53 protein-coding genes, 1 tRNA gene and 2 pseudogenes are annotated in these 56,822 nt (G+C 73.5%); 18 read left to right on the forward strand and 38 right to left on the reverse strand.

Annotation, left to right across the window (positions count from 1 at the left end):
* Positions 1–192: 192 nt before the first annotated feature.
* The 4 genes from ACI78U_RS02585 to ACI78U_RS02600 all read left to right on the forward strand — a co-directional run bounded on the left by ACI78U_RS02585 (position 193) and on the right by ACI78U_RS02600 (position 4,257).
* The gene (locus ACI78U_RS02585) at positions 193–1,620 is read left to right on the forward strand and encodes a hypothetical protein (protein ID WP_456873728.1); all 1,428 of its coding nucleotides are present in this window, start codon (positions 193–195) and stop codon (positions 1,618–1,620) included.
* 50 nt (positions 1,621–1,670) lie between these two features.
* The gene (locus ACI78U_RS02590) at positions 1,671–2,600 is read left to right on the forward strand and encodes a hypothetical protein (RefSeq protein ID WP_456873729.1); all 930 of its coding nucleotides are present in this window, start codon (positions 1,671–1,673) and stop codon (positions 2,598–2,600) included.
* 110 nt (positions 2,601–2,710) lie between these two features.
* Positions 2,711–3,580 carry a DUF4397 domain-containing protein gene (locus tag ACI78U_RS02595; RefSeq protein WP_456873730.1) on the forward strand — a complete coding sequence of 290 codons (870 nt, stop codon included), beginning with the start codon at positions 2,711–2,713 and terminating at the stop codon, positions 3,578–3,580.
* Complete coding sequence (locus tag ACI78U_RS02600) at positions 3,577–4,257, forward strand: class F sortase (RefSeq protein WP_456873731.1); 681 nt, start codon at positions 3,577–3,579, stop codon at positions 4,255–4,257. The genes ACI78U_RS02595 and ACI78U_RS02600 overlap by 4 nt, the downstream gene beginning before the upstream one ends.
* 18 nt (positions 4,258–4,275) lie before the next feature.
* Here the strand turns inward: ACI78U_RS02600 and ACI78U_RS02605 are convergent, their stop codons facing one another.
* The 3 genes from ACI78U_RS02605 to nucS all read right to left on the reverse strand — a co-directional run bounded on the left by ACI78U_RS02605 (position 4,276) and on the right by nucS (position 7,117).
* The gene (locus tag ACI78U_RS02605; RefSeq protein WP_456873732.1) at positions 4,276–4,482 is read right to left on the reverse strand and encodes a hypothetical protein; all 207 of its coding nucleotides are present in this window, start codon (positions 4,480–4,482) and stop codon (positions 4,276–4,278) included.
* Between the two features lie 106 nt (positions 4,483–4,588).
* Positions 4,589–6,370 (reverse strand): 3-hydroxyacyl-CoA dehydrogenase family protein, encoded by a 1,782-nt coding sequence (locus ACI78U_RS02610; protein WP_456873733.1) that lies wholly within the window; start codon positions 6,368–6,370, stop codon positions 4,589–4,591.
* A gap of 75 nt (positions 6,371–6,445) precedes the next feature.
* Positions 6,446–7,117 (reverse strand): endonuclease NucS, encoded by a 672-nt coding sequence (gene nucS, locus ACI78U_RS02615; protein WP_456873734.1) that lies wholly within the window; start codon positions 7,115–7,117, stop codon positions 6,446–6,448.
* Positions 7,118–7,200: 83 nt separating this feature from the next.
* On the opposite strand from nucS, the gene ACI78U_RS02620 reads away from it, so the two are divergent.
* Positions 7,201–8,016: a hypothetical protein gene (locus ACI78U_RS02620; RefSeq protein WP_456873735.1), complete on the forward strand. Its 816-nt coding sequence runs from the start codon at positions 7,201–7,203 to the stop codon at positions 8,014–8,016.
* On the opposite strand, the gene ACI78U_RS02625 is transcribed toward ACI78U_RS02620, so the two are convergent.
* Complete coding sequence (locus ACI78U_RS02625) at positions 8,017–8,790, reverse strand: enoyl-CoA hydratase-related protein (RefSeq protein WP_456873736.1); 774 nt, start codon at positions 8,788–8,790, stop codon at positions 8,017–8,019.
* Between ACI78U_RS02625 and ACI78U_RS02630 the strand changes: the two genes are divergently transcribed.
* Positions 8,791–9,573, forward strand: coding sequence for a YqjF family protein (locus tag ACI78U_RS02630; RefSeq protein ID WP_456873737.1), 783 nt, complete (start codon positions 8,791–8,793; stop codon positions 9,571–9,573).
* On the opposite strand, the gene ACI78U_RS02635 is transcribed toward ACI78U_RS02630, so the two are convergent.
* A complete protein-coding gene (locus ACI78U_RS02635) occupies positions 9,570–11,588 on the reverse strand; it encodes a protein meaA (RefSeq protein ID WP_456873738.1) in 2,019 nt (672 codons plus the stop codon). The genes ACI78U_RS02630 and ACI78U_RS02635 overlap by 4 nt on opposite strands.
* Before the next feature lie 127 nt (positions 11,589–11,715).
* Here ACI78U_RS02635 and ACI78U_RS02640 point away from each other — a divergent pair, with 127 nt between their 5' ends.
* Positions 11,716–12,048 (forward strand): hypothetical protein, encoded by a 333-nt coding sequence (locus ACI78U_RS02640; RefSeq protein ID WP_456873739.1) that lies wholly within the window; start codon positions 11,716–11,718, stop codon positions 12,046–12,048.
* On the opposite strand, the gene murA is transcribed toward ACI78U_RS02640, so the two are convergent.
* Positions 12,049–13,329, reverse strand: coding sequence for a UDP-N-acetylglucosamine 1-carboxyvinyltransferase (gene murA, locus ACI78U_RS02645; RefSeq protein ID WP_456873740.1), 1,281 nt, complete (start codon positions 13,327–13,329; stop codon positions 12,049–12,051).
* A gap of 59 nt (positions 13,330–13,388) precedes the next feature.
* On the opposite strand from murA, the gene ACI78U_RS02650 reads away from it, so the two are divergent.
* On the forward strand, positions 13,389–13,991 hold the full coding sequence (locus ACI78U_RS02650) for a cob(I)yrinic acid a,c-diamide adenosyltransferase (protein ID WP_456873741.1): 603 nt from the start codon (positions 13,389–13,391) through the stop codon (positions 13,989–13,991).
* On the opposite strand, the gene ACI78U_RS02655 is transcribed toward ACI78U_RS02650, so the two are convergent.
* The 22 genes from ACI78U_RS02655 to argS all read right to left on the reverse strand — a co-directional run bounded on the left by ACI78U_RS02655 (position 13,988) and on the right by argS (position 36,649).
* Entirely contained in the window at positions 13,988–14,389 is a 402-nt protein-coding gene (locus tag ACI78U_RS02655) for a DUF2550 domain-containing protein (protein ID WP_456873742.1), read from the reverse strand. The two genes, ACI78U_RS02650 and ACI78U_RS02655, sit on opposite strands and share 4 nt — an antisense overlap.
* A 31-nt stretch (positions 14,390–14,420) precedes the next feature.
* Entirely contained in the window at positions 14,421–14,810 is a 390-nt protein-coding gene (locus tag ACI78U_RS02660; RefSeq protein ID WP_456873743.1) for a F0F1 ATP synthase subunit epsilon, read from the reverse strand.
* Between the two features lie 717 nt (positions 14,811–15,527).
* Positions 15,528–16,964, reverse strand: a complete 1,437-nt coding sequence (gene atpD / locus ACI78U_RS02665; RefSeq protein WP_456873744.1) for a F0F1 ATP synthase subunit beta — start codon at positions 16,962–16,964, stop codon at positions 15,528–15,530.
* A gap of 85 nt (positions 16,965–17,049) precedes the next feature.
* A complete protein-coding gene (locus ACI78U_RS02670) occupies positions 17,050–17,994 on the reverse strand; it encodes a F0F1 ATP synthase subunit gamma (RefSeq protein WP_456873745.1) in 945 nt (314 codons plus the stop codon).
* A 1-nt stretch (position 17,995) separates the two neighbouring features.
* Complete coding sequence (atpA, locus tag ACI78U_RS02675; RefSeq protein WP_456873746.1) at positions 17,996–19,684, reverse strand: F0F1 ATP synthase subunit alpha; 1,689 nt, start codon at positions 19,682–19,684, stop codon at positions 17,996–17,998.
* A gap of 72 nt (positions 19,685–19,756) precedes the next feature.
* A complete protein-coding gene (locus ACI78U_RS02680; RefSeq protein ID WP_456873747.1) occupies positions 19,757–20,575 on the reverse strand; it encodes a F0F1 ATP synthase subunit delta in 819 nt (272 codons plus the stop codon).
* Positions 20,575–21,156: a F0F1 ATP synthase subunit B gene (locus ACI78U_RS02685; RefSeq protein WP_456873748.1), complete on the reverse strand. Its 582-nt coding sequence runs from the start codon at positions 21,154–21,156 to the stop codon at positions 20,575–20,577. The genes ACI78U_RS02680 and ACI78U_RS02685 overlap by 1 nt, the downstream gene beginning before the upstream one ends.
* A gap of 49 nt (positions 21,157–21,205) precedes the next feature.
* Positions 21,206–21,433, reverse strand: a complete 228-nt coding sequence (atpE, locus tag ACI78U_RS02690; protein ID WP_029432783.1) for an ATP synthase F0 subunit C — start codon at positions 21,431–21,433, stop codon at positions 21,206–21,208.
* Positions 21,434–21,528: 95 nt separating this feature from the next.
* Complete coding sequence (gene atpB / locus ACI78U_RS02695) at positions 21,529–22,356, reverse strand: F0F1 ATP synthase subunit A (protein WP_456873749.1); 828 nt, start codon at positions 22,354–22,356, stop codon at positions 21,529–21,531.
* Positions 22,353–22,682 (reverse strand): AtpZ/AtpI family protein, encoded by a 330-nt coding sequence (locus ACI78U_RS02700; protein WP_456873750.1) that lies wholly within the window; start codon positions 22,680–22,682, stop codon positions 22,353–22,355. The genes atpB and ACI78U_RS02700 overlap by 4 nt, the downstream gene beginning before the upstream one ends.
* Before the next feature lie 13 nt (positions 22,683–22,695).
* Positions 22,696–23,172 carry a hypothetical protein gene (locus ACI78U_RS02705; RefSeq protein ID WP_456873751.1) on the reverse strand — a complete coding sequence of 159 codons (477 nt, stop codon included), beginning with the start codon at positions 23,170–23,172 and terminating at the stop codon, positions 22,696–22,698.
* Positions 23,169–24,452: a glycosyltransferase family 4 protein gene (locus tag ACI78U_RS02710; protein ID WP_456873752.1), complete on the reverse strand. Its 1,284-nt coding sequence runs from the start codon at positions 24,450–24,452 to the stop codon at positions 23,169–23,171. The genes ACI78U_RS02705 and ACI78U_RS02710 overlap by 4 nt, the downstream gene beginning before the upstream one ends.
* Positions 24,453–24,662: 210 nt before the next feature.
* Positions 24,663–25,304 (reverse strand): L-threonylcarbamoyladenylate synthase, encoded by a 642-nt coding sequence (locus ACI78U_RS02715; RefSeq protein ID WP_456873753.1) that lies wholly within the window; start codon positions 25,302–25,304, stop codon positions 24,663–24,665.
* 6 nt (positions 25,305–25,310) lie between these two features.
* Positions 25,311–26,171, reverse strand: coding sequence for a peptide chain release factor N(5)-glutamine methyltransferase (prmC, locus tag ACI78U_RS02720; RefSeq protein WP_456873860.1), 861 nt, complete (start codon positions 26,169–26,171; stop codon positions 25,311–25,313).
* Positions 26,168–27,247 carry a peptide chain release factor 1 gene (prfA, locus tag ACI78U_RS02725; RefSeq protein WP_456873754.1) on the reverse strand — a complete coding sequence of 360 codons (1,080 nt, stop codon included), beginning with the start codon at positions 27,245–27,247 and terminating at the stop codon, positions 26,168–26,170. Before prfA ends, prmC begins: the two co-directional genes overlap by 4 nt.
* A gap of 118 nt (positions 27,248–27,365) precedes the next feature.
* Positions 27,366–27,590, reverse strand: a complete 225-nt coding sequence (rpmE, locus tag ACI78U_RS02730) for a 50S ribosomal protein L31 (RefSeq protein ID WP_456873755.1) — start codon at positions 27,588–27,590, stop codon at positions 27,366–27,368.
* Positions 27,591–27,753: 163 nt separating this feature from the next.
* Complete coding sequence (gene rho, locus ACI78U_RS02735; protein WP_456873756.1) at positions 27,754–29,946, reverse strand: transcription termination factor Rho; 2,193 nt, start codon at positions 29,944–29,946, stop codon at positions 27,754–27,756.
* 245 nt (positions 29,947–30,191) lie between these two features.
* A complete protein-coding gene (gene thrB, locus ACI78U_RS02740) occupies positions 30,192–31,142 on the reverse strand; it encodes a homoserine kinase (protein WP_456873757.1) in 951 nt (316 codons plus the stop codon).
* The gene (gene thrC, locus ACI78U_RS02745; protein WP_456873758.1) at positions 31,139–32,218 is read right to left on the reverse strand and encodes a threonine synthase; all 1,080 of its coding nucleotides are present in this window, start codon (positions 32,216–32,218) and stop codon (positions 31,139–31,141) included. The genes thrB and thrC overlap by 4 nt, the downstream gene beginning before the upstream one ends.
* A complete protein-coding gene (locus ACI78U_RS02750) occupies positions 32,215–33,504 on the reverse strand; it encodes a homoserine dehydrogenase (protein ID WP_456873759.1) in 1,290 nt (429 codons plus the stop codon). Before ACI78U_RS02750 ends, thrC begins: the two co-directional genes overlap by 4 nt.
* Positions 33,501–34,991 carry a diaminopimelate decarboxylase gene (gene lysA, locus ACI78U_RS02755; protein ID WP_456873760.1) on the reverse strand — a complete coding sequence of 497 codons (1,491 nt, stop codon included), beginning with the start codon at positions 34,989–34,991 and terminating at the stop codon, positions 33,501–33,503. The genes ACI78U_RS02750 and lysA overlap by 4 nt, the downstream gene beginning before the upstream one ends.
* Positions 34,988–36,649, reverse strand: a complete 1,662-nt coding sequence (argS, locus tag ACI78U_RS02760) for an arginine--tRNA ligase (RefSeq protein ID WP_456873761.1) — start codon at positions 36,647–36,649, stop codon at positions 34,988–34,990. Before argS ends, lysA begins: the two co-directional genes overlap by 4 nt.
* Before the next feature lie 181 nt (positions 36,650–36,830).
* Here argS and ACI78U_RS02765 point away from each other — a divergent pair, with 181 nt between their 5' ends.
* The 3 genes from ACI78U_RS02765 (at position 36,831) to ACI78U_RS02775 (ending at position 38,503) form a co-directional block, all read left to right on the forward strand.
* The gene (locus ACI78U_RS02765) at positions 36,831–37,682 is read left to right on the forward strand and encodes a DUF3105 domain-containing protein (protein ID WP_456873762.1); all 852 of its coding nucleotides are present in this window, start codon (positions 36,831–36,833) and stop codon (positions 37,680–37,682) included.
* A 7-nt stretch (positions 37,683–37,689) separates the two neighbouring features.
* Complete coding sequence (locus ACI78U_RS02770) at positions 37,690–38,376, forward strand: DUF305 domain-containing protein (RefSeq protein ID WP_456873763.1); 687 nt, start codon at positions 37,690–37,692, stop codon at positions 38,374–38,376.
* 52 nt (positions 38,377–38,428) lie between these two features.
* A tRNA-Arg gene (locus ACI78U_RS02775) sits at positions 38,429–38,503 on the forward strand.
* Between the two features lie 26 nt (positions 38,504–38,529).
* Here ACI78U_RS02775 and ACI78U_RS02780 read toward each other — a convergent pair.
* Positions 38,530–39,714: a tyrosine-type recombinase/integrase gene (locus ACI78U_RS02780; RefSeq protein ID WP_456873764.1), complete on the reverse strand. Its 1,185-nt coding sequence runs from the start codon at positions 39,712–39,714 to the stop codon at positions 38,530–38,532.
* 173 nt (positions 39,715–39,887) lie between these two features.
* On the opposite strand from ACI78U_RS02780, the gene ACI78U_RS02785 reads away from it, so the two are divergent.
* Positions 39,888–40,340 (forward strand): hypothetical protein, encoded by a 453-nt coding sequence (locus ACI78U_RS02785; RefSeq protein WP_456873765.1) that lies wholly within the window; start codon positions 39,888–39,890, stop codon positions 40,338–40,340.
* A 26-nt stretch (positions 40,341–40,366) separates the two neighbouring features.
* On the opposite strand, the gene ACI78U_RS02790 is transcribed toward ACI78U_RS02785, so the two are convergent.
* The 6 genes and pseudogenes from ACI78U_RS02790 to ACI78U_RS02815 form a co-directional block, all read right to left on the reverse strand.
* Positions 40,367–40,603, reverse strand: a complete 237-nt coding sequence (locus tag ACI78U_RS02790) for a hypothetical protein (RefSeq protein ID WP_456873766.1) — start codon at positions 40,601–40,603, stop codon at positions 40,367–40,369.
* Positions 40,604–41,730: 1,127 nt separating this feature from the next.
* Positions 41,731–42,687, reverse strand: a pseudogene (locus ACI78U_RS02795) (IS5 family transposase).
* Between the two features lie 660 nt (positions 42,688–43,347).
* Positions 43,348–46,245 (reverse strand): serine protease, encoded by a 2,898-nt coding sequence (locus ACI78U_RS02800; protein ID WP_456873767.1) that lies wholly within the window; start codon positions 46,243–46,245, stop codon positions 43,348–43,350.
* A 14-nt stretch (positions 46,246–46,259) separates the two neighbouring features.
* Positions 46,260–46,568 (reverse strand): trypco2 family protein, encoded by a 309-nt coding sequence (locus tag ACI78U_RS02805; RefSeq protein ID WP_456873768.1) that lies wholly within the window; start codon positions 46,566–46,568, stop codon positions 46,260–46,262.
* A 273-nt stretch (positions 46,569–46,841) separates the two neighbouring features.
* Positions 46,842–47,005, reverse strand: a pseudogene (locus ACI78U_RS02810) (IS256 family transposase); the annotation flags it as partial.
* A gap of 495 nt (positions 47,006–47,500) precedes the next feature.
* Complete coding sequence (locus ACI78U_RS02815; protein ID WP_456873769.1) at positions 47,501–48,145, reverse strand: hypothetical protein; 645 nt, start codon at positions 48,143–48,145, stop codon at positions 47,501–47,503.
* 660 nt (positions 48,146–48,805) lie between these two features.
* On the opposite strand from ACI78U_RS02815, the gene ACI78U_RS02820 reads away from it, so the two are divergent.
* Positions 48,806–49,039, forward strand: a complete 234-nt coding sequence (locus tag ACI78U_RS02820; RefSeq protein WP_456873770.1) for a hypothetical protein — start codon at positions 48,806–48,808, stop codon at positions 49,037–49,039.
* Between the two features lie 31 nt (positions 49,040–49,070).
* Here the strand turns inward: ACI78U_RS02820 and ACI78U_RS02825 are convergent, their stop codons facing one another.
* Complete coding sequence (locus ACI78U_RS02825) at positions 49,071–50,570, reverse strand: AAA family ATPase (RefSeq protein ID WP_456873771.1); 1,500 nt, start codon at positions 50,568–50,570, stop codon at positions 49,071–49,073.
* A gap of 201 nt (positions 50,571–50,771) precedes the next feature.
* On the opposite strand from ACI78U_RS02825, the gene ACI78U_RS02830 reads away from it, so the two are divergent.
* Complete coding sequence (locus tag ACI78U_RS02830; protein WP_456873772.1) at positions 50,772–51,194, forward strand: nitroreductase/quinone reductase family protein; 423 nt, start codon at positions 50,772–50,774, stop codon at positions 51,192–51,194.
* A 66-nt stretch (positions 51,195–51,260) separates the two neighbouring features.
* Complete coding sequence (locus ACI78U_RS02835; RefSeq protein WP_456873773.1) at positions 51,261–52,154, forward strand: alpha/beta fold hydrolase; 894 nt, start codon at positions 51,261–51,263, stop codon at positions 52,152–52,154.
* Between the two features lie 43 nt (positions 52,155–52,197).
* Here ACI78U_RS02835 and ACI78U_RS02840 read toward each other — a convergent pair whose 3' ends face one another.
* On the reverse strand, positions 52,198–52,968 hold the full coding sequence (locus tag ACI78U_RS02840; RefSeq protein ID WP_456873774.1) for an SDR family NAD(P)-dependent oxidoreductase: 771 nt from the start codon (positions 52,966–52,968) through the stop codon (positions 52,198–52,200).
* 107 nt (positions 52,969–53,075) lie between these two features.
* Between ACI78U_RS02840 and ACI78U_RS02845 the strand changes: the two genes are divergently transcribed.
* The 3 genes from ACI78U_RS02845 to ACI78U_RS02855 are packed head-to-tail and all read left to right on the forward strand — an operon-like array spanning position 53,076 to position 55,079.
* On the forward strand, positions 53,076–53,504 hold the full coding sequence (locus ACI78U_RS02845; protein WP_456873775.1) for a hypothetical protein: 429 nt from the start codon (positions 53,076–53,078) through the stop codon (positions 53,502–53,504).
* Positions 53,425–54,534, forward strand: a complete 1,110-nt coding sequence (locus ACI78U_RS02850; protein WP_456873776.1) for an alpha/beta fold hydrolase — start codon at positions 53,425–53,427, stop codon at positions 54,532–54,534. The genes ACI78U_RS02845 and ACI78U_RS02850 overlap by 80 nt, the downstream gene beginning before the upstream one ends.
* Positions 54,531–55,079: an N-acetyltransferase family protein gene (locus ACI78U_RS02855; RefSeq protein ID WP_456873777.1), complete on the forward strand. Its 549-nt coding sequence runs from the start codon at positions 54,531–54,533 to the stop codon at positions 55,077–55,079. Before ACI78U_RS02850 ends, ACI78U_RS02855 begins: the two co-directional genes overlap by 4 nt.
* Before the next feature lie 6 nt (positions 55,080–55,085).
* On the opposite strand, the gene ACI78U_RS02860 is transcribed toward ACI78U_RS02855, so the two are convergent.
* Positions 55,086–56,723, reverse strand: coding sequence for an ABC-F family ATP-binding cassette domain-containing protein (locus tag ACI78U_RS02860; RefSeq protein ID WP_456873778.1), 1,638 nt, complete (start codon positions 56,721–56,723; stop codon positions 55,086–55,088).
* Between the last annotated feature and the right edge of the window lie 99 nt (positions 56,724–56,822).

The raw sequence follows: 56,822 nt of genomic DNA on the forward strand, positions 1-56,822 counted from the left end.
CGGCTCACGCCGCCCCCGCCCGCCCCCCCCCCCCCCCCCCCGCCCCCCCCCCCCCCCCCCCCCCCCCCCCCCCCCCCCCCCCCCCCCCCCCCCCGCGGGGCGCCCGGGGAGGGGCCGCCCCGCCGGGCGGGGCGCGGTCGGGCCCCCGACCGACGTCCTGACGACACTCCCGGACTCTGCGAGGATGGTGGCATGAGCGATCCCCGCCGCGACCTGCTGCCGATGCGCGAGGCGCAGCACTCGTTCGACGTGGTGCTGCGGGGTTACGACCGCCACCAGGTGGCCGAGACCATCGAACGCCTCGAGGCCGACATCCGGGTCGCCATGGCCGACCGGGACGCGGCCGTGGGCCGCTCGGCCGACCTCGCCGGCCAGCTGTCGGCGATGCACGCGGAGATCGAGCAGCTGCGCCGCAAGGCCGCCACCTCCGGCCCGGCCACCTTCGAGAACATGAGCGAGCGCATCTCGCACATGCTCCGGCTGGCCGAGGAGGAGGCCGCGGACATCCGCGCCGCCGCCGAGCAGGAGGCCCGCGCGCTGCGCGAGCAGACCGCCGCCGAGGAGCGGGCGATGCTCGAGCGGCACGCCGCCGGGCAGGCCGAGGTGGAGCGGATGCTCACCGAGGCCCGCCAGAACGCCGAGCAGATCGCCAGCAAGGCGCAGATCCGCGCCGACGAGCTGGTCGCCAAGGCACAGGAGAAGGTCGCCCGCCTCGAGGCCGAGTCCCAGGCCCGCCGGACCAAGGTGGAGGAGGACTTCGAGATCGCCCAGCGCGCCCGCCGGATGGAGGCCGCGCGCGCCGAGGAGGAGCGGGAGCGCGCCTCGGTCCAGGCCGCGCAGCAGCGGGTCGCCGCGGCCGAGGCGCACGCCGCCCGCGTCGTCGGCGAGGCCGAGGCCTCGGCCGCCGCCATCCGCCGGGTGCGCGACGAGCTGACCGCCCGCCTCACCGAGGCCCGCCGGGTGCTTACCGCCCTGCCCGACCTCGGCGACCGGCCGCAGCCGCGTCCCGCGGCGCCGCAGCAGGGCCAGGGTGGCCAGCAGGGTCAGCCGCAGCAGGGTCAGCCGCAGCAGGGCCAGCCCCAGCAGGGGCAGGCTCCCCAGCCGGCCCAGGCACCGCGTCCCGGGGCGACCGAGGAGGTGCGGCTGCCGCGTCGCGAGCCCGGCGGGCCGCAGACCGCCGTCCAGCCGGTCGCCGGGCCGCAGACGGCGATGCAGCCCGCCGTCGGTCCGCAGACGGCCGTGCAGCCGGCCGTGGGGCCGCAGACCGGCGGGCAGCCGGGCGCGCCGCGACCGGCTCCGCACGCGCGCACCGTCGACACACCGGTCCAGGGGGTCGGGGAGGCCGCGGCCGCCCGCCAGCCCACCCGGTCGTCCTCGCCCTCCACGCTGCCGGCGGTGCAGCAGCCCGAGTCCGTCTCGCCGGAGCGGACGCAGCAGATCCGCCCGGTCCACACCAGCGGTCAGGAGGAGGACCGGCAGGCCGGCGGCTCCAGCCGTGTGGCCGAGCCCGGCCGGCCGGCCGAGGGCGCGCCCCCCGCGGGGGACGCGCCGACCAGGGTCCAGCCGGCCGTCACCCCGCAGGACACCGGCGGCCAGCCGGCCGTCCCCGGGCGCCGCTGACCCCGCCTCCCTGGCGCGCGGGGGAGGCCGCGACAGGGTAGGCACGACACGTGCCTGACACCGCCGGACCGGGGAGCCCCGGTGCGGCGGGCGGACCGCGCCACGCCGCCCCCGCCGACGCCCCCGCCGCGGCCCTCACCCACCTCGGCCACCGGGCCCGGCACCGCGACCGGTCCTCGCTGCGGCGACCGCTCGTCCGCGGCGGCCTCCTGGCCCTCGTGCTGGCCGTCCTCGTCGCCGCAGTGGTCCTGGTGCCGCGGCTGACCGGGGACGGCGGTACGGCCGCCGGGACGGACGACCCGGCGACCGGGACCGCCACGCCGGCGGACTGGCTCCCGGCCGCCCTGCCGCCGTCGGCGGACCTGGCCGCCTCCACCGCCGTCCGCGAGGAGCTCATCGCCGGCGGGGTGCCGCCCGGCCGGCTCCGCGCGGCCGGGAGCGCCGTCCCGCCCGGTGCCCTGCTGGCGGTCGTCGGCTCCCCACCGCCGGGCTCCCGGGTCGTCGCCCGCTTCGACCGGTCCGGCGACGACGACGACCTCCTGGTGGTCGACCCGCGGCCCGTCGAGCCCACGGCCGAGCAACGCGAGCGGCGGCGGTCGCTGGCCGCGGCCCTGCTGGCCAACCCGACCACCGGCGCGGACCCCGCCGTCGCGGCCGTCCTGCGCTCCGGGGAGGTGGACCTGCGGGTGCTGAGCCTGCTGGCCGGCCTCGCCGCGGGCGAGGGGGTCGGCATCGCCGCCCTCCCGGCCCTGCCGGGCGAGGAGGACGCCGGGACGCCGGCCCGGCGGGTGCTGCTCGACGCCTTCGGCGGCGCGCCGGTGCCGGCCGACCCGGCGGGGACCGACCGGCTGCGCGCCTGGCTGGACGCCCAGTTGCCGCCGCTGCGTCCCGACGACGTGCAGGTGACCGCCGACGGCGTCCTGGTCTCCTTCCACCACGTCTCCGATCCCGACGGCCTGGTCGCCGGCGCCGTCGGCTGACGGCACGCCCGGCGGACCCCCGGCGTGCGCGTCCGGCGGGCGCGGGGTACACGTGAGTGACGCCCCGGCCGCGCTGCGACGCAACCGGGACCGCACACGGGGAGGAACGAGTGACGAGGACCAGCCGCGTCCTGGTGGTGACGGCGCTGGCGGCCGCGGTGAGCGGGCTGCCCCTGGCGACGGCGACGGCGGACGAGGGCGGCCTGCTGCGGCTGGCGCACCTGTCCCCCGACACCCCCGCGGTCGACGTGTACGTCGACTCGGTCGCCGACCCCGCCGCCGGGCAGGTCTTCCCGGCGGTCGGCTACGGCACGGTGTCGGAGTACCAGAGCGTCCCGGCCGGCACCTACGCCGTCAGCATGCGGGCCGCGGGCGCCGACCCGGACACCCCGCCGGTGCTGTCGACGACCGTCGAGGTGGAGGCCGACAGCGCCCGCACGGTCGCCGGCGTCGGTCCGTTCGCCGACCTCGGGCTGGAGGTCCTCGAGGACGACCTGACGCCGCCGGCATCCGGGGCGGCCCGGCTGCGGGTCCTCGCCGCCGCGGCGAGCGCGCCCGCCCTCGCCGTCGGGGTGCCCGGCGGGCCGTCGCTGGCCGGCGACCTCGCCTTCGCCGACACCAGCGGCTACGTCGACGTGCCCGCCGGCCCCACGGGCATCGGGGTCACCCCGGAGGGCGGGCAGCCGGCCGAGCTGCCGGTCGAGCTGGCCGCGGGGTCGGTCTACAGCGTGCTGGTGCTCGACCGGTCCGGCGGCGGGCTGACCGTGCGGGCCGTGCGCGACGCCGCGGGGACCGCCGTCGTCCCGGCCGGCGGCGTGGAGGCCGGCGCGGGCGGCGCGGCGCAGCCGGACGGGGTGTCGCTGCCCGTCGCCCTGACCACCGCAGGCGCAGCGCTGGCCGCCGGCGCGGGGGTGTGCCTGGCGACGGCGCGGCGTCCGGCCGGTCGCCCGCGGCACGCCGCCGCGTCCCGGAGCCGGTGACGCTCCCGGCCCGCCACCGGGCTCCCCAGCGCGGGACCCGGTACCGCACGCCGCACCGGCGCAGGAGCCCGCTGCTGCCCGTGGTCCTGACCGTGCTCGCCCTGGGCGCCGTGGCGGTCGCACTGCTCGTGCCCGGCTCGCCTCCCGAGGCGGCGGCCGGGGCGTCAGCGGCGACGGCGCCCGCCGCGTCGGTCCCCGGACCGGTGGTGCTCGCCGCCCAGCCGACGGCACCGGCCACGGTCCCCGTCCGGGTGCGGGTGCCGGCGGCCGGCGTCGACGGCGGCCTGGTGGAGCTGGGCCTCGACCCCGCCGGCGCGCTGGCGGTGCCGGCCGACCCCTCCCTGGCCGGCTGGTACGCCGCGGGCCCGGTCCCCGGCGAGGTCGGGCCCGCGGTGCTGGCCGGGCACGTCGACTCCGCCCGGGGGCCGGCCGTGTTCGCGCGCCTCGCCGGGATCGGGCCCGGTGACGAGGTGCTCGTCGACCGATCCGACGGCACGAGCGTCCGCTTCGCGGTGACCCGCGTCGAGCGGCACCCCAAGGGCGCGTTCCCGACCGAGGAGGTCTACGGGCCAACCCCGGACGCCCAGCTGCGGCTGGTGACCTGCGGCGGCGCCTTCGACCGGTCGCGCGGCAGCTACGAGGACAACGTCGTCGTCTTCGCGACCCTGGTGAGCTGAGGACCTGAGTGGGCCCCGTCACCGACGGCGGTCGCGGGCGCGCCAGCAGGCGGTGTGCCAGTGCCGGCGCCGGTCGGCCGCGGAGTCGGTGTCCCAGGGGTCGAGGTCCGAGTCGCGCGCGTAGGCCGGCCAGGTCACCAGGTGCGGCGTCCCGGGCCGGACCTCCTGGTCGCAGCCCGGGCAGCGGTAGGGCTTGGTGCTCGCCGCGCCGGTCAGGGACCGCACGACCCAGTCACCGTCGGCGGCCTCCTCGACCGGGTCGGACCGGGGTGCCAGCGGAGGGCGGCCCGACGGCCGCCCCCCGCTGCCGCGTCGTCCCCGCCGGGGCACCTCAGCGGCCGGAGTAGTCCCGGAAGCCCCGGCCGGTCTTGCGGCCGAGGTACCCGGCGGTGACCAGGTGCTCCAGCAGCGGCGCCGGCGCGAAGCCGGGCTCGCGGAACTCGGTGTAGAGCTCCCGCTCGATCGCCAGGGACACGTCCAGGCCGACGACGTCGAGCAGCTCGAACGGGCCCATCGGGTAGCCGCAGCCGACCTTCATCGCGGCGTCGATGTCGTCGGCGGTCGCGTAGTGGGCCTGGAGCATCTTCACCGCGTCGTTGAGGTAGGGGAACAGCAGCGCGTTGACGATGAACCCGGCGCGGTCGGTGCAGGACACCGCGTGCTTGCCCAGCTGCGCGCAGACCGCGTGCGCGGTGGCCGCGACGTCGGCGGCGGTGGCGATCGTGCTGACCACCTCCACCAGCTTCATCACCGGCGCGGGGTTGAAGAAGTGCAGGCCGACGACGTCACCGGGGCGCTCGCTGGCCTTGGCGCACTCGATCACCGGCAGGCTGGAGGTCGTCGTCGCGAGGACGGCGCCGGGCTTGGCGATCTCCCCCAGCGCGGCGAACAGCGCCTGCTTGACCGGCAGCGACTCGACGACGGCCTCGACGACCAGGTCGCGGTCGGCGAGCTCGTCCAGCGACGTCGTCCCGCGGACCCGGCCCAGCACCTCGTCGCGGCCGGCCTCGTCGAGGCGCCCGCGGGCCACCTGCTTGTCCAGCGACCGGCGCAGCGCCGTCAGCACCGCCTCGACCTTCTCCGGCGAGCGGGCCTGGAACAGCACGTCGTAACCGCCCTTGGCGACGACCTCGACGATGCCGGTGGCCATCGTGCCCGAGCCGACGACGCCGACCAGCGACACCGGCCGGGCGCCCTCGGCGGCACCGCCGGCCCGCGGGGTGTGCTCGTCGGGGACGACATCGGCGGAGCCCGGGGCGGCGTAGGTGTAGAAGCCGCGGCCGGACTTCCGGCCCAGCAGGCCCGCGGTCATCATCTGCTTGATGATCGGGCTGGGCGCGTGCAGCCGGTCGCGCGACTGCTTGTACATCGTGTCGAGGATCTCGTAGGCGGTGTCGATGCCGATGAGGTCCATCAGCGCCAGCGGCCCCATCGGCAGACCGCAACCCAGCCGCATGGCGGCGTCGATGTCCTCGCGGCTGGCGTAGCGGTTCTCGTACATGGCGACCGCGTGGTTGAGGTAGCCGAACAGCAGCGCGTTGGCGATGAAGCCGGCCTTGTCGCCGATGGTGACGTCGACCTTGCCCAGCCGGGCGGCGAGGGCCTCGACGTCCTCGATGACCGCGGGCTCGGTGACCACCGTGCGCACGACCTCGACCAGCTTCATGACCGGCGCCGGGTTGAAGAAGTGCATGCCGATGACCTTGCTCGGCCGGCCGGTGGCCACCGACAGCTCGGTCACCGACAGGCTCGAGGTGTTGGTCGCCAGGATGGTGTCGGGCGGGCAGATCTTGTCCAGCTTCGCGAACAGCTCGGTCTTGAGCTCCATCCGCTCGGGGACGGCCTCGACGACCAGCTCGGCCTGGGACAGGTCCTCCAGCGCGGTGCTGAAGCGGATCCGCCCGATGATGGCGTCGCGGTCGGCGGGCTCGAGCTTGCCGCGCGCGACGGCCTTGCCGGTGGACTGCTCGACGTGGGCCCGGCCGCGCTCGAGGGCCTGCCCGTCGACCTCGACGGCGGTCACCGACAGGCCCGCGCGGGCCATGACCTCGGCGATGCCCGCACCCATGGTGCCCAGGCCCACCACGCCGACCTCGGTCAGTTCTCTGGCCACGCTGCCATCCCTCCACGACGCTGACCGGGGCAGTGTCCCACCCGGGGAGCCCCGCGGCGGCGGTGGGTGCCGGGCCTAGAACAACCGCTGGGTGGGGTCGTCGGTGCCCTTGAGGACGGCGTAGTCGACGGTCACGCAGTCGATGCCGCGGTCCTGGGCGAGCACCCGCGCCTGCGGCCTGATCTCCTGCGCGGCGAAGACCCCCTTGACCGGGGCGAGCAGCGGGTCGCGGTTGAGCAGCTCGAGGTAGCGGGTCAGCTGCTCCACGCCGTCGATCTCGCCGCGCCGCTTGACCTCCACGGCCACGGTCGCGCCGTCGGCGTCGCGGCACAGCAGGTCGACCGGGCCGATCGCCGTCGGGTACTCCCGGCGGACCAGCTGCCAGCCGGTGCCGAACGTCTCCACGTGCAGCGCCAGCAGCCGCTGCAGCTCGGCCTCCACGCCGTCCTTCTGCAGGCCCGGGTCGACGCCGAGGTCGTGCGAGGAGTCGTGCTCGACCGCCTCGATGGTGATGACCAGCTGCTCGCCGGCCTTGTTGGTGACCGTCCAGGTGCCCGCCCCGTCGACCAGCTCGTCCTCCAACCTGCAGGGAGGACTCATCCAGTTGAGCGGCTTGTAGGCGCGGTCGTCGGCGTGCACCGAGACCGAGCCGTCGGCCTTGACCAGCAGCAGCCGGGTGGCGAGGGGCAGGTGGGCGGTCAGCCGCCCGATGTAGTCGACCGAGCAGCGGGCGATGACCAGACGCACGGGCGCCGACGGTACCGGTCCGGTCACGACGGGAACCGCCGAGGACGGCCGGGCGTGCCAGGACCGTGACGACGACGTGGGCGGTGCGTGCGGCGTCCCTGCTGGCCGGGGCGCTGGTCCTGGCCGCGTGCGCGGAGGGCGGCGGGGACCCCGGTGCGCCGGCGTCCCCGGACCCCCTGCCTGCCGGGCTGGTCCTGCAGGTCGCCCACACCGGCGGGTTCACCACGCCGGAGGAGCTGGCCACCCGGCTGCCGCTGGTCAGCGTCTACGGCGACGGCCGGGTGCTGACCCAGGGCCCGCAGATCGCGATCTGGCCGGCGCCCGCGCTGCCGGACGTGCAGGTGGCCCGGGTCGACGAGGCGACCGTCCGCGACCTCGTCGACCGCGCGGTCGAGGCGGGCGTCACGGGGTCCGGCGACCTCGGCGAGCCGCCGCTGGCCGACGCGGCGACCACCCGCTTCACGCTCGTGACGGCCGAGGGCACGTCCGTGCGGGAGGTGTACGCCCTCGCGGAGACCCCCGACGACACCGTGACCGACGAGCAGGCCGAGGCCCGTGGCCGGCTGCAGGACCTGGCCGACGAGCTCACCGGCCTCGGCGGCGGTGCGACGGAGACCTACGAGCCGCAGACCGTGGCCGCCGTCGTCCAGCCGTACACCGGCGACCCCGAACTGCCGCAGCCCGAGGTCGCCTGGCCCGGCCCCGACCTGCCCGGCACGCCGCTCGGCGCCGGGCTGACCTGCGTGAGCGCCACCGGGCAGCAGGCGGCCGACCTGCTGGCCGCGGCGACCTCGGCCACCGTGCTCACCCCGTGGGTGACCGCCGACGGCAGCCGCTGGTCGGTCGCGTTCCGGCCGGTTCTGCCGCACGAGTCCGGCTGCGCCGACCTGGCTCCCTGACTAGTCGGTCCAGACCGGCGGGCGCTTCTCGAGGAAGGAGCGCATGCCCTCGCGGGCGCCCTCGATCTGGCTGGCCGCGGCCATGACCTCGACAGCGGTGGAGTAGGCGTCGCGCTCGGGCCGGTCGAGCTGGGCGTACAGCGTCTGCTTGCCCCACGCCTTGCTCGCCCGCGACCCGCGGGTGGCCCGGGCCACCAGGTCGTCGACGGCGGCGTCGAGCTCGGCGTCGGGCACCACCCGGTTGACCAGCCCCCACTCCAGCGCGGTCCGGGCGTCGATGACGTCGCCGGTGAGCGCCAGCTCCATCGCCCGCTTGCGGCCGACGTTGCGGGCGATCGCGACCATCGGCGTGTGGCAGAACCAGCCGCCCTTGCCGCCCGGCGCGGCGAAGCCGGCCGACTCCGCGGCGACGGCGAGGTCGCAGGAGGCGACCAGCTGACAGCCGGCGGCGGTGGCCAGCGCGTGCACCCGGGCGACGACGACCTGCGGCACCTGCTCGAGGGTCTGCATGAGCTCGGTGCACAGCGCCAGCAGGCTGCGCACCTCGGGCAGCGGGGCGTCGAGGACGTCGCGGAAGTCGTGGCCGGCGCTGAACACCGGCCCCTCCGCGCCGAGCACGATCCCGGCGGCGTCGCTCTCCCCCACCTCCGTCACCGCGGCGAGCAACTGCTGCAGGTGGTCGCGGGACAGCGCGTTGCGTCGCTGCGGCCGGCACATCGTGATGCGGACGACGTCCCCGTCCCGCTCGACGCGGGGGGCACCCTCGGCGGTCATGTGAGCGACCTCACCACGACCGGGTCGCCCCGGGCAACGTGGCTGGGGACGCTGGAGGGCGTGCTGCCCGAGCCGGTCACCGACACCGCGCCGCGCGGCGCGGGGCGGACCCTGTTCACCCAGGGCTGGCGCGACGTCGCGTTCGTGCACTGGGCGGTCGACCCCGCCGTCGTCGCCCCGCTGCTGCCGCCGGGCACCCGGCCCGACGTGCACGCGGGGTCGAGCTGGGTCGGCCTGGTGCCCTTCCGGATGCGGCGCATCGGCGTCCTCGGCTCGCCGGGGCTGCCGTGGGTCGGCTCGTTCCTCGAGACCAACGTGCGGCTGTACTCGGTCGACGACCGGGGCCGCCGCGGCGTCGTCTTCCGGTCCCTCGACGCCGACCGGCTGCTGCCCGTCCTGGTGGCCCGGGCCGCGGGACTGCCCTACCTGTGGTCGCGGATGCGGATCGTCCGCGACGGCGACCGGATCACCTACTCCTCGCACCGGCGCTGGCCCGGCCCGCGCGGGGCCGGCGGGCGGATCGAGGTCCGCGTGGGCGAGCGGCTCACCGAGCCGGGCCCGCTCGAGCGCTTCCTCACCGGACGGTGGGGGCTGCACCAGACCGCGCGCGGCCGGACGGTCTACTGGCCCAACGAGCACCCCGCCTGGCCGCTGCACCGCGCCGAGCTGCTGGCCTGGGACGGTGACCTGCTGGCCGCGGCCGGCCTGCCCGGCGTCGGCGGCCCGCCGGACAGCGTGCTGTTCTCCCCCGGCGTCGACGTGCGCTTCGGCCCGCGCTCCTAGGCCGGCGCGGGCACCCGCTCGTCGAGGCCGTGCGCGTCCCGGATGACGTCGACGACCTGGCCCATGATGTCGGTGAGCCCGAAGTCCTTCGGCGTGAACACCCGGGCCACGCCCTGCTCACGCAGCCGGCGGGCGTCACCGTCGGGGATGATCCCGCCGACGACGACCGGCACGTCGTCGAGCCCGGCCTCCCGCAGCCCGCGCAGCACCGCCGGGACGACCTGCAGGTGCGAGCCGGACAGCACCGACAGCCCGACGACGTGCACGTCCTCCTCGACCGCGGCCGAGACGATCTGTGCGGGTGTGAGCCGGATGCCCTGGTAGACCACCTCGAAGCCGGCGTCGCGCGCGCGCACGGCGATCTGCTCGGCGCCGTTGGAGTGCCCGTCGAGGCCGGGCTTGCCCACCAGGAACCGCAGCCGGCCGCCGAGCTCCTCCCCGGTGGCCCGCACCCGCTCGCGGACCGCCACCAGCGTGTCGTCGGCCTCGCCGCCGCCGGTGGCCGCCGCCACGCCGGTGGGCGCGCGGTACTCGCCGAACGCCTCGCGCAGCACGCCGGCCCACTCCCCCGTCGTCGCGCCGGCGCGGGCGCACTCCAGGGTCGCCGCCATCAGGTTCTCGTCGGTGCCCGCGGCCGCCCGCAGCCGGTCCAGCGCCCGCCGCACCGGCTCGGGGTCCCGCCCGGCGCGCCAGGCGCGCACCGCCTCCTGGGCCGCGGCCTCGACGGCCGGGTCCACGACCTGGATCGCGGTGTCGAGGTCGGCCAGCAGCGGGTTGGGTTCGGTGGCCTCGAAGCGGTTGACGCCGACGACGACGTCCTCGCCGCTCTCCATCCGGCGGCGCCGCTCGGCCAGCGAGGCGACCAGCTGCCCCTTCATGTAGCCGGACTCGACGGCGGCCACGGCGCCGCCCATCTCCTGCACCCGCGCGATCTCGGCGCGCGCCCCGTCGACGAGCTCGGCGACCTTCCGCTCGACGACCACCGACCCGGTGAACAGGTCCTCGTACTCGAGCAGGTCGGTCTCGTAGGCCAGCACCTGCTGCAGCCGCAGCGACCACTGCTGGTCCCAGGGCCGGGGCAGGCCCAGCGCCTCGTTCCACGCCGGCAGCTGCACCGCGCGGGCGCGGGCGTCCCGGGACAGGGTGACCGCCAGCATCTCCAGCACGATCCGCTGGACGTTGTTCTCCGGCTGCGCCTCGGTCAGGCCGAGCGAGTTGACCTGGACGCCGTAGCGGAACCGGCGGTGCCGGGGGTCCTGCACGCCGTAGCGCTCCCGGGTCAGCTCGTCCCAGAGCCGGGTGAACGCCCGCATCTTGCACATCTCCTCGACGAAGCGGACGCCCGCGTTGACGAAGAAGGACATGCGCGCGACGACCGCGCCGAAGCGCTCCGGCGGCACCTGGCCGGAGTCGCGCACGGAGTCGAGGACCGCGATCGCGGTGCTCATCGCGTAGGCGATCTCCTGCACCGGCGTCGCGCCGGCCTCCTGCAGGTGGTAGCTGCAGATGTTGATCGGGTTCCACCGCGGCATCGCCGTCACGGTGTAGGCGACCATGTCGGTGATCAGCCGCATGGAGGGCCCGGGCGGGAACACGTAGGTCCCCCGCGACAGGTACTCCTTGATGATGTCGTTCTGCGTCGTCCCCGCCAGCGCCGCGACGTCGTGGCCGTGCTCCTCGGCGACCGCCTGGTAGAGCGCCAGCAGCCACATCGCGGTGGCGTTGATCGTCATCGACGTGTTCATCCCGTCGAGCGGGATGCCGTCGAAGAGCGCCCGCATGTCGCCGATGTGCGTCACCGGGACGCCGACCTTGCCGACCTCACCGACGGCGAGCTCGTCGTCGGGGTCGTAACCGGTCTGGGTCGGCAGGTCGAAGGCGACCGACAGCCCGGTCTGTCCCTTCGCCAGGTTGCGCCGGTACAGCGAGTTGGACTCGGCCGGCGACGAGTGCCCGGCGTAGGTGCGCATGACCCAGGGGCGGTCGCGCTCGTCCGGTGACGAGGGGAACGGCATGCCAGCGGAGTGTAAGGGGACCTACTGGCCGGTAACAGCACCGGCCGGAGACCTCCGGCGGTGGCACACTCGATCGTGTGCGACCGGGCCGCCAGAGCCCGGGCACCGATCGCCGAGGGGGCCGGGGATGCTGCAGCCGGGCAGTCTCAGCTACATCGCCGGGCCCGTCGTCGCGATCGTGGTCATGGTGCTGCTGGTGCTGTTCATGCGCTGGGCGTTCGGGGGCAGCTCCACCGGCGGGATGCGCCGCCGGCGGCCCACGCCGTCGGACGACGGCCTGCTCACCCGCGTGGCCACCCTCTCCCGCCGGGAGTCGGCGCTGGCGCTGCGCGCGGTGCTCTCCGACGCCGGCATCCGCTCGACGATCCGCTGCCCTGAGGCGCACCGGGCCGACGTGCTGGTGTTCCGCGAGGACGCCGCCCGGGCCCGCGAGCTGGCCGCGTCCTTCCCCGCCGCCTAGTCAGTCCGGGCGCTCGACCCGCTCGACCTGCGCGCCCAGGCCGCGCAGCAGTTCGACGAAGTCGGGGTAGCCGCGGTCGACGTGGTGCACGTCCTGCACCTCGGTCACCCCGTCGGTGAGCAGCCCGGCCAGCACCAGCCCGGCACCGGCGCGGATGTCGGTGGCCAGCACCGGCGCGCTGGAGAGCCGCTCGCGGCCGCGCACCACGGCGTGGTGGCCGTCGGTGCGCACGTCGGCGCCGAGCCGCACCAGCTCGTTGACGAACATGAACCGGCCCTCGAACACGTTCTCGGTGACCAGCGCCGTCCCGGTGGAGACCGCGGCCAGGGCGACCGCCATCGGCTGGAGGTCGGTGGGGAACCCGGGGAAGGGCAGCGTGACGACGTCGACCGCGCGCGGCCGCTCCTCCATGGCCACGCGGATGCCGTCGGGGACCACCTCGACCGTGGCGCCGGCGCTGACCAGCTTGTCCAGCGGGACGGCGAGGTGCTCGGCCACCGCGCGCTCGACGACGACGTCGCCGCGGGTCATGACCGCACCGATCGCCCAGGTCCCGGCCACGATCCGGTCGGGCACGGTGCTGTAGGCGACCGGTGCCAGCGCCGTGACGCCCTCGACGGTGAGCGTGGACGACCCCGCACCCTCGATGCGCGCCCCCATCGCGGTGAGCATCGAGCAGATGTCGACGATCTCCGGCTCCCGCGCCGCGTTGTCGATGACGGTGGTGCCCTCGGCGAGCACGGCGGCCATGAGCAGGTTCTCCGTGGCCCCGACCGACGGGAAGTCCAGCCAGATCGAGGTGCCCCGCAGCCGCGGCGCGCTGGCGACCAGGAAGCCGTGCTCGCTGTGGACCGAGGCGCCGAGCCGCTCCAGCCCGGAGATGTGCATGTCCAGCCCGCGCGAGCCGATCGCGTCCCCGCCGGGCAGGGCCACCCGGGCGCTGCCGCAGCGGGCGACCAGCGGACCGAGCACGCTGATCGAGGCGCGCATCTTGCGGACCAGGTCGTAGTCGGTCTCGGTGGACGGGGCCTCGGGCACGTCGACGACGACCCGGCCGCCCCCGCCGGCCTCACCCGAGCGCTCGTAACCGACGCCGCAGCCCAGCCGGCGCAGGACCTCGCTCATGATGGCGACGTCGAGGATGTCGGGGACCTCGTCGATGGTCGTCCGCCCCGGGGCCAGCAGTGCTGCGGCCATGAGCTTCAGGGCGCTGTTCTTCGCCCCCGTGACGCGGACCCGGCCCTTGAGCGGCGTGCCGCCGGTCACCTCGAAGCACTGCACCGGGTCACCCTACGGCGGGCGTGCGACCCGCCTCCGCCCACCGCCTAGGCTCGGTCGCCATGACGGTCCGGCTCACCCGCATCTACACGAAGACCGGTGACGCCGGCCAGACGCACCTGGGCGACATGAGCCGGGTCGCGAAGACCGACCCACGACTGGTCGCCTACGCCGACGTCGACGAGGCCAACAGCGTGCTCGGCGTGGCGCTGGCACTGGGGTCGCCGTCGCCGGAACTGGTCGAGCTGCTGCGCAGCGTGCAGAACGACCTGTTCGACGTCGGCGCCGACCTCTCGACCCCGGTCGTCCCGGACCCCGCTCACCCGCCGCTGCGGGTGACCGCCGCCTACACCGAGCGGCTGGAGGCGGCCTGCGACGCGCACAACGAGGCGCTGCCGGCGCTGACCAGCTTCGTGCTGCCCGGCGGCACCGCCCTCGCGGCGCTGCTGCACCAGGCGCGGGTGGTGGTGCGGCGGGCCGAGCGCAGCGTCTGGGCGGTGGTGGCCGCCGACGGCGAGCGGACCAACCCCGAGACGGCGCGCTACCTCAACCGGCTCTCGGACCTGCTGTTCATCCTCGCCCGCGAGGCCAACCCGGACGGCGACGTGCTCTGGGAGCCCGGCGCGCACAGCGGCGTGCACGCCCAGCGGACCGCCCGCGGCTAGTGGACCGGCGGGGCCGACTCCACCCAGGACAGGAAGCCGGTCACCGTCGAGGGGTCCATGGCCAGCTCCCGGGGCCCGCTGCCGGTCTCGCAGGTGAGGACGACGGCGTCGTCGGGCAGGGCGACGTCGTCCCGGCCGGCGGCGCGGCGGCCGGCCACGCGGAACTCGGTCCGGCACAGCCGCTGCTGCGGGCGCACCGACAGCGACAGCGCGCGGTACCAGAGCAGCGCGTCCCCGCCGTACCAGGCGACCCCCACCGACCAGCGGGAGCTGCCCAGCGGGCGCAGCCACATGGGGACCGCGCCCAGGCCCATCAGGAGCAGGCGGCGGCGCAGCAGGAACCCGACCACCAGGGCGACGACCAGCGCCGCGGCGAGGAGCAGGAGGGCGGTGGTCACCGGCGGGCGGTGCGGGCTCGGTCCGGTGGGGTCAGACGGCCTGGCCGGCGGCCCGCAGGCGGGACTGGGCCCGGCGCGCGGCGGCCAGGGCGTCGGGGTCGTCGCCCGCCTGCTCGGCGCGGCTCAGCGCCGCGCGGGCGCGCTCGACGTCGATCTCGGAGCTGATCTCGGCGTTCTCCGCGAGGATGGACACCCCCTGCGGGGTCACCGACAGGAAACCGCCGTGGGCAGCGGCGACGACGTCCTGGCCGTCGGCGCTGCGGATGGTGACGACGCCGCCGGGCGCCAGCTCGCCGAGCAGCGGGGCGTGACCGGGCAGCACACCGATCTCGCCCTCGGTGGTGCGGGCGATGACCATGCTTGCCTCGCCGGACCAGATCGTCCGCTCGACGGCCACCAACTCGACCTGCAGGGTCGCCACGACACTCCTCCGGGTCCACCGACGCTGCGGTGCTGGGACGCCGGCCGGGCGGGCACGGCGACGGACCTGCCCACTCTAGCCGCGTGATCCCGGCCCCTTCTCGGGGTCCCGCCGCGAGTGTGGCGACCTGCAGGTCTGGGTCAGGCGGCCCGGCGGTAGAGGAGCGTCCAGCGCCCCACGCGCACCCACGGGTGGCGGACCGTGGAGGCCGGTGCCCACTCCTCGGTGTCGTACCGGATGTCGGTCACGTGCGAGACGGGAGCCGACGGCGGCCAGGTCCACCCGGGATCGGGTGTACACACCGTGGGCCCGGCCACCGCGCTCTGGGTGCTCGCCCCGTCCAGCCAGTCCATCGTCTCTCCCGCGCTGCGCGACCGGTCCCTCCGGGCGCCATCTGCTCGATCGGCAGAGAGGCTCCCGCGCTTGAGGGTGCATCCGCCAGGGCCGTGCCCACGGTTCACCCGTTGCGAACCACCGGATGGGGCACTTCCTGGCCGGTCCCGACGCTGCGTAGGCGCACGCACGCGGAACGGCCCGCGCAGGTCTCGGATGGGTAACGGTGCCGTCCTCCCGGCACCCCGCGGACCTGGGAGAACGCGACGGCCGGGCACCCCCGCGCGGGGTGCCCGGCCGTCCTGCGTGGTGACGTGCTGGAACGGCCACCCTTCAGGGCCCCGCGCCGAGCCTGCGAGGCGTGGGGAGAAGGGTGGTCCTTGCTCAGCCGCGCTTGAGCTTCTCGGCGTTGCGCTCGAGGTCCTCGAGGCCACCGCACATGAAGAAGGCCTGCTCGGGCACGTGGTCGTAGTTGCCCTCGGTGAGCGCCTTGAAGGCCTCGAGGGTCTCCGACAGCGGCACGAAGGAGCCGGGCTGACCGGTGAAGGCCTCGGCCACGAACATGTTCTGCGAGAGGAACCGCTCGATCCGCCGCGCGCGCTGCACGGTGACCTTGTCCTCCTCGGAGAGCTCGTCGATGCCGAGGATCGCGATGATGTCCTGCAGCTCCTGGTAGCGCTGCAGGATCTGCTTGACGGTCTGGGCGACCTGGTAGTGCTCCTGCCCGACGTACTGCGGGTCGAGGATCCGGCTGGTGGAGTCCAGCGGGTCGACGGCCGGGTAGATGCCCTTCTCCGAGATCGGCCGGGAGAGCACCGTCGTCGCGTCGAGGTGGGCGAAGGTGGTGTGCGGCGCCGGGTCGGTGATGTCGTCGGCGGGCACGTAGATGGCCTGCAGCGAGGTGATCGAGTGACCCCGCGTCGAGGTGATCCGCTCCTGCAGCTCGCCCATCTCGTCGGCGAGGGTCGGCTGGTAACCCACGGCGGAGGGCATGCGGCCCAGCAGCGTGGAGACCTCGGACCCGGCCTGGGTGAACCGGAAGATGTTGTCGATGAAGAGCAGCACGTCCTGGTTCTGCTCGTCGCGGAAGTACTCCGCCATCGTCAGCGCCGACAGGGCGACCCGCAGCCGGGTGCCCGGCGGCTCGTCCATCTGACCGAACACCAGTGCGGTCGAGTCGATGACGCCGGACTCGGTCATCTCGGTGATGAGGTCGTTGCCCTCGCGGGTGCGCTCGCCGACGCCGGCGAACACCGACACGCCACCGAACTCCTGGGCGACGCGGCGGATCATCTCCTGGATCAGCACGGTCTTGCCCACGCCGGCACCGCCGAACAGGCCGATCTTCCCGCCGGCCACGTACGGGGTGAGCAGGTCGATGACCTTGATGCCGGTCTCGAGCAGCTCGGTGCGGCCCTCGAGCTGGTCGAAGCGCGGCGCGTGCCGGTGGATCGACCAGTGCGGGGCGTCGGCACCGTGACCGGGGGCGTCCAGGCAGTCGCCGAGGGCGTTGAACACGTGGCCCTTGGTGACGTCACCGACCGGGACGCTGATCGGGGCCCCGGTGTCGCGGACGTCGGCACCGCGGACCAGGCCGTCGGTGGGCTGCATGGAGATGGTGCGGACCACGTTGTCACCCAGGTGCTGGGCGACCTCGAGGGTCAGCGTCTTGCCCAGGTCGGCCAGGGTGACGTCGACGTGCAGGGCGTTGAACAGGTCCGGGATCGCGTCGCGCGGGAACTCGACGTCGACGACCGGGCCGGTGACCCGGACGACGCGGCCGGTCGTCTGGGTGGTCGGACGGTCCTCGGTGACGGTCATGGGGGTGCTCTCCTGCCCTTCGGGCCTCGGTGGTCTCGCAGTCCAGTGTCCTCCGCCCCCCGGTGGGGGCGGAGGACGGTGGGGGTCAGTCGTCGGCGCCGGCGCTGACCAGCGCGTCGGCGCCGCCGACGATCTCGCTGATCTCCTGGGTGATCTCCGCCTGCCGGGCCTGGTTGGCCTGGCGGGAGAGGTTCTTGGCCAGCTCCTCGGCGTTGTCCGAGGCCGACTTCATCGCCCGCCGGCGCGACGCCGACTCCGAGGCAGCCGCCTCGAGCAGGGCCGCGTAGATGCGGGTGGTGACGTACTTGGGCAGCAGCGAGTCGAGCAGCGCGTCGGCCGAGGGCTCGAACTCGTAGGACGTCGGCACGCCGGAGGGACCGACGCCCGTGCCGTCCCCCGAGTCCTCGTCGTCCCGCTGGAGCTCCTCGGTGTCGACCGGTGCCAGCCGCCGGGCGACCGGCACCTGGCTCAGCAGCGACACGAACTCCGTGTAGACGATGTGCACCTCGTCCACCGCCCCGCTGCGGTCGGCGTCCTCGCCGGGGGCGAAGACGTCGATCAGCGCCCGGCCGACCTCCTGCGCGTCGGAGTAGGCCGGCTGCTCGGAGAACCCGGTGAAGGTCTCCTCGACCGGGCGGTCGCGGAAGGAGTAGTAGGTCTCCCCCTTGCGACCGATGACGTAGAGCACCGGCTCCTTGCCCTGCTGGCGCAGGGTGCCGAGCAGCTCCTCGGTGCGGCGCAGCACGTTCACGTTGTACGAGCCGGCGAACCCGCGGTCGGAGGTGACCACCAGGACCGCCGCCCGCCGGGTGCCGGTCCGCTCGTTGAGCAGCGGGTGCTCCAGCGACGCCGACGACGCCAGCGCCGACAGCACGCGGGTGATCTCGCGGGCGTAGGGCTTGGAGGCCTCCACCCGGGCCTGGGCGCGCACGATGCGGGCGCCGGCGATCAGCTCCTGGGCCGAGAAGATCTTCTTCGTCGACTGGGTGGAGCGGATCCGGCGCCGCAGCGCGCGGAGCGAACCGGCCACGTCAGGCCCGCTTCGCCGTCGAGGCGCCCTGGGCGGTGGCGCCCCCCTGGGCGGTGGCGCCGCCCTGGGTGGTGGCGCCGCCCTGGGTGGTGGCGCCGCCCTGGGCGGTGGAGACGCCCTCGTCGTCGCCGGTCAGCGAGCTGCCGTCCGACGTCGTGAACTGGCCGTAGAACGCCGTGACGGCACGCTCGAGGCTGTTGACGGCGTCGTCCCCGAGGGCCCGCGAGGTGCGGATCTCGTCGAAGACGCCGGTCTCGCTGCGGCCCACGTAGTCGAGGAACTCCGACTCGAAGCGCCGGACGTCGCCGACCGGGACGCGGTCGAGCTTGCCGGTGGTGCCCAGCCACAGCGAGACGACCTCGCGCTCGACCGGGTAGGGCTGGTACTGGCCCTGCTTGAGCAGCTCGACGAGCCGCTGACCGCGGTCGAGGGTGGCCCGGCTGGAGGCGTCGAGGTCCGACGAGAAGGAGGCGAAGGCCTCGAGCTCGCGGTACTGGGCGAGGTCGAGGCGCAGTCGCCCGGCGACGGACTTCATCGCCTTGATCTGCGCCGAACCGCCGACCCGGGACACCGAGATGCCGACGTTGATGGCGGGGCGGACACCGGAGTTGAACAGACCCGTCTCGAGGAAGATCTGCCCGTCGGTGATCGAGATGACGTTGGTCGGGATGTAGGCCGACACGTCGTTGCCCTTGGTCTCGATGAGCGGCAGCCCCGTCATCGACCCCGCGCCGAGCTCGTCGGAGAGCTTGGCGCAGCGCTCCAGCAGCCGGGAGTGGAGGTAGAAGACGTCGCCGGGGTAGGCCTCGCGGCCCGGCGGACGGCGCAGCAGCAGCGAGACGGCGCGGTAGGCCTCGGCCTGCTTGGACAGGTCGTCGAACACGATCAGGACGTGCTTGCCCTCGTACATCCAGTGCTGGCCGATGGCCGAGCCGGTGTAGGGGGCGATGTACTTGAAGCCGGCCGACTCCGACGCCGGGGCGGCGACGATGGTCGTGTACTCCATGGCGCCGGCCTCCTCGAGGGAGGCGCGGATCGCCGCGATCGTCGAGCCCTTCTGGCCGACCGCGACGTAGATGCAGCGCACCTGCTGCGCCGGGTCACCGGTGGCCCAGGCCTGCTTCTGGTTGATGATCGTGTCGGTGACGATCGCGGTCTTGCCGGTCTGCCGGTCGCCGATGACCAGCTGGCGCTGGCCGCGGCCGATGGGGGTCATCGCGTCGATGGCCTTGATGCCGGTCTGCAGCGGCTCGTGCACCGACTGGCGCTGCACCACGGTGGGCGCCTGCAGCTCGAGGGCACGGCGGCCGGTGGTGGCGATCGGGCCGCCGCCGTCGATCGGGTTGCCCAGCGGGTCGACCACGCGGCCGAGGTAGCCGTCGCCCACCGGCACGGAGAGGACCTCGCCCGTGCGGCGGACCTGCTGGCCCTCCTCGATGCCGGCGAAGTCACCCAGGATGACCACACCGACCTCACGCACGTCGAGGTTCAGGGCCAGCCCGCGGACGCCGCTCTCGAACTCGAGCAGCTCGTTGGTCATGACCGAGGGCAGGCCCTCGACCCGGGCGATGCCGTCGCCGGCCTCGGTGACGATCCCGACCTCTTCCCGGGAGACGTCCGGGGAGAACTCGGTGACGTAGTTCTGGATGGCACTGCGGATCTCGTCTGCGGAGATCGTCAGCTCGGCCATGGGTCGCGTCCTCTTCCCTGCTGGGGTGCTGCTGCTGGGGGTGTCTGGTGATCTGGGTGGGCGGGCGCCGGGTCAGCCGGTGAGCCGGCGGCCGGCGGCCTCGAGCCGGTTGGCGATGCTGCCGTCGATGACCTCGTCACCGACGCGGACGACGAGACCGCCGAGCACCGCCGGGTCGACGGTCACCTGCAGCCCCATGGTGCGGCCGTAGATCCGGCCGAGCACGGTCTGCAGCCGCTGCTCCTGCGCCGTGGTGAGCGGCACCGCCGTCGTGACGTGGGCGACCGACCGGCCACGGCGGGCCGATGCCGACGCCGAGAGGCGCTCGACCCGGTTCTCCGCGTTGCCCACGTGCCGCGCGGTGAGCGAGTTCCGCAGCAGCATCTCGGAGACCGGGCTCACCCGGCCCGACAGCAGCCGGTCGAGCAGCGCGGTCTTGCCGGCGACCGGCGCGCGGTCGTCGGAGAGGATGCGCGACAGCTCCGGGTCGCCGGCGACGATCCGGCCGAACCGGAACAGCTCGTCCTCGACGCCCTCGAGCTCGCCGCGCGCCTCCGCGGCGTCGAGCCCCGCCTCGGTCGCGAGGACCTCCACGGCCTCGACGAGGTCGAGCGGCCGCGACCAGCGCTGCCGTGCGACGGTCTCGACCAGGTCGACGGTCGCCTCGGAGACCCGGCCGCCGAGGATCCGGCGGGTCACGCCGGCCCGGTCGACCGGCTTCACCGACGCGTCCGACAGCGCGCGGCGCAGCGAGATCTGGCCGTCGAGCAGCCGCGCGACGGCGAACAACTCCTCGGCCAGGGCCAGCAGTCCCGGGCCGGCGGCACCGCGGGTCGTCGCCGCCAGGCGCTCCCGGCTGACCGCGAGCGCCTCCCGGCTGGAGGCGTCCATCAGCGGTCCGACCCGGGGACGAACACGGTGCTGCCGGTCCGGCCGTCGGGGGCGCCGCCGGCGCTCATGCCGTCGAGCTGGTCGAGGAAGCGGTCGACGGTCCCGCGACGGCGGGCCTCCTCCTCGAGGGACTCGCCGACCACCCGGCCGGCCAGGTCGACGGCGAGCGCGCCGAGCTCACCGCGCAGCTGGTTGACCACCGACTGGCGGTTGGCGGCCAGCTGCTCCTCGCCGCGGGCGACGATCCGCGCCGACTCCTCCTGCGCCTGGGCCCGCAGCTCCTCGAGGATCTGCTGGCCCTCGGCACGGGCCTGGTCGCGGATCTGCGCGGCCTCGGTCCGGGCCTCGGCCAACTGGGCGCGGTACTGCTCGAGCGCGGCCTTGGCCTCGGCCTGCATGGCCTCGGCGCGCTCGATGCCGCCCTCGATGGCCTCGCGACGGGCCCGGAAGACCTGCTCGAAGCGCGGCGCGATGAACCGGAAGAAGACCAGCAGCACGATCGCGAAGGCGATCAGGCCGATGATGATCTCACCCAGCGGCGGCAGCAGCGGGTTGGCACTCTCCGCAGCGAGGATGCTCATGGTCTCAGTGTCCCTGTCTGAGTCGGTGACCCGTGCCTGGAGCTACGGATCAGGTGCCGAAGACGAAGGGGACGACGAAGCCGATCAGCGCGAGCGCCTCGGAGAGGGCGAACCCGAGGAAGGCGTAGGTACGGGTCAGACCGGCCGACTCGGGCTGCCGGGCGGTGGCCTGGATGTAGGCCGCCCACACGATGCCGACGCCGATGCCCGGGCCGATGGCGGCGAGGCCGTAGCCCACGGAGCCGATGCTGCCGGTCAGCTCAGCGAGAAGATCCATGACGGGGTGTTCCTCCTGTGTCGTCGCCCGGTGTCCGCCGGGCGGCTTGCGGGGGTCGTGCGGGTGGTGCGGTCCGGGTGGTGCGGGTCAGGCCGTCAGTGCTCGGCCTCGATCGAGCCGTTGAGGTAGGTCCCCATCAGCACGGTGAAGACGTAGGCCTGCAGGAAGATGACCAGCAGCTCGAAGAACGTCATCACGATCGCCATGAGGGCGGAGACGGGACCGAACACGATCGAGAAGTTGTCCCGGCTGAACAGGTAGACCGCGCCGAGCGAGAAGACGACCAGCAGCATGTGGCCGGCGAACATGTTGGCGAAGAGCCGGACCGCGAGGGTGAACGGCCGCACGACGAAGTTCTGCAGGATCTCGATCGGCGTGACCAGGACGTACATCGGCTTGGGCACGCCCGGCAGGAACAGGATGTCCTTGAAGTAGCGGCCGGCGCCCTGCTCGCGGATGCCGATGTAGATGTAGAGGACCCAGCAGATGCCGGCGAGCACCAGCGGGAACGCGAACAGCGACATCGGCGAGATCTGCGCGAACGGGATGATCGCCATCAGGTTGTTCGCGAGGATGAAGAAGAACAGCGACGCGAGGAACGGGGCGAACGGCAGGCCCCTGGGACCGACGACGTCGCGCGCGATGCCGTCGCGAACGAGCGAGTAGCCGCTCTCGCCGACGAACTGCAGCTTGCCCGGGACGATCTGCGGCCTGCGGACAGTCGCCACCATGAAGACCAGCATCGCCAGCGTGGCGATCCACAGGATCAGCGTGATGCGGGTGATGGCGAAGTCGATGCCGAGCACCGAGAACTCGGCGATCGGTTCCGGGTAGAACTCGCTGAGACCGGGGGCCTGGAAACCGTCCCCGCTGCTCTCCTCGACCGCGAGCACGTCTGCGAGCGCGAGGGCGCTGGAGGTCACCGTTGTCCCTTCTGCGTCCTGGGCCGGCTCCGTCGTCCGCCCGGGGTGTCGCTCTTCTCGGGTGCACCGGGTGTCGGTGGCAGCCCGCCGTACCGTTTCACGACCAGGTAGATGGCCGCCGAGATGCCGAGGAGGATCCCGACCGGCAGGAACACCCGCGTGTCCAACCACCGGTCGAGCAACCATCCCGCCCCGCCCCACACGGCCATCCCGGAGATCATCGTCCCGATGACGGCGTAGCCGGTCTCGGCACCACTACCCCGGGGAGCGGATGGTCGCGCAGATCGAGGCCGGGGGTCCCCGCGCACGGGGTCGTCCTCGGCCATCGCCGGGACACTATCAGCCGCGTGTCGCGGGCCCGTCCGGTGCCGGGGGGAGGGTCGCCCGACCGGGCGGCGCGGGCGGGGTGACGTAGTAGAGCGGCCGGGTCCAGACCCAGCGCAGCTGGACGACGCTCCACAGCAGAGCGCCCACGATGACCGCCCAGGCCATCGTGAGCCGGTCGAGCCAGCCGTCCTCGGGGAGCGCGCTCAGGATGCCGAACAGGACCACGGCCTTGACGAAGAAGGTCCCCAGCGCCGCGGGGAGCGTGAAGGTGTCGTTGATCCGGCCGGCCCAGGCGACGACGACGCCGGAGGCGACGAAGAACGCCGTCACCACAGCGGCGCCCACGAGCACACCCGCGGCGTCGGCCCAGCCGGCGACCAGCCCGGCGACCACCGCGGCCACGACGGCGACCGCGCCGGTGACCAGGGCGCCGACGCGCAGGAACGACAGGTCCCAGGGGACCTCCGGGGCGGGGCGGGGCGCGGTCACCGGAGCCCCTGACCGGCACCGGCCGCGCGCGGCGCCGTCGCCCCCTGCGGTGACGGCGGCACCGGGGCGCTCTCCGGCCCGGCGGGCCGGCCCTGCCGGCTCCGGGTGGCGCGGGCGGTGGGGTGCGCGGCGCGGCTGCGCCGGCGCTGGGCGGCGATCTCGGCCGCCCGGGCCTCCCGGGCCGCCCGCCGGGTGTGCGGGCTGAGGACGACGACGACACCCACGGCGAGCAGCACTCCGATCACGACGAGCAGCTCCGCGGTCCCGCCGGTGATCGAGAGCGCCACCGCGCCGAAGGACAGGAGAGCCGCCCAGAAGTACATGGTCAGCACCGCGCGGCGGTGCGAGTGGCCGATGGCCAGCAGCCGGTGGTGCAGGTGCATCTTGTCGGGTGAGAAGGGCGACTGCCCGCGGCGGGTCCGCCGGACGACGGCCAGCACGAGGTCGGTGAACGGGATCGAGAGGACCGCGATCGGCACCAGCAGCGGCAGCGCCAGCGGCAGCAGGCTGGCCGCGGAGTCGAAGGTCTGCGCGTCGACCCGGCCGGTGGCGCTGACGGCTGCCGCCGAGAGCATGAGTCCCACGAGCATCGACCCGGAGTCGCCCATGAAGATCCGGGCCGGGCTGAAGTTGTGCGGCAGGAACCCCAGGCACGCGCCGGCCAGCACGGCGGTGATCAGTGCCGGGGCGCTGGCCACCTCGTCGTACCCGACCATGCTGAGGTTGTAGCTGTAGGCGAAGAAGGCCAGCGCGGCGATCGCCGAGACGCCCGCGGCCAGCCCGTCGAGGCCGTCGATGAAGTTGAGCGCGTTGACCGTCACGACGGTCAGCAGGATGGTCAGCGGCACACCGACGTCCGGGCCGAAGGAGAGGGTCCCGATGTCGGCCACCGGCAGGAACAGGAAGGCCAGCTGGACGCCGAGCAGCACCATGACGCCGGCCGCGGCGATCTGGCCGGTCAGCTTGGTGAGCGCGTCGAGGCCCCACTTGTCGTCGAGGACGCCGAGCAGGCAGATCAGGCCGCCGGCGACGAGCACCGCGGCGGTCTGCGAGTCGTCGAAGGTGCGCTGCAGGGCGGGCAGCCGGGTGGCGACGAGCACCGCGGCGGCCACCCCGAGGTACATGGCCACCCCTCCCCCGCGCGGGGTGGGGATCACGTGCACGTCGCGTTCGCGCGGCGCGGCCATCATCCGCAGCCGCACCGCCGCCGCCCGCACCACCGGGGTGGCCAGGAAGGTGACCAGGGCTGCCGTCAGCAGGACGACGGCGTACTCGCGCACGGCTCAGCCCCGCCCGGCCCCGCGCGGGACCCGGGCCGGGCGCGCGGCGGAGGGGCTCATCGCGGCGGTGCTCCCTGGGCGAGACGGCAGGGCGGTCTCCCCACGGTATCGCCCGCACCGGAACCGGAGCGGGACATGAGGGACGGGAACGGGCCCCGTCCCGGGGCCCGCCCTGAGCCTGCGAAGGGTGGGGAGGACGGGGTCCTTCATCTAGTCAGTGACGTCGGGCAGGACCTCGCGCAGCCGCTCGACGGGGACCGCGCCCACCCGCAGCACGCGCGGCACCGGGCCGGTGCAGTCGACGATCGTGCTGGCCGCCGAGCCGGTGCGCGGTCCGCCGTCCAGCACGACGGCGGCGTGCGGGCCGAGCTGGGCGACCGCCTCCTCGGCGGTGGTCGCGGCGGGGCGGCCCGAGCGGTTGGCGCTGGAGACGGCCAGCGGGCCGGTGCGGCGCAGCAGATCCCGGGCGACGTCGTCGTCGGGGAGGCGGACGGCGACGGTGCCCTCCGCGTCGCCGAGGTCCCAGGCCAGGGAGGGCGCGTGCTCGACGACGAGGGTCAGCCCGCCGGGCCAGAACGCCTCGGCCAGCCGGGACGCCGCCGCCGGGACGCTCAAGGTCAGCCCGGCCAGCGTCGAGGCCTCCCCGATCAGCACGGGGACGGGCATCGCGCGGCCGCGGTTCTTCGCCGCGAGCAGGCCGGCGACCGCCGCCGGGGAGAAGGCGTCGGCGCCGACGCCGTAGACGGTGTCGGTGGGCAGCAGGACCAGCTCACCGCGGGCGATCGCCGCCGCCGCGGCGTCCAGGCCCGCCGTGCGCTCGGCGGGGTCGGTGCAGTCGTAGAGGTCGGCCACGGGCGGTCAGTCTCCCCCACCCCGGACCGCGGTGGTGAAGCGCGGGCGGCCGGCCAGGTCGGGGTGGTCGGCCACGTCGGTGAAGTCGCCGGTGCCGCGGACGAGTGCGGGCAGCGCGCTCCCCTGCTGGTCGGCGTGCTCGATGCCCAGGGCGCCGCCGGGACGCAGCAGCCGGGCCGCGGTGCGCAGCAGCCCGCGGACGACGTCGAGGCCGTCGGGGCCGCCCCACAGCGCCAGCGGCGGGTCGTGGTCGGCGACCTCGCGCGGCACCCGGGCGCCGTCGGGCACGTAGGGCGGGTTGGAGACGACGAGGTCGACGACGCCGTCGAGCTCCCGCAGCAGACCCGGGTCGGTCATGTCGCCGGCGAGCACGGTGACCGGCCGGTCGCCCGCGGCGCGCAGGCCGGCGTTGTGCCGGGTCCACTCCAGCGCCTGCGGGTCGCGCTCGACGGCGGTGACCCGCGCGCCGGGGTGCTCGTGCGCGAGGGACAGCGCGATGGCGCCCGAGCCGCTGCCCAGGTCGACGACGACCGGCTCGGCGAGGCCGGCCAGCCACCCCAGCGCCCACTCGACGAGCTGCTCGGTCTCCGGCCGCGGCACGAACACGCCCGGTCCGACGGCGAGCTCGAGGTGGCGGAACGGCGCCCGGCCGGTGAGGTGCTGCAGCGGGACGCGGGCGGCACGCTGGTCGAGCAGCGCGGTGAACCGGGCGGCGGCGTCGTCGTCGACGTCGTCGCGGGTGAGCAGCGCCGTCCGCGGGCGGCCGAGGACGTGCGCGAGCAGCAGCTCCGCGTCCACGCGCGGCGAGTCGACGCCGGCGTCGGCCAGCCGGCGGGCGGCGCCGGCGAGCAGCGTGCGGGTGTTCAGGAGCCGGCCGCCATGAGCTCGGCGGTGTGCGCGCGGGTGAGCGCGTCGATGACCGGGTCGAGTTCGCCGTCGAGGACCTGGTCGAGGTTGTGCGCCTTGAAGCCCACCCGGTGGTCGGAGATCCGGCTCTCCGGGAAGTTGTAGGTGCGCACCCGCTCGCTGCGGTCCACCGTGCGGACCTGGCTGCGCCGCTGGTCGCTGGCGGTGGCCGCGGCCTCCTCGCGGGCGGCGGCCAGCAGCCGGGAGCGCAGCACGCGCAGCGCCGACTCGCGGTTCTGCAGCTGGCTCTTCTCGTTCTGCGAGCTGACCACGATCCCGGTGGGCAGGTGGGTGATCCGGACGGCGGAGTCGGTGGTGTTCACGCTCTGCCCGCCGGGGCCCGAGGAGCGGAAGACGTCGATGCGCAGGTCGTTCGGGTCGACGGTGACGTCGACCTCCTCGGCCTCGGGCAGCACCAGGACGCCGACGGCGGAGGTGTGGATGCGGCCCTGCGACTCGGTGACCGGCACCCGCTGCACGCGGTGGACGCCGCCCTCGAACTTGAGCCGGGACCAGATGCCCTCGTCACCGCGGGACTTCACCGCGATCGAGACGTCCTTGTAGCCGCCGAGCTCGGCGGGGACGGCGTCGAGGACCTCGGTGGCCCAGCCGCGGCGCTCGGCGTAGCGCAGGTACATGCGCAGCAGGTCGCCGGCGAACAGCGCGGACTCCGCGCCGCCCTCCCCCGCCTTGATCTCGAGGATGACGTCCTTGTCGTCGTCGGGGTCCTTCGGCAGCAGCAGCTCGCGCAGCCGGTCGGTGAGCCCGTCGATGCGGGTCTCGAGACCGCGGGCCTCCTCGGCGAAGGAGGGGTCCTCGGCGGCCAGCTCGCGGGCGGCGTCGAGGTCGTCGCGGGCGGTGTCGAGCGCGCGGGCGGTCTCGACCACGGGCGCGAGCTGGGCGTAGCGGCGGCCCAGGCGCCGGGCGCGGCCGGCGTCGGCGTGCACCGCGGGGTCGGCCAGCTCGGTCTCCAGCGCGGCGTGCTCCTCGAGCAGCCCGCGCAGCCGGTCGGGCGCGGCGTCGGTGGGACTGCTCATCGCAGGACCTCTCGGACGGGACGGGACGGGCACTTCCGCGGAGGTGCCCGGGGGGACGGGGGCGGACACGACGACGGCGCCCGCCCCACGCGAGGTGGGACGGGCGCCGTCGGGGGTGCTACTTGCCGGCGTTCGCGCCGCGCTTGCCGAAGCGCTTCTCGAAGCGGGCCACACGGCCGCCGGTGTCGAGGATGCGCTGCTTGCCCGTGTAGAACGGGTGGCAGGCCGAGCAGGTCTCGACGGTCAGCTGACCGTTGGGCGCCGTGCTGCGGGTGGTGAAGGTGTTCCCGCAGCCACAGGTCACCGTGGTGGTGTGGTAGTCGGGGTGGATGCCGGGCTTCATGTCGCCTCTTCCGGGGTCTGGGCCGTTCAGGTGGTCGAACGCCGGTGACCGGCCGGTCATTCCGGCCGTCCGCACGGCGCTGGCGCGGGGCTCGGCCGACCAGTATCCCTGATCGGCCGGGGCCCCGTCGGCGGGTGGCTGCTCGCCGGCCCCGCCGGTGGCGCTAGTCGAGCGCGGTGCCGGGCGTGTTCTTCTGGACCTGCATGAGGAACTCGATGTTGTTGCGCGTCTTGCGCAGCTGGGCGAGCAGCAGTTCCAGCGCCTGCTGCGGCTCGAGCGCGGCGAGCACCCGGCGCAGCTTGATGACGATGGCCAGCTCGTCGGGCGACATGAGGATCTCCTCCTTGCGCGTGCCCGACGCGTTGACGTCGACGGCCGGGAAGACCCGCTTGTCCGCCAGCCGGCGGTCGAGCTTGATCTCCGCGTTACCGGTGCCCTTGAACTCCTCGAAGATGACCGTGTCCATGGTGGACCCGGTCTCCACCAGCGCCGAGGCGATGATGGTCAGCGAGCCGCCGTTCTCGATGTTGCGGGCGGCGCCGAGGAAGCGCTTGGGCGGGTAGAGCGCCGTGGAGTCGACACCGCCGGAGAGGATGCGCCCGCTGGCCGGGGCGGCCAGGTTGTAGGCGCGGCCCAGGCGGGTGATCGAGTCCAGCAGCACGACGACGTCGTGGCCCATCTCGACCAGGCGCTTGGCCCGCTCGATGGACAGCTCCGCGACCGTGGTGTGGTCCGACGGCGGCCGGTCGAAGGTCGAGGCGATGACCTCGCCCTTCACCGAGCGCTGCATGTCGGTGACCTCCTCGGGCCGCTCGTCGACGAGGACGACCATGAGGTGGCACTCGGGGTTGTTCGTGGTGATCGCGTTGGCGATCGCCTGCAGCACCATCGTCTTGCCGGCCTTGGGCGGCGACACGATGAGCGCGCGCTGGCCCTTGCCGATCGGCATCACCAGGTCGATCACCCGCGTGGTCAGCTGGTGCGGGTCGGTCTCCAGCCGCAGGCGCTCCTGCGGGTAGAGCGGGGTCAGCTTGGTGAACTCGGGGCGGTTGCGCGCCTGCTCGGGCTCGAGCCCGTTGACCGTGTCGAGGCGGACGAGCGCGTTGTACTTGTCCTTGCGCTCCCCCTCCCGCGGCTGGCGGACGGCACCGGTGATGGCGTCACCGCGGCGCAGGCCGTGCCGGCGCACCTGCGACAGGGACACGTAGACGTCGTTCGGGCCGGTCAGGTAGCCCGACGTCCGCACGAACGCGTAGTTCTCGAGCACGTCGAGGATGCCCGCGACCGGCAGGAGGACGTCGTCCTCGCTGACGGTCGGCTCGCCCTGCTGCTCGAACCGGTCGCGCCCGTTGCGGCGGTTGCGGTCGCGGTAGCGGCGCCCGCGGCGGCCGCGGCCGCCCTCGAAGTCGTCGTCGTCCTCGTCGTTGCGGCCGTCGGCGCGGCCGTCGGCGGCCCGGTCGGTGCGGTTGTCCGGGCGGCCGCTGCGCTCGGCGCGGTCACCGCGGTCGGGACCGCGGTTGCCGTCGCGCTGGCCGTCGCGCTGGCCGTCGCGCTGGCCGTCCCGCTGCCCGTCACGGCCGGAGCGCTCGGCACGCTCGCCGTCACGGCCGGTGCGCTCGCCGTCGCGGGCGGTGTCGCGGCCCTCGCGGGCGGTGTCGCGGCCCTCGCGGGTGGTGTCGCGACCCTCGCGGGTGGTGTCGCGACCCTCGCGGTTGCGGTTGCGGTCCCGGTTGCGGGCCGGGCGCTCGCCCTCGCCGCGCTCGGGACGCTCGCCGTCGGTCCGCTCGCCGTCGGTGCGCTCGGTGCGCTCTGCCGGCGGGGCGGTCGGGGCGTCGGCGACCGGCGCGGCCTCGGCGGGAGCGGCCTCGGCGGGGGCGGCGTCGGTGACGGGGCCGGCGGCCGGGGCGGTCGGCGTGCCGGCGGGGCGGCTGGCCGCCCGGCGGCGGCGCGGGGCGCCCTCGGCGGCCGGGGCGGCGGTCCCGGTCAGCGGGCCGCCGTTCGCGCCGCCGCTGACGGGGGCCTCGACCGGCGGGGCGGTCGCGGCGACGCCACGCGTCGCGGGGGCGCCGGAGGCGGAGCCGGCCTCGTCGGCCGGGGCGCTGGGCGCCGGGACGGCGCCCGGCGCGCTGTCGACCTGACGGGCGGAGATGGCGGCGACGAGGTCGCCCTTGCGCATGCGGCCGACACCGGAGATGCCCAGCTCGGCGGCCAGTCGCTGGAGCTCGGGGAGCAGCATCCCGGCCAGCCCGCTGCCGCGGCGGCGGGTCCGGCCCGCCGAGCCAGGAGCGGCAGGTGCCTCGCCCGTGGCGACGCCCTCGGGGGCGCCGACGGTCGCGAGGTCGGTGGTTTCGCTCACGTACAGGTCCTTCCCTGCTGTGACCTGCGCCTACCGGCACAGGGGGTGACCCGGCGCCGGCCCCGGTCCCGACGGGTTCGGGACAGGAGGGAGCGGCGGATCTGATGGGTGCGGAGCGGGATCAGCGTCGACAGGAAGGTCGTCTGCAACGTTCCGCGCGAGGCTCGCCCGAGGGCGGCTACGCCAGGAAGCCTAGGCTCGCCCCACGGTCGGGACAACACCGCTGTCAGGCGGAGTGTTCCTCGTTACGAAGACGATACCCCAGGCGTCACGGCCGACACTCGTGCGCCACCGTGGTCCACCTCCAGGGGGTACACGCGCCACCCCTCCGGGGTGAGCGAGATCACCTCGCGCACGTGGCCGGCCGACGCTGGATCGGCCCGGTCGTCGCCGGCCCGGTGCCGCCCGAGCACCAGCACGCTCGGGCCCGCACCCGACACGACCGCCGCGTGGCCGGCGGCGCGCAGCCGGTCGACCAGCGCGAGCGTGCCGGGCATCGCGGCCGCGCGCTGCCGCTGGTGCAGCCGGTCGTCGGTCGCCTCGAGCAGCATCCCCGGCTCGGCGATGAGCGCGTGCACCAGCAGCGCCGCGCGGGCGGCGTTGTACGCGGCGTCGCAGTGCGGCACCGCGGCGGGCAGCAGCGTGCGCGCGGTGTGCGTCGCGAGCGTGCCCTCGGGGACGAGCACCACCGGCGCCACCTCGGCGCTGACCGGCAGCCGGTCGGCCCGCGCCCCGGCCGACGTGGTCCAGGACAGCGTCGCCCCGCCGAGCAGGCAGGCGGCGACGTTGTCGGGGTGACCCTCCAGGTCCGACACCAGCCGCAGCACCGCGCCGTCGTCGCGGACGTCGACGTCGGGGCACAGCTCGAACGCGCCGACCACCCCGGCGACGACCGCCGCCGCCGACGAGCCCATCCCCCGGCCCTGCGGGATGGCGTTGACCGCGCGCACCCGCAGGCCCGGCGGCGACCAGCCGAGCAGGTCGCACGCGGCGCGGAAGGACCGGACGACCAGGTGCCGCTCGTCGGCGGGCAGCTCCTCCGCCCCGACGCCGGCGACCTCCACCGACAGCCCGGCGTCCGCGACGGCGAACTCGACGACGTCGTGCAGCGTCAGCGCGAGGCCGGCGCAGTCGAAGGCGGGGCCCAGGTTCGCGCTGGTGGCGGGGACCCGCACCCGGACGGCGGGGCTGCTCACAGACCGAGCTGCGCGGCGGCCGCGGCGGCGTCGACCGGCACGGTCACCGGCGCGGGCGCTCCGGAGATGGCCCAGTCGGGGTCCTTGAGCCCGTTGCCGGTCACCGTGCACACGACGCGTTGCCCGGGCTCGAGGTCGCCGGCCGCGGCCACCTTGAGCAGCCCGGCCACCGAGGCGGCCGAGGCCGGCTCGACGAAGACCGCCTCGGTGCGGGCCAGCAACCGGTAGGCGGCGAGGATCTCGCGGTCGGTGACCGCGTCGATGCGCCCGCCGGACTCGTCGCGGGCGGCCAGCGCCTTGGTCCACGACGCCGGGTTCCCGATCCGGATCGCGGTCGCGATGGTGGTCGGCTGCTCGACGACCCGGCCGGTGACGATCGGCGCGGCACCGGCGGCCTGGAACCCCCACATCCGCGGGCGCCTGGTGGCCGGGCCGTCGTCGGCGTACTCGCGGTAGCCCTGCCAGTAGGCGGTGATGTTGCCGGCGTTGCCGACCGGCAGGCAGTGCACGTCGGGGGCATCGCCGAGCACGTCGACGATCTCGAACGAGGCGGTCTTCTGCCCCTCGATGCGGAACTGGTTGACGCTGTTGACCAGGCTGACCGGGTAGTCGATCGCGAGCTTGCTGGCCAGCGCGAGGCAGTCGTCGAAGTTGCCGTCGACCTGCAGCAGCTTGGCGCCGTGCACCAGGGCCTGGGCCAGCTTGCCGAGCGCGATCTTCCCCTGCGGCACGAGGACGGCGCAGACCATCCCGGCGCGCGCGGCGTAGGCGGCGGCACTGGCGCTGGTGTTGCCGGTGGAGGCGCAGATGACCGCCTGCGCCCCCTCCTCCCGGGCCTTGGTGATGGCCATGGTCATCCCGCGGTCCTTGAACGACCCGGTCGGGTTGGCGCCCTCGACCTTGAGGAACACCTCGCAACCGGTGCGCCGCGACAGCTCGGGCGCCGGGACCAGCGGGGTGGCGCCCTCGTGCAGGGTGACGACCGGCGTCGCCGGGCTCACCGGCAGCCGGGACCGGTAGGCCTCGATCAGGCCGGGCCAGGCCGGCGAGACGGCACCCGGCAGCGTCCCCGTCATGACAACCCCTCCACCCTGAGCACGCTGGTCACCCCGCGGACCGCGGGCACCTCCCGCAGCGCGGCGATCGTGGCCGACAGCGCCGCGTCCGGTGCGCTGTGCGTGACGATGACCAGCGTGGCCGCGTCGCCGTGGCCGTCCTGGCGGACGGTGGCGATGCTCACCTCGTGCCGGGCGAACTCGGTCGCCACGGTCGCCAGCACGCCGGGCACGTCGGCGACGTCGAGGCTGACGTGGTAGCGGGTCGGCGTCTCGGCGATCGGCCGGGTCGGCAGCTCGGCGTAGGCGGTGGGGCCGGCGCCGGCGGCCCCGGCCACCCGGTTGCGGGCGACGGCGACGAGGTCGCCGAGGACGGCACTGGCGGTGGGCTCGCCCCCCGCGCCCTGCCCGTAGAACATCAGCTGCCCGGCGGCCTCGGCCTCGACGAAGACGGCGTTGAACGCCCCGCCGACGGCGGCCAGCGGGTGGGTGGTCGGGATCATCGCCGGGTGCACGCGGACGGCGACCGAGTCCCCGTCGGGCCCCGCGACGCGCTCGCAGATCGCCAGCAGCTTCACCGTGCAGCCGATCTCGGCGGCGCGGGCGACGTCGGTCGCGGTGACCGCGGAGATGCCCTCGCGGTGCACGTCGGAGGCGGTGACCGCGGTGTGGAAGGCCAGCGAGGCGAGGATCGCGCCCTTGGCGGCGGCGTCGAACCCGTCGACGTCGGCGGTCGGGTCGGCCTCGGCGTAGCCGAGCTCGGTGGCCTCGGCCAGCGCCTCGGTGAACCCGGCGCCGGTCTCGGCCATGCGCGAGAGGATGTAGTTGGTGGTGCCGTTGACGATGCCCACGACCCGGCGGATCTGGTCGCCGGCCAGCGACTCGCGCAGCGGGCGCAGCAGCGGGATCGCCCCGGCCACCGCCGCCTCGTAGTACAGGTCCACGCCGGCCTTGGCCGCCGCGGCGTGCAGCGCGACGCCGTCCTCGGCGAGCAGCGCCTTGTTCGCGCTGACCACCGACTTGCCGGACTCGATCGAGGCCTGGATCAGCGAGCGGGCCGGCTCGATCCCGCCGATGACCTCGACGACGAGGTCGACGTCGTCGCGGGTGACCAGGCCGTGCGCGTCGGTGGTGAGCAGCCCGGCGGGCACGTCGGGGTGCCGGTCGGGACGGCGGACGGCGACCCCGGCGACCTCCACCGGGCGGCCGACGCGGGCGGTGAGGTCGGCGGCCTGCTCGCCGACCAGGCGCAGCACCGCGCCGCCGACCGTGCCGCAGCCGAGCAGGGCGACCTTCAGGGGCGTCACGACTGGGCTCCCACCGGGTGCTCGGGCGCGGGCTGGTCGACCGCCGGCGACGGCGCGGGTCGGTTCGCGAGGACGGCGTCGAGGGCGAACACGTCGGCCAGTGTCTGCCGCCGGACGATCTCGGTGGCGACGCCGTCCCGGACGGCGACCACGGGCGGCTTGAGCAGGTAGTTGTAGTTGCTGGCCATCGACCAGCAGTAGGCGCCGGTGGCGGCGACGGCGAGCAGGTCGCCGGCCCGCACGTCGGAGGGCAGCCACAGGTCGCGGACCAGCACGTCGCCGCTCTCGCAGTGCTTGCCGACGACGCGGCACAGCGCCGGCGGGGCGTCGGAGGTGCGGTTGGCCAGCACGCAGGTGTAGTCGGCGTCGTAGAGAGCGGTGCGGATGTTGTCGCTCATCCCGCCGTCGACCGAGACGTAGTTGCGCACCGGCGGCGCGCCGTGGCTGCCGCTGCCCAGCCGCACCGGCTTGATGGTGCCGATCTCGTACAGCGTCACGGTGCCCGGGCCGGCGATGGCCCGGCCCGGCTCGACCGCCAGCCGGGGCACCGGCAGGTCCAGCGCGGCGCACTCGGCGGCGACCACGGTGCGCAGCCGGCGGGCGACGTCGCCGGGGGTGACCGGGTCGTCGTCGGGCAGGTAGGCGATGCCGAAGCCGCCGCCCAGGTTGAGCTCCTCGAGCACCTCGCCGGTGGCCTGGTGCACCTGGCCCATCAGCCCCACCACGCGGTGCGCGGCGGCCTCGAAGCCCGCGGTGTCGAAGATCTGCGAGCCGATGTGGCTGTGCAGCCCGGTCAGGTGCAGCGCCGGCTCCCGGATGACCCGGACGGCGGCGGTCAGCGCGTCGCCGGTGGCCAGCGAGAACCCGAACTTCTGGTCCTCGTGCGCGGTGGCGATGAACTCGTGGGTGTGCGCCTCGATGCCGACGGTGGTGCGCACCAGCACCGGGACCGGCGTTCCCCCGGCGGCCACCCGCGCCGCCGCCATGGGCACCAGCCGGTCGATCTCGTCGAAGGAGTCGAGGACGACGTGCCCGATGCCGGCGTCGACGGCCAGCTGCAGCTCGACCAGGGACTTGTTGTTGCCGTGCAGCGCGATCCGCTCGGCGGGGAAGCCGGCGGCCAGTGCCACGGCCATCTCGTTGCCGCTGCAGGCGTCCAGGTGCAGGCCGTCGTCGGCGAGCCACCGGGCCACCTGGCCGCAGAGGAACGCCTTGGAGGCGTAGTGGACGTCGGCGCCGTCGAAGGCGGTGGCGAAGTCGGCGGCACGGCCGCGGAAGTCGCCCTCGTCGAGGACGAACAGCGGGGTGCCGTGCGCGCGGGCCAGCTCGGTGACCGGCCGGCCGCCCAGGTGCAGCTCGCCGTCGACCCGGCGGGCCGAGCGCGGCCAGATCTGCTCGTCGAGGGCGCCGAGGTCCTCCGGCGGCGTGCCGGCCGAGGGCGGCGGGGCCATGGCGCCGTGCAGCGGCCCCGCCGGGTGCGCCCTCACATCCGCTCCGGGGCGGAGACCCCGAGCACGCCGAGGCCGTTGCGCAGCACCACCGCGGTGGCGGCGCACAGCCACAGCCGCGCGGTCGTGAGCGGCCCGGGCTCCTCGTCGCCGCGGGGCAGCACCCGGCAGACGTCGTAGAAGCGGTGGTAGGTGCCGGCCAGCCCCTCCAGGTAGCGGGCCACCCGGTGCGGCGCCCGCAGCTCCGCGGCCGAGGTCAGCACCCGCGGGAACTCGCCGATCGCGCGCAGCAGGTCGTTCTCCCGCTCGTGGGTCAGCAGGGCGACGTCGACCTCCCCCGCCTCCCCGAGCGCGATGCCGAGGTCGGCGGCGTTGCGCAGCACCGAGGAGATGCGGGCGTGCGCGTACTGCACGTAGAAGACCGGGTTGTCGTTGGTCTTCCGCGTCCACAAGTCGATGTCGATGTCGATCTGCTGGTCGACCGACGCCCGCGCCAGCGCGTACCGGGCGGCGTCGACACCGACGGCGTCGACGAGGTCGGACAGCAGCACGATCGTGCCCGCCCGCTTGCTCATCCGGACCGGTTCCCCGCCCTGCAGCAGGTTGACCAGCTGGCCGATGAGGATCTCCAGGTGCTCGTCCGGGTCGTCGCCGGTGGCCGCCACGAGCGCCTTGTACCGGCCGACGTACCCGGAGTGGTCGGCGCCCAGCATGATCACGACCCGGTCGTAGCCGCGAGACCGCTTGTCCAGGTAGTAGGCGCAGTCGGACGCGAAGTAGGTCGTCTCGCCGTCGGCCTTGACCAGCACGCGGTCCTTGTCGTCGCCGAAGTCCGTCGTCCGCAGCCAGACGGCGCCGTCGGCTTCGTAGACGTGCCCCTGGTCCCGGAGCCGGGCGATCGCCTTCTCCACCGCGCCGGTGTCGTAGAGGGACTGCTCGCTGAACCAGACGTCGAAGTCGACGCCGAACTCCTCCATCGACCGGCGGATCTCGTCGAGCATCAGCGCGACGCCTCGCGTCCGGAAGACCCGCACCTGCTCCTGCTCGTCCCGGCCGAGCAGGTCCGGCTCGAGGGCGATGACCTGGGAGGCGATGTCGGCGATGTAGGTGCCGCCGTAGCCGTCCTCGGGGACGGGCCGGCCGGCCGCGGCGGCCTGCAGGCTCCGCGCGAACCGGTCGATCTGCGCGCCGGCGTCGTTGATGTAGTACTCGCGCGTCACGTCGGCGGCGCTGGTCTCGAGCAGCCGGCCGATCGCGTCGCCGACGGCGGCCCACCGGCTTCCGCCGATGTGCACCGGGCCGGTCGGGTTGGCCGACACGAACTCGAGGTTGAGCCGCTGCCCGGCCAGCGCGTCGGTGGAGCCGTAGGCGGGGCCGGCGGTGACCGCGTCGACCGCGATCCGGCCCAGGGCGCCCTGTGTCAGGGTGAGGTTGAGGAAACCCGGGCCGGCGACGTCGACCCGCCCGATGCCCGGGCGGGTGCGCAGCTCCCCGGCGACGATCTCGGCCACCTCACGCGGCGGGCGGCCGGCCGGCTTGGCCAGCCGGAGGGCCACGTTGGTGGCGTAGTCGCCGTGGTCGGGGTTCTTGGGGCGCTCGACGACGACGTCGTCGGGGACGGCGACGGCGAGCGTGCCGCGCTCGACCACCGCCGCGACGACGGTCCGGACGAGGTCGCGCAACTGCTCCGGTGTCACCCGGGAAGCGTACGCAGCGGGCGCGACCCGGTTCCGCGCCGTACCCACGGTGCCGGGGCAGGCACAGGAACCCGACCTAGACTCGCGGGCGAGGGCGGGCGTGAGGCCTGCCGAGCCGGCGCGCACCCATGCTGCGCCACGACCGGCGGACGCACCACTCGACGATCACCGAGGAGAGCACGTGGCCAAGGACCGCAAGCCCGATTCCGGCCGCGCCGGAGGCGGGGCGACCCGCTCCGGCGGCGGAACGGGCAGGGGCGGCTCCGGCGCGCGCCCCGCCTCGACGGGCAGGACGCCGAACCGTGGCACCGGCGGGCGCGGGCGCACCCGGCCGCCGACGCAGGTGGTCACCCAGCAGCGGCCGTGGGGCCTGATCGCCGCCGCGGTCGCCGTCGTGGTCTTCGCCGCCGCGGCGATCACCTACGCCGTGCTGCAGGTGCGCGAGGCCGACGAGGCGCGCATCGACTCGATCGACGAGATCGCCGGCATCGAGAGCTTCGACTACGCCGCCGGTCAGGAGCACGTGACCACCCCTGTGCAGTACGAGCAGTCGCCGCCGGTCGGCGGGCCGCACGACGGCGAGTGGGCCGACTGCACCGGCACCGTCTACGACGCCGACATCCGGCACGAGAACGCCGTGCACTCCCTCGAGCACGGCGCCGTCTGGATCGCCTACGACCCGGAGCAGCTCGCCGACGACGACGTCACGCGGCTCGAGGAGCTGGTCGACGGCGTCTCCGGCCGGCTGCTGTCGCCCTACGCCGGCCTCGACGCCGCGGTGAGCGTGCAGTCGTGGAACCACCAGCTGAAGGTGGACTCGGCCGACGACCCCCGGATCGAGCAGTTCGCCGACTTCCTCACCTTCAACGGCGAGGTCGAGAACGCCTATCCGGAGATCGGCGCGAGCTGCGAGAACCCCGACTTCGTCGCCGACCCGCTCGTCACCGGCGAGAGCAGCCGCGGCACCGACGCCATGACCACCGACGCCCCGACCACGCCGACCGCGGCGGCCGACGGGACCAGCACGGAGTGAGGCCGCGATGACCGCCACCGCCGTCGACCCGGACCAGGACGCCCCGGCCCCGGGTCCGCGCGGCCGCGGCCTGCGCGCCGTGCTGCTGGCCGTCATCGCCGTCGCGCTGGTGGCCCTCGGCGGGGCGCTGGCGGTGGGTCTGGGCATCGGCCAGGAGGAGACGCCGACGGCCGACTCGGTCGACGCCGGCTTCTCCCGGGACATGGCGGTGCACCACCGGCAGGGCGTCGAGATGGCCAACCTGGCGCTCGAGCGCAGCACCGACCCCGAGGTCCGCCGGCTGGCCTTCGACATCTCCAGCACGCAGACCAACCAGGCCGGCCGGATGGAGGGCTGGCTGTCGCTGTGGGGGCTGTCGCGCTCCGGCGGCGACCACATGGCCTGGATGGGCGGGGGGCACGCCGGTCACGGCACGTCGGGGACCGACGGCGCGGTGATGCCCGGGATGGCCACCGAGGCGGAGCTGGCGGAGCTGCGGTCCCTGGCCGGGACCGCCTTCGACGTCGAGTTCCTGCGGCTGATGACCCGTCACCACCAGGGCGGCTTCGACATGGCGCAGTACGCGGCGGAGAACGCCGCCGAGCCCGCCGTGCGGAGGCTGGCCCGGTCCATCGCCGACACGCAGAGCGCCGAGGTGACGACGATGGTCGACATGCTCACCGCGCGGGGTGGGACGCCGCTGCCGGCGCCCTGACTCCCGGCGTCGGGCCGGCCGGGGACGGCTGGTAACTTCACTCCTGCCCCGAGCCCCCGTAGCTCAGGGGATAGAGCACCGCCCTCCGGAGGCGGGTGCGCAGGTTCGAATCCTGCCGGGGGCACCATAAAACCGCAGGTCAGCGGCTCATAGCTACGGCCCGGACGGTCCTGCGTCCGGGCCGTTCTGGTCCCTAGTCCGCAAAAAGTCCGCAAGACCGCCGCGGACGTGCCGGGCGGCGTCGTCCAGCCGGTCGGCCACGGCGTCGAGGTCGTCGTCGAACAGGTCGGCGTAGGTGTCGAGCGTCAGCGCGGCCGAGGCATGCCCGAGCATCCGCTGGACGGCCTTGACGTTCGCCCCGGAGGAGACGGCGAGGCTGGCGGCGGTGTGCCGCAGCTCGTGCGGCACCAAGCCGTCGAGTCCCACGGCCGCAGCAGCGCGGTCGAAGCCAGCGCGCCGGAAGATCCGGTTGCGGAGCACTCCTCCACCGCGGAGGCCGGTGAACAACAGGTCGTCCGGACCGCGGCCGTCGAGATGCCTCCGGAGTTCCTCCAGCAGAAAGGCCGGTACGGGCACGGAACGGCGCTCGTAGCCCTTGGGCACCCCCCAGACGAGCGCGCCGTTGACCTCGACGACCGACTCGACGACCTCGAGCCGGCGCCGCGTGAGATAGATGCGGCTCACCTTCAGCGCGGCGAGCTCTCCCCAGCGCAGACCGCAGTAGGCCAGGACGAGGACGACCAGCCGGTAGGAGTCCATGACCTCTCGCTCGCGGTACGGCAGTCGCGTCCCCGCCTTGGGCCGAGCCGTCTCGGCAGCGAGTAGGTGGACCTGACGGTGGGTCAGGTAGCGGCGACGGACCTGCTCGGCACGTGGGAGGTTCACCCCGGTGCAGGGGTTGCGGCTCAGCCGGCCGTCACGGACAGCCAGGTCGAGGACGAGGCTGAGGACCCGGAAGTGCTTGCGCACCGTGGCCGCCGCCATGCCAGCCGATCGCTGGTCCGCCACCCAGGTCTGGATCTCCGCGTGGGAGAGCGTCGCCAGCTGCCGGTCTGCCCACTTGGGCAAGAGGTGCCCGTGCAGGATGCCGCGGTAGCGAGCCAGCGTCGTGGGCTTGAGATGCGCCTGGCTGTGCAGCCACCGGCCCGCCCACTCGTCCACCGTGATGCGCCCGGCCCGCGGATCGACGTAGGCGCCCGTCTCGATGGCAGTCGTGACGCCGTCCAGCCACCGCTGTGCGTCGACCTTGCGGCGGAAGTGCCGAGCGTGCTCGCGTCCGGTGGCATCGCGGTACCGCGCCCGCCACTGTCCGTCGGCTCGCTTCGCGATGCTCGCCATTTGCCCTCGTCCCGCTCGGGTCCTGTCCGCAGGACCCGTCTAGCGTGAGAAGGCGTTGTGTCGGCCGTAACGGTAAAGACTGTGGACGCGCCAGCGCCTGTGGATGACCGCACCTCAAGAGGTGAGCTGCAGCGGTCCTCCGGTCCGTCTCCAGTGCCCTCGGGATCCAGGCGGTGATCCTGCATCCGCACTCGTCGCCCGCGGACCGGGCCATCGTCGACGGGACTTCACCCCAGACCTCGCCTGGCGTGACCGCACCGGCGGATGAGCACGGACGTGAGGAGTTCGTCGACGGCGTCCGCGGCTGGCTGCGCGCCATGATCGAGCACTACGACTCCGGGCACTGGGCGGCGGTGTGGGACTGGCCGGAGCAGGCTGAGCAGCTCGTCACCGGTCCCCTCACGGCCTGGCAGCCGACCTTCAAGCGGAAACACGACCGCCTATGGGCCGAGCTAGCGCGGATCCGCGGCCAGCGGGACGAAGCCGATGCCGCCCTGCAGCAGGTGAGGCGGCTCGCCGGCCAGTGGGACGACATGGCCCGCGACCACGACGAGCAGGGCGCCACCACGACCGCTGTCGTCTACCGCGCGCACGCCCAGCCGCTGCGCCGCGCCCTGGACGGCTAGCAGTGACCGCCCAGGGCGCGACAGGATCAGCGCGCGAGCTTCGCGCACGCCGGGCAGACGCCGGCGCTGCTCACCTGCGGCAGCGGGAAGAGCGTCCCGTCCGGCACGAGCGACAGCTGCTGGCCGCACCGGGCCACACTGTCCCCCTCGCGCACCGCGTGGGTCAGGTCCTCGAAACCCTCAGGCGCCCAGCGCCGCTCCCCCGGCGCGATCCACGTCCTGCTGGTGCCGCTGAACAGCTCGCTGATCATGGTCATGTCCACGGTGATCGTCCTTCCTCGTCGAACAGGCGGGCGCACCGTAGGAGCCGTCGACACCTAACGTCGCGCCCTCAGCTGCATCGCTCGCCGAAGGCCAGCCGTGACCGACGACGTCGCCCGTACCCGCGCCGCGGCCGCGCAGATGCGCGCCGAACTCGCCGACGAGTCCGGCCAGCCTGGGGACCCGGAACTGCGCTACCTCGACGCGGTCATCCGCCTCATCGAGCTCGCCGCCGACGAGGCAGTCGCCGTCGACCGGGTCAACGACCGCTCCAGCCAGCACGCTGAGCGGCCGGCGGCGGCGACGGCACCTGCGCAATGCACCGGCCCGAGTGGCCCGCCGCGCTGCAGGCCGTCGACGCCTGGGCGGAGGCGCACCGTGGGCGAGGACTCCGAGCGGGTCCGGTCGGACGACACCGGGCGCAGAGGGCCCGTGGATCGACGCGGCGCCCAGGACCTGACCCGACGTCGAGTCCCCTCACTGGAGAAGCCCAAAATCAAGAGGGACACACCTCATGCATTCGGCGTCCCGGAACTCGTTGTGACGGGTTACCGGAGGCCCGTCGGCAGCGTGCAGGGCAGAGGGACCGGCCACCGGCCCGAGGACCGAGCCTGGCTATCCGCACGCGAGCGCCAACGGCGTCAGCAGGCCGAACGCGCCCCGTCGGGGGGACCAGGCCACGGGCAGTTAGCGGCGATCGGGACGGACCGCACCGCCGAGCCGCCGACCCGATGTGTGGGTGGTGGGCGGACCTCCCAAGCAGGCTGAAGGCCGATCCCCATGTGGTACTTGGCCACCTGCCGGCACTATGCCTGGGAGCAAACCCGAGCCGCCGCCTACGGCCGCTCGGCAGTCGAGGTCGTCGAGCGACGCGTCGAGGTCCGCGTCCCCATCGCCTCGAGCCGCCGTGACTGGCCCGAGGCTGCTCAGCGAAGTGGCCGGGCAGCTACGAGACGGACGCATCTACGACTGCGACCGCCCGGTCTAGCTCGAGCAGTGGAGCCCGTTCTGCAGGTCTACCGGCGGCGAGCACACCGGACCGGAGCTCCGGACCTGCACTGAAGTCGGATTCGTGGGTGTCTCCAGTGCCGAGTGAAGCGGCTGCGGGCTCTAGAGAGTGTCTGTCGGATCATGGGAGCCAGGTCAGTAGCGCGGCGAGGTTGAGAGCGCCGACGTAGTTGCGGGCGTGCTTGTCGTATCGGGTGGCCAACCCGCGCCACTGTCTGAGCTGGCAGAAGCCGCGTTCGACGACGTTGCGGCGGGCGTAGCGGCCGGCGTCGAAGCCGACCGGGCGTCCTCCGGCGGAGCCCTTGGGCGCCGATTGGCCTGCTGGTCGCGCGGTTCGGGAATGGTGTGGGCGATGCCGCGGCGGCGTAGCAGCGCCCGGTTGGCCCGGGAGCTGTAGCCCTTGTCGGCGACCAGGTAGTCCGGGCAGGTCCGCGGTCGGCCGGGACCGGACCGGGCGACCCGCAGCGCGGCCAGCAAGGCGGCGAACATGGTGGTGTCGTGGACGTTGCCGGCGCTCAGCAGCACCACCAGGGCCCGTCCGCGGCCATCGGTGAGCGCGTGCAGCTTGGTGGTCAGCCCGCCCCGGGAGCGGCCGATGGCGTGATCGCCCGGCTCGCCGATCAGCCGATCGTCGATGGCACCGGCGTCGGCTGGCTCATCCGGCCGGGCGCCGGCCGCCCTCCTGGTCGTCGTCGGCCTGCCCGCGGGCGGTGGCGGCGTTACCGCCGATCCGCCGGGCGCTGGCTCCGTGCTGGTGCACCCGCACCAGGGTGGAGTCCGCGGCGATGAGCCAGTCCAGCTCACCGGCGGCGTCGGCGTCGGCTTGGGCGCGGGCCAGCAGCCTGGCCCAGGTGCCGTCGGTGCTCCAGCGGGTCAGCCGCTCGTAGACGGTCTGCCAGGGCCCGAAGGACTCGGGCAGTTCCCGCCAGGGCGAGCCGGTGCGGTACTTCCAGGCGATCGCCTCGATCACCTGGCGGTGATCGCGCCACCGCCCGCCCCGGCGTCCGATCGAGGAGGGCAGCAGCGGCTCCATCCACGCCCACGCCTCATCGGAGACCACGCATCGATGCTGTCGCATCGCCTGGAGCCTGCCGACTCCAACCGGCAAGATCCGTCAGACACGCCCTAGTGCCCCGGCGGCCGCCCACGGCCAGCGAATCGGAGGCCGACGCCGAGCCCTACTCCGAAGGGCAGCCACACCCAGCGCAGTGGCAGGCAGCACAGAGCGCAAGCACAACATGGCGGCTCTTGAGAGCCGTTCCGGACCACAGTTCTCTGACAACATGGTCCTGCTCAGCCAAGTTCAGCTGACGGTATCGGCAGCATGTGTGCCGCTCAGCAGTAAATACGCAGAAGCGGATGATTAGCGTTGAAAGCTATTGGCTTCGCGATTATGCCTACTCGGACTCGCGGCCATGTGCGACAAGCACTTGTGACTGCTGGTGGCCTAGCGGGGTTGCGGGATCCCAGCCGTAGGGGCGGGGACCCCGCTCCGTGGATCCCCCAGTCGCACGGAGCGCTGGTCCGGCGGTTGCAGGCCTGCACAAAGGCGGCCGACGACACGCGCCCGAGGAGCCTCGACAGTTGCGGTGCAAGTGTCCGCCGATGTCGGCCAAGAGACATCGTCTGATGGTGCGGTCTCGACGGTCTGCTCAATTTTGGGCCGCCTGCCATCGTGGCCCCCACGGCCGCCCGACGAAGCGCGACCGCGACCTGAGGTGGCGCCCCTAGCGTTCTCCTATTGCCTTAGCGCGAAGATTTCGTCGCGGTACTTGGCATGCTCATCCGGCCCAGTTATAACCAAATCCTCACGCAGAGACGCCGGAACTGTGCGGGCAAGAAGTTCTCTCACTTCATCCACATCGGCGCCAAGACTAACCACTCTAGCGCCTCGTAAGAGGCATACTTCTGCGGCGTTCCAAGTGCTCTCGAACGTTCCTTGAAGCCCGCATAGAAGATTCAACGCGGCGAGCGCCGAACCTGCCAACTCAGTACTGTAGATATAGTTTGATAGAGCAACGAATACCTTCATGCGCAATTCGGGGCTGCTGCCTGAACGCGACCTAGCGTAATAGTCGGCCAACACCGAGAGGACTCTCCGAGCATCATCCTCCGCTGCGTCCTTGACGGACACTCCTATGGACATCAACGCCGACCCCATGCGATCTACGACCCAGTCAGGGTCATCAGTAGCCACATGCTCGCCGAGCTCGTTAAGAATATTGAGAGCTTCGAGTCCGCACTGAGGCCGTCCTTCTCGACCTGCCCGATTGGCGACATTGAACGCTGCGCCGAATAGGCCGTATGCAATCTGCCGATCACTGCCGGGCAGTACTTCAATTTGCCCATCGTTGTCGATTAGCAGTTCGGGCCGTCCGAGGACGTCGCGCAGTAGTTGCAGAGCCTTCTCGCAGCTTTCCTCAGCGCTAACGGCATTTTGGAGCGCATCTGCAGCGTACGGCGCCAGGACAGACCCTAAATCGTACAGCTTCTTCATCAACCGCTTGTACCCGTCAAGCACCCGCGCCTCCTGCCCCCCGGCCTTCGACGCAAGGATCACGTAGTTGCTGTAGCCGCGCCCCACGTATTGCGCGTCCCCCGGCCAGGACGACGCGATAAGATCAAGCCGATCGAGCGACAGATCAGCATTGTGCCAGTATTCATTCTCCGCGGATACGGTTAGTACGGTGAAAGCCACCTGCGCGGGACTCGACATTAACGAGGCGAACTCTCCTCTCTCCCGGAGCAGACACATGGCATCCAACTCCGCGAGCGCCAACGTAATGTCACCTTCCGCGGCATAGTCGGCCGCAGAATCGTGGAGTATTGCTCCACCCCAGCTCCAAACCTGCGGAAAGCTACGGTCGAATTCTGCCACCATGGCAGCTAGAAGGCGGGGAAGGCCGGGGTGCGCGGGATAATGCACAAAAGAGCGAAGCACGAACTCATTTGCGAACGAATTGAGCGCGAATGCCACGCTCGCTGCGCGATGCCCAGTGTCGTCTGTGCCTGCAGGCGTGTTAGCGCGCGCCATCAGGTCGAGTACGTACAACTCCGCAACAGGCCCAGGCTCCAGCGAGGTGAGCCCCACCCCGTCGGTTCCAGTCCATTTATGATTGCGTCGAACAAGTTCATCCCACCCGACGTCCGCAATTACCCCTTCGGCGGCCAAGCGTGCCGTCGGATCCCTGCTTATACATGCATACGCCAGCGCCAGCTCATCGCTGTCCTTCATGTCCTTCCAGTAGCTAATCCTGTTGCGGTTTAGTATGTACCGGGTCGCGAGAGTGGCGTCCCATCGACCGAGACTTGCCCCTGCAATAGCAGCCAGGACCGTATAAAGAGGTAGTCCTACACTGGGATCGCTGGGCAGCTGAATCAGCTTTTCCACGCCTGGCACCGACGCGGCTAGAATTTCGGCATCCTCGCGCACCAGGGGAGCGAGCGCTATTGGGTCGTACGGTTGTGTCTCGACGAAGAAGGTCTCCCAGACAGACGGTTCGACCCCGAGTATGCTCTCCACTCGAGTAGCGCGCTCCCTTCCGAGCAAGAGAACCCGAACTCGCTGCGGCAGATACTCCTCCCTTTCGGAGAGAACGCGAATGGCAAGCTTGGCAGCCTGAACGTTATATTCGACCTCGTCGATGACGATGAGGGTTGGCCTCGATGGATACCAGTTTTCCCAGGAGAACGCTCTGTCCGGTACGAGGAAACCCGCTTGCCATCCGGCTTCCTGTGCCGCGATACATAATTCCAGCGCAAGTCGACTTTTCCCGCTTCCTCCGGCGCCCGTCACTACCTGCCAGGCGAAAGAGCGCCGATCCTCCAGAAGGGTCCGGAGCTGGCCGATCTCATGACCCCTCCCAACGAAGGGGGTCTGGCGTGACCTGAAGTTGGTAAGAGATGCACTTCCCGCTCGGGCCAGGCGGGTCTCTAACGACGGCCCGCGCTCCTCGACCGGGATGTCCCCATGTATCCGGAGGAATGCAGAAGGACGCTCCTGGTTCGCAAATAGCGCCGTGAACTCAGGCTCATCTTCAAGAGAGGCAACGGGCTCCGCGTCCAGCTGGTCTATGCCGAGAGCAATGTGATGCTGCTTGACCACACCCACCAGCACGGACCGGCAGAACACCGCAGCACCCGAAAACCCTAACCATGGGTCTTGAGAGCTAGTCTCATATACGGGGGTAGGCCCGTCGAGGAACAGCTTGAGCAGGCCGCTCTTGACGCTGGAGCCGAGAGAAACCCGTCCGGCCAGTTGCACGGTGTCGCGCCTATTGCGGATTTCAGCACCGCGGGGCCATCCGATCATCTCGAACGGCACAAACCCCTCGTCGTCGACCAGTAGGCCGAAGCGCGGGGTTTCGATGGGCTCCCACCCATGGCCATCGGCAAGTTTGAGCACGGCTATGTCTGCGCCTTCTGGGGACAGAAGTATTGGACTAGCCTTTGAGCTACGACTGCCGGCGCCGCCCCGTACGATGTAGTGCCCGCGTTCCTCTGGGAGCGCTAAGACGTGGGCACTGGTGAGAATGAGATGGGTGCTGATCCTGTAGCCACTTCCATAGGTATGTTTTCGCGACCCGTCGCTCGCTTCCACCTCGCCGAGGACCTCTACCACATCAGCCTGTCGCACGCGCCCTTCCTACATTAATTGGGGACCGCCTGAGGCTCGTCTCCAGCCAGGACCGGTTCGTCACTACTCGAGCGCACAGGTTCGAGTTTGAGGCGGACGATGTGTGTCAGTTGTTGGCTTCGGGCGGCCTCTGCCTCTGCAGAGACGACCCAGAACTTGATTCCGCCCCCAACCTTTCCAGAGTCAGTTGCTACTACAGTGAACTCTAGTTCAATCGGTCCCAACCGGAATCGCAAGTCTTGCCCTTGGCTACTTTGTACTGCGGACGACAGTTGAGCTCGAAGCGTCTGTATCGCCTCATCAATTCCGATACCGTCGATCACAGCGCCTTAGCCTCCGAGGTCAACAGGGCCGCTACGTTGGCCATGTAGATGCGCCTCCATTGTGCTGTCTGCAACGTTGCCTGTGGTTTCAAGTCCATTGAGCGATAAAGCGGCGATTAACACCCTCACTACACTGTGGCCCTCGGAAACGGGGCCGACAGCATTATGCGGGTCGATACATGCCGCGACTGGGCCGCCCGGGGCCCGTAGGACCGCCACCATGCTAGGGCGCTCGCGTCACCGTGCCGTCACCGATTCGTCACCAACGCCGGTGAACGCCAGCAGCGCATCGGCGGCCGCAGGGAGCATGGTCTCAACTCGGGGAATGGCCGGCCGAGCATGCCGGCGATGACGTCAAGCGGGGCGTGCACGTGCTCGGCGTCGGCTTGGGCGGAGACGGTGCGGATCGCCGCGGCGACCACCTCCTCGTTACCCTTGCGGGCCGGGCGACCGGCCCTGTCCCGACCACCCCGCGGCAGGGATGTGTTGTTGGGACCCGTGACGCCCTTCCACAGACTCCTGGCCGCGCCTCACAACCGGCTCCATCCGGCTGCAGCGGGCCGGGGGAAGGGTGGGTCGCAGGCCTATCCCGCTAAGGACGCGTCAGCGCCCGTCCGGCGGCCCGCTGCGGCCGACATCCTCGGCTGGCTTCGGGGCGGCGTCGCTTCTGACTGCGATCTTTCGACCTCGCCGACAGTCCGCGCTGAGTCCGCAGACGGTCCGCAGAACACGTACTTCCACCCGATGACCGTCAATCACACCCAGCGCTAAATCCGCTGGTCAGGGGCCCGCCTGAGTTAGTCGGTGCAGGTCAACAACACGGCTCAAATCATGTCGGGGATGACTCGGCCCTAGCTGGCTGGCCCCAGCACCCCGTTGATTGCTGTCCGCGGATGACGGCCGAGTGGCTGTGCACCGGTCGCTGGCGGCCTTCACCTTGCCGGCGTCGGATGCGCGAGCAGGAAGCGCTGGGCCGCGCGGATATCCCGGCGCAGGAACGGCCACACGATGGCCAGCAGCACGCCGTAGCCGACGGCGATCACCGCCCGCCACGTCGCCGGGTCGGCGATCCACTGCCCGATGAACAGCACCTCCAGGCCCGCGTTGGCCACCACGCTGGTGCGCGACACCAGCAACTGCTCAGCCAGCAGCCGCGCCAGCGGCAACCGGTCAGGCGCGATCGATCGCCGCCCACGGACCGCGGCGGCCAGCTCCTTGCGCTGCCCAGCGGTGAGCACGGCCAGTGGGCTGTTCCAGGCGCGCACCCGGCGGGTGCTCCGCACCGCGGCGACCACGCCGGTCAGCTGGAGCACCAGCCCGGCGCTCGCGACGCTGAAGCCGGCGATCTGCTGCCAGCGCGGCACCGCCGACACCGGCGAAGAGACGCCGCCCAGCAGCACCGTCACGATGACGATGACGGCGACCGAAGCCAGGAGCAGCGCCAGCAGTGTCCAGATCCGCCGCCGGCGCCAGCGCCGCAGCCGCTGCTCCCCCGCCTCGGTGGGCAGGCGGTCGAGCAGCGCAAGGGCCTGCGCCCAGCGCTGCTCGTCCTCGCTCACCTCACCAGCACTTGCCATCGTCACGTCGCTAGCTTCGCCGCCGTGAGCGCTCCCCATGGGACGCCCTGCCAGCGTTCCACCGGTCAGGTGAGGACGACGGTCCGCGATGGACGGTCGAGGCGGAGTGCGTCCTGGACAGCCCGAACGGCGACCCATTCAGCAAGCCGAGCCGTTGACTCACCGCACCTCCGCCACCGAGCAGCGAGTGGTGGAGCACGCCAACCGCCTGCCGGGATCAGGCAACCGCCTGCGCCACCGTCAGCGCCCGGACGGTGTTCGTCCTCGGTCTCGAGCGTCCGTGGTCGACCGGCGGACAGTCCGCAGGGAGTCCGCAGGAGGTCCGCAGAACGTCCGTCTGGGCCCTGCAAGGGCCACCACCTACCAACGGCATTCCTGCTGGTCAGATCGTCAATAGCCGGAGAAGAGCGAGGTCAGCGGAGCTCCCCGATGGCCCTCCGGAGGCGGGTGCGCAGGTTCGAATCCTGCCGGGGGCACACACGCAGCAACGGTCGCCGGTCCCCGACCGCGACGCACGAGGCCCCGCCGGCCGCCCGGAGACGGGTACCGACGGGGCCTTCCTCGTCCCGGGGGGTCCTCGCCTCGAGTCGACGAGCCGGCGGCCGATGACGACGGTGTGCGGTGACCACCGCGGACGTCGTCCATCCCGGGAGGACTGCGATGCCCCGCCCCGACCCCCGCCAGGATCCCTGGCACGCCCCCGACCCGGGCTTCCTCGGCGAGGAGTCCCAGGGCGGGACGGGCAACCACGCCGGACCCGAACTGGCGCTCGCGCGGCTGCTGCGCTCGTTCCTCGGCCGCAGGGACGGCCGGGACACCCGCGAGGTGATCGAGACCCGGGCCCGGAAGGCCCTCCTGAAGGCCGAGCGCAGGGCCGCCAGGCGGTCCCGCTGACGTCGCTCCGCCCGCTGCCTCCTGGCCGCGGTCAGTGCGGGCGGTAGGGGAAGTACGAGCCCGTCACCACCACCGCGGGCCCCGGGCCGGGCACCGCGCTGTAGCCGTCGCCGTCGACGTCGCCGTCCGCGACCTCCGGCCCGCCGCCCACGCCGAGCAGCGTGCGGGTGACCTGCTGGGTGGAGTCGAGCAGGTCGTCGAGCGCGCGGTCGACGTGCGCGGCGGTGACCTCGACCACCGGGTCCTGCTCGTGCAGCGCCTCCAGGACCGCGCGGCGCAGCAGCTCCTTGAGGAACGAGGCGGTCACGCCCTCGGTGCGCTCGACGGCGCGCGCCACGTCGTCCTCTGCCAGCCGCAGCGGCACGTCGCGGCCGTAGAGCTCCAGCAGCCGTCGGCGGGCGGCGGCGTCCGGGAGGTCGACGTCCACCGCGACGTCGATGCGACCGGGCCGGGCGGCGAGCGCCGGCTCGAGCAGGTCGGCGCGGTTGGTGGTCAGGACGAACAGCAGGTCGGCGTCGGGAGCCGCGCCGTCCATGGCGTCGAGCAGGTCGAAGAGCACGGGGCTGCCGCCGGGGCCGAAGGAGCGGTCCATGGCGACGAGGTCGACGTCCTCGAGCACCACCACGGCCGGCTGCAGGTCGCGGGCCAGCTCGGTGACCGAGCCGACCACGCCGAGCGAGCGGCCGGTGAGCAGCAGCCGGGTGTAGTCGTCCATCCGGCCGAGCAGGTAGCGGACGGTGTGCGTCTTGCCGGTGCCCGGCGGCCCGTAGAGCAGCAGGCCGCGTTTGAGGTGCTGGCCCGCGGCCCGCAGGCCCACGCGGTGCCCGGCGACGCCCAGGGAGTGCCGCTCGACCCGGTCGAGGACGGCGGCGGGCAGCACGACGTCGTCGCGCTGCAGGTCCGGCGGGTCGAGGAAGGTCAGCACGACCTGGCCCATCGGCCCGGGTGTGACCTCGACCAGCCGGCCGCGGTAGACGTTCAGTTCGCGGCGCAGCCGGTCGAGCTCGGCCAGGACGCCCTGCGCCTGGTGCACCGGCAGCCCGGCGACCTCGACGCGCAGCGTCGGCTCCTCGTGCTCCCGGGGCCCCTGCACCAGCAGCAGGTAGCGGCCGGTGTCGTCGCTGACCAGCACGAGGGCCAGGCGCAGGCAGGCGAGCGTGGACCCCGGGCCGTTCGGCAGGTCGACCACCGAGGGAGCGCTCAGCCGGACCGGCGGCAGCCCCTCGCCGGTCATCAGCTGCTGCAGGCCGATCCCCCCGAAGTGCGGCGGGAGCACGACGCCGCGCACCTCCACCGAGCGCCCGTCGGCCGCGGTCCAGGCGTCGAGCGCGGTCTGCAGGTTGACGTGCTCGAAGGCCGCCAGCTCCCGCGCGACCACCGACTCCTGGAGACCGGCCGGCCCGAGCGCCTCCTGCACCAGCGCGACGACCTCGTTGCGCCGGCCCTCCCCGGTGACGTGCAGCCACTCGAGCAACGACCGCAGCCCGGCCGCGAAGTCCCTGGCCTCGGTCTCGGATGCCTCGCTCGCCACAGCGCCACCTGCCCCCGGTCGGTCGGACGTAGCGGCGCAGCGTAGCCATCACCGCGCTCGTCCGCGGCTCCGCGGCCGGGGGCCACTGGTCGCCCGCCGCCCGCGAGGGGACGATCCTGGGCGGACTCACCTGCGCCGATCGAGGAGGCCGTCCTGAGCCACCACCACGCGGTCGAGCGCCGCCATCCCCCGACCGCGCTCATGGGCCTGGTCAACCCCGTCGTGCGGCGGCTCGTGCGCCGCGGCCGAGCGGGCGGCCAGTTGCTCGTCCTCCACCTCACCGGTCGGCGCACCGGCCGGCGCTACGACGTCCCGGCCGGCTACCACCTCGTGGACGGCGTCCCGACCGTCTTCACCAACAGCGGGTGGCGCCACAACTGCGCCGGGGGGGCCGAGGTCGAGGTGACCTTCCGCGGTCGGCGTCGTCCGGCCCACGCGGAGCTCGTGACCGATCCGGCGACGGTGGCCGCCGTCTACCAGCGGCTCATCGAGGAGATGGGCTGGCGGGCGGCACAGCGCCGGATGGGCATCCGGATCACCGTGGGCCGCACGCCGACGCTCGAGGAGCTGCAGGACGCGGTCAGCCGGTCGGGTCTGTCCCTCATCCGGCTCGAGCTGCACTGACACCCGCGGCTCCGGGTCAGCCCTCCGGTCGAGGCCCGCGGACGGCGCCCGGTTAGCGTGCGGGCCATGGAGCACACCGGGGTGCAGACCACCCGCGCCGGCGACGTCGAGCTGGCCTACGAGACCTTCGGCTCGCCCGAGGACACACCGCTGCTGCTGGTCATGGGCCTGGCCACGCAGATGATCGGCTGGCCCGACGAGTTCTGCCGGATGCTGGCCGAGCGCGGCCTGTACGTCATCCGCTTCGACAACCGCGACATCGGCCTGTCCACCCACCTGGACGCCGCCGGCGCACCCGACGTGCTCGCCGTCATGGGCGGGGACCACTCGCGCGTCGCGTACCGCCTGGCCGACATGGCCGAGGACACGGCCGGCCTCCTCCACGCCCTCGGGCTGGACAGCGCGCACGTCGTCGGCGCCTCGATGGGCGGGATGATCGCCCAGTCGCTGGCCATCCGGCACCCGGAGCGGGTGCGCAGCCTGACCTCGATCATGTCCACGACCGGCGACCCTGCGGTCGGCGCACCGGCCGAGGCCGCGCTCGGCGTGCTGCTCGCCCCGCCGGCCACCGACCGGGAGAGCGCCGTGCAGCGCGCGGTCGACACCTACCGCGTCATCGGCTCCCCCGGCTTCGAGTTCGACGAGTCCGGGCTGCGGGAGCGGGCCGGGCTGTCGTTCGACCGGGCATACAACCCGGCGGGGGTGGCCCGCCAGCTCACCGCGATCCTGGCCAGCCCCGACCGCACCGCCGACCTCGCGCGGGTCGCCGTCCCCACCCTCGTGGTGCACGGCGCCGAGGACGCGCTGGTCAACGTGTCCGGCGGCCGGGCGACGGCGGCGGCGATCCCCGGCGCCGAGCTGCTGGTGGTCGAGGGCATGGGCCACGACCTGCCGCGCGCGGTGTGGCCGCAGCTGGTCGACCGGATCAGCGCGCTGGTCGACCGGGTCGAGCGGGCCTGAGCCGCACCGGGCCCCGCCACGACGGCGGGGCCCGGTGCCGGGCTCAGCTGGTGAGCATGCCGCCCTCCACCGGGATCGTCGTCCCGGTGACGTAGCCGCCGGCGTCGCTGACGAGGAACAAGAGGGCCGCGGCCAGCTCCATCGGGTCGCCGGCGCGGCCGACGAGCACCCGGCCCATCTGCTGGTCGAGGTAGCCCTCCGGGTACTGGTCGGTCATCTCCGAGGCGAAGAAGCCCGGTGCCAGCGCGTTGACCCGGATGCCCTTGCGGCCGGTCCACTGCTGGGCGAGGTCGCGCGTGAGGCCGATCAGCCCGGCCTTGCTGGCGGCGTAGGCGGCCTGTGGCAGCCCCGCGGTGGTCAGCCCCAGGACGCTGGAGATGTTCACGATCGAGCTGCCCGGCTTCATCACCCGGCCGCAGGCCTGCGCCATCCAGTAGCAGCCGTTGAGGTTCACGTCGATGACCGCGCGGAACTCCTCGGGCTTCTCCCGCGTGGCCGGCGCGGCGGTGCCGATGCCGGCGTTGTTGACCAGCACGTCGACCCGGCCGAACTCCGCCATCGTGGCGTCGACCAGCGCCTGGCAGTCCTCCACCTCCGCCACGTCGGTGCGCACGGTGATCGCCCGCCGGCCGACCGCCTCGACCGCCTCCTTCGTGGCGGCCATCCGGTCCTCCCGCCGGGCGCCGAGGGCGACGTCGGCACCGGCCTCGGCCAGCGCCCGGGCGAACACCACGCCCAGCCCCGACGAGGCCCCCGTCACGATCGCCACCCGGCCGTCGAGCCGGAACATGTCCAGGATCGTCCTGTCCGCCACGCCGCTCTCCCCTCTCGCTGCTGCTCCCGTCCCCGGGACGGTAGCCGGGGGTGTGGTAGGCCACCCGGCGGGCGGGTAGGGCACCCGCGGACGAGAGGAGGCCGGCCATGACACCAGCCGGGACCACGGGCGGCCAGCCGGGGCCGCCCCTGTGGCGGCAGGCGTTCGACGCCGCCGAGCGCCGGGTGACCCCGCACGCGGAGAGCCTCGTGCGCACCCCCGGCTTCGCCACCGGCGTGACCCTGCTGCGGCGGGCGCAGAACCTGGCCCGGGACTCCGCGCGTGGCCTCTCCGCCCGCGCCTGGCACCTGGTCAACCTGCCCGCCGGCAGCGACCTCGCCCGGCTGCGGGCCCAGATCGGCGCCCTCGACCGCGAGGTCCGGCGCCTGACCGTTCAGCTCGAGACCCAACGGCGGGCCACCGCCGCGATCCCCGACCCGATCAAGGAGGGACCCGATGCCCACGGTGCCGAGTCCGCAGGCGGTCCTCGACCGCGTCCGGCGCGACGTCGAGCGCAACGCCCTCCGCGCACGTAACGGCATCAAGCTCGTCGCCGGCGTCGACCGCCCCGGCGTCGGGCTCACGCCCAAGGACGTCGTCTGGGAGCGCGGCCGCACCCAGCTGTGGCACTACCGCAGCGACCGGGTGCGGTACTCGCCGCCGCTGCTGATCGTCTTCAGCCTGGTCAGCCGCAGCTACATCCTCGACCTCACGCCGGGCAACTCGTTCATCGAGCAGTTGCTCGACGCCGGCTTCGACGTGTACATGGTCGACTGGGGCGAGCCCGACGAGCGCGACGCCCAGAACCGGCTCGAGGACTACGTCGACGACTACGTCCCCGCCGCGGTCGACCGGGTGCTCGAGATCTCCGGCGCCGACGAGGTCAACCTCTTCGGCTACTGCTTCGGCGGCGACCTCTCGCTGCTCTACGCTGGCCACCACCCCGACGCCCCGGTGCGCAGCCTGACGGTGCTCGCCACCCCGGTCGACTTCACCGAGATGGGCCCGATGGCCGACGTCTTCCGCGGCGGGCTGGAGGTCGACGACGTCGTCGACGAGAACGGCAACGTGCCGCCGCGGGTCGTCGTCCAGGGCTTCAAGACCCTCACCCCCACCGCCGAGGTCACCCGCTACGTGACCCTGTGGGAGCGGCTCTGGAGCGACGAGTACGTGTCGGCCTACCAGGCGATGACCGGCTGGTCCGACGACCACATCCCCTTCCCCGGCGCGGCCGCGCGGGAGACGGTGCAGATGCTCGTGCGGGACAACGGCATGGTCACCGACCGGCTGACGGTGGGCGGCGACCGGGTGCACCTGTCCGACATCCGGCTGCCGTTCCTCACCGTCCGCGCCGACCGGGACCACATCGTCCCGCCGGCGGCCACCGCGCCGCTGATCGACCTGGTCGGCTCCGAGGACAAGCACGAGCTGCGGCTGGCCGCCGGCCACATGGGCCTGGTGGTCGGCCGGACGGCGGCGAAGACCACGGTGCCGGAGATCATCGGCTTCCTGCGCACGCGCAGCGAGGAGAGCGCGCCCGCCCGGGCGGCCGGGCAGGAGGGATGAGCGTGGACGTCGTCGACCTGCGCCCCGAGCACGCCGACGCGCTGCTGCGCTTCTTCCGGGACCTGCCCGAGGGCGACCTGACCTTCATCGAGGAGGAGGTCACCGACCCCGCCGTCGTCCGGTCGTGGGCGGGCGGCTCCGGCGGCGGTCGGCGCTTCGTCGCCGTCGACGGGGACGAGGTCGCGGGCTACGTCGCCGTGCGTCCGCTACCGGGCTGGTCGGCGCACGTCGGCGAGGTGCGGCTGGTCGTCTCCCCCACCCGGCGCGGCTCCGGCCTGGGCCGGCGGCTGGCCCGGCAGGCGCTGGTGACGGCGGTCGGCGACGGGTTGGCCAAGCTGGTCGTGGAGGTGGTCGCCGAGCAGGGCGCGGCCCTCGCGCTGTTCACCGACCTGGGGTTCACCGGCGAGGCGCTGCTGCGCGACCACGTCCGCGACCGCGAGGGGAACCTGCGCGACCTGATGGTGCTCGCCCACCACGTCGACGAGACCTGGGCCGGCATGGCCACCGTCGGCCTCGACGAGGCGCTCGGCCAGGACCTGAGCTGAGTCGACTCAGACCTCCGTGACCCGGCCGGCGTCGACGGCGAACCGCCGGGTCACGGCCACCGCCTCGAGCATGCGGCGGTCGTGGGTGACCAGCAGCAGGGTGCCGGGGTAGGCGGCCAGCGCCGACTCCAGCTGCTCGATGGCCGGCAGGTCCAGGTGGTTGGTCGGCTCGTCGAGCACCAGCACGTTGACCCCGCGCGCCTGCAGCAGGGCCAGCGCGGCACGGGTGCGCTCCCCCGGCGACAGCGTGGTGGCCGGGCGGGTCACGTGCTCGGCGGTGAGGCCGAACTTCGCCAGCAGGGTGCGCACGTCGGCGGTGGGCCAGTCGGGCACCTCGGCGCCGAAGGCCTCCAGCAGCAGCCGCTCGCCGACGAAGAGCCCGCGCGCCTGGTCGACCTCGCCCAGCCGCACCGCCGGCCCGAGCGAGGCGCTGCCCGACGCGAGCGGCACCCGGCCCAGCAGCGCGCCCAGCAGGGTCGTCTTGCCCGAGCCGTTGGGTCCGGTGATCGCCACCCGGTCGCCCCAGTCGACCTGCAGACCCACCGGCCCGAGGGTGAAGTACCCCCGGCGGACGACGGCGTCGCGCAGCGTGGCGACGACGGCCCCGGCGCGCGGTGCCGCGGCGATGCTCATCCGCAGCTCCCACTCCTTGCGGGGCTCCTCGACGACCTCCAGCCGCTCGATCCGCCGCTCGGTCTGCTTGGCCTTGGCCCCCTGCTTCTCGGCCGTCGCCCGGTTGTGGGCCTTGATGAACTTGTCGGGGTCCTTCTGCTTCTTGACCGCGTCCCGCACGCCCTTGGCCAGCCAGTTGCGCTGCATGCGCGCCCGCGCCTCGAGTTCGGCCTTCGTCTCGGCGTACTCCTCGTACTCCTCGCGCGCGTGCCGGCGGGCGACCTCGCGCTCGACGAGGTAGCTCTCGTAGCCGCCGTCGTGCACCCGCACCAGCTGCTGGGCCAGGTCGAGCTCGACCACCCGGGTGACGGTGCGGGCGAGGAACTCGCGGTCGTGGCTGACCACCACGATGCCGGCGCGGTTGCCGCCGACGAACCGCTCGAGCTGGTCGAGCCCGGCCAGGTCCAGGTCGTTGGTGGGCTCGTCGAGCAGCAGCAGGTCGTAGCGGGACAGCAGCAGCGCGGCCAGCCCGACCCGGGCCGCCTGCCCGCCGGAGAGCCCGGGCATCGGAGCGTCGGGCGCGACACCGGGCGCCACCTCGGCCAGCACCTGCTCGAGGCGCTCGTCGAGGTCGGCGCCGCCCAGGGCCAGCCAGCGCTCGAGTGCCTCGCCGTAGGCGTCGTCGGCGCCGGGACGGCCGTCGGCGAGGTCGGCGGTGGCGGCGTCCAGTGCGGCCTGGGCGGCGGCGACACCGGTGCGGCGGGCGAGCGCGGCGGTCACCGTCTCGCCCTCGCGGCGGTCCCGCTCCTGCGGCAGGTGCCCGACGGTCGCCGTGGGCGGGCTGAGGGTGACCGCGCCGGACTCGGCCGGCAGCTCACCGGCCAGCGTGCGCAGCAGCGTGGACTTGCCGGCGCCGTTGACGCCGACCAGCCCGACGACGTCGCCGGGGGCGACGACCAGGTCGAGGCCGGAGAACAGGACGCGCGCGCCGTGGCCGGCGGCCAGGCCGCGCGCGACGAGGGTGGCGCTCATGGGGTGCTCCCGGGAGGACGGTCGGATCGAGGACGCCGTCGGCAGCGGCGCTGCCGGTTCCGGGAGTCACAGCACGCGCCCACGGTAGCGCGGGCGGGG

This window comes from Geodermatophilus sp. SYSU D00710 (assembly GCF_054050195.1).

Coding starts and splice junctions, on each gene's coding strand:
- ACI78U_RS02635 (WP_456873738.1), bottom strand. CDS start 11,588: ATGCCGTTCCCCTCGTCACCGGACGAGCGCGACCGCCCCTGGGTCATG.
- atpD (WP_456873744.1), bottom strand. CDS start 16,964: ATGACCGTCACCGAGGACCGTCCGACCACCCAGACGACCGGCCGCGTC.
- ACI78U_RS02850 (WP_456873776.1), top strand. CDS start 53,425: ATGCCCACGGTGCCGAGTCCGCAGGCGGTCCTCGACCGCGTCCGGCGC.
- ACI78U_RS02815 (WP_456873769.1), bottom strand. CDS start 48,145: ATGGCAAGTGCTGGTGAGGTGAGCGAGGACGAGCAGCGCTGGGCGCAG.
- ACI78U_RS02700 (WP_456873750.1), bottom strand. CDS start 22,682: ATGGCCGAGGACGACCCCGTGCGCGGGGACCCCCGGCCTCGATCTGCG.
- ACI78U_RS02835 (WP_456873773.1), top strand. CDS start 51,261: ATGGAGCACACCGGGGTGCAGACCACCCGCGCCGGCGACGTCGAGCTG.
- ACI78U_RS02640 (WP_456873739.1), top strand. CDS start 11,716: ATGCTGCAGCCGGGCAGTCTCAGCTACATCGCCGGGCCCGTCGTCGCG.
- ACI78U_RS02625 (WP_456873736.1), bottom strand. CDS start 8,790: ATGACCGCCGAGGGTGCCCCCCGCGTCGAGCGGGACGGGGACGTCGTC.
- ACI78U_RS02685 (WP_456873748.1), bottom strand. CDS start 21,156: ATGAGCATCCTCGCTGCGGAGAGTGCCAACCCGCTGCTGCCGCCGCTG.
- ACI78U_RS02780 (WP_456873764.1), bottom strand. CDS start 39,714: ATGGCGAGCATCGCGAAGCGAGCCGACGGACAGTGGCGGGCGCGGTAC.
- ACI78U_RS02820 (WP_456873770.1), top strand. CDS start 48,806: ATGCCCCGCCCCGACCCCCGCCAGGATCCCTGGCACGCCCCCGACCCG.
- prfA (WP_456873754.1), bottom strand. CDS start 27,247: ATGAGCAGTCCCACCGACGCCGCGCCCGACCGGCTGCGCGGGCTGCTC.
- ACI78U_RS02770 (WP_456873763.1), top strand. CDS start 37,690: ATGACCGCCACCGCCGTCGACCCGGACCAGGACGCCCCGGCCCCGGGT.
- thrC (WP_456873758.1), bottom strand. CDS start 32,218: ATGACGGGGACGCTGCCGGGTGCCGTCTCGCCGGCCTGGCCCGGCCTG.
- ACI78U_RS02650 (WP_456873741.1), top strand. CDS start 13,389: ATGACGGTCCGGCTCACCCGCATCTACACGAAGACCGGTGACGCCGGC.
- ACI78U_RS02860 (WP_456873778.1), bottom strand. CDS start 56,723: ATGAGCGCCACCCTCGTCGCGCGCGGCCTGGCCGCCGGCCACGGCGCG.
- ACI78U_RS02830 (WP_456873772.1), top strand. CDS start 50,772: ATGGGCCTGGTCAACCCCGTCGTGCGGCGGCTCGTGCGCCGCGGCCGA.
- ACI78U_RS02680 (WP_456873747.1), bottom strand. CDS start 20,575: ATGGACGCCTCCAGCCGGGAGGCGCTCGCGGTCAGCCGGGAGCGCCTG.
- rpmE (WP_456873755.1), bottom strand. CDS start 27,590: ATGAAGCCCGGCATCCACCCCGACTACCACACCACCACGGTGACCTGT.
- ACI78U_RS02855 (WP_456873777.1), top strand. CDS start 54,531: ATGAGCGTGGACGTCGTCGACCTGCGCCCCGAGCACGCCGACGCGCTG.
- ACI78U_RS02585 (WP_456873728.1), top strand. CDS start 193: ATGAGCGATCCCCGCCGCGACCTGCTGCCGATGCGCGAGGCGCAGCAC.
- ACI78U_RS02845 (WP_456873775.1), top strand. CDS start 53,076: ATGACACCAGCCGGGACCACGGGCGGCCAGCCGGGGCCGCCCCTGTGG.
- atpE (WP_029432783.1), bottom strand. CDS start 21,433: ATGGATCTTCTCGCTGAGCTGACCGGCAGCATCGGCTCCGTGGGCTAC.
- atpA (WP_456873746.1), bottom strand. CDS start 19,684: ATGGCCGAGCTGACGATCTCCGCAGACGAGATCCGCAGTGCCATCCAG.